Consider the following 57,671-nt stretch of genomic DNA (forward strand, 5'->3'; position numbering starts at 1 on the left):
CTCAGATCCTTGAAGATTACAGGACTGCCGTTACAAGCAGGGAATGCAGTCTTTTAGGCCGCAGAGAAGTACTTACCGGGAAGGCGAAGTTTGGAATATTTGGTGATGGAAAGGAAGTGCCGCAGCTAGCCATGGCAAAAGCCTATAAGAATGGTGATTTCAGGTCTGGTTATTATCGTGACCAGACTTTTATGATGGCCATTAATGAGCTTACTCCCGAACAGTTTTTTGCCGGACTTTATGCCGATACTGATATGGAAAATGAACCCATGTCTGCCGGAAGGCAAATGGGTGGCCATTTCATGACACATAGCATTGATGAGAACGGAGAATGGAAAAATTTGATGGAACAGAAGAATTCCAGCGCCGACATCTCTCCTACTGCAGGACAAATGCCTCGTTTACTGGGTCTCGCCCAGGCTTCTAAGATATACAGAAATGTAGAAGGTATTGATGCCGAGAAATTCAGTGATAATGGTAACGAAGTGGCCTGGGGAACTATTGGTAACGCCAGTACAAGTGAAGGTCATTTTTGGGAAACTGTTAATGCTGCCGGGGTTTTACAGGTACCAATGGTATTAAGCGTTTGGGATGATGAATATGGAATTTCAGTACCTGCTAAACATCAGACTACCAAAGAAAATATTTCTGAGATCCTCAAAGGTTTTCAAAGAGATGAAGATAATGAGGGCTATGAGATCATGGTCGTTGAAGGTTGGGATTATCCCCGATTGATAGATACTTATGAGAAAGCAAGTGAAATTGCCAGAAAAGAGCATTGCCCAGTTCTGATCCATGTAATAGAATTAACTCAGCCGCAGGGGCATTCAACCTCTGGTTCTCACGAACGATATAAGTCTGAAGAAAGACTGAAATGGGAAAGAGAACATGATTGTAATCTGAAACTCAGAAACTGGATCATTGAGAACGATTTTGCCACTTCAGAACAGCTTGATGATCTTGAGAAGCAGATAAAAAAAGAAGTACGTGGTGCCAAACAAAAAGCCTGGAGTGCTTATTTGCAACCCACTATCAGTAAACAGAAAGAATTGGTTCAGCTTCTGGAAAGTGCTGCTTCTTCAAGTGCTAATTCAAACTTCATAAACTCAATTAAAAAAGAGGTTTCAGGTAACAGGGAGCCATTGAAAAAAGACCTTGTATCTGCTGCCAGAAGAAGTCTGAGATATCTGATTGGTGAAGAAACCTCTGAAAAGAACAGCCTTATTACCTGGCTTGAATCTTATGTAGAACAGACTAATGAAGAATATAGCTCACTTCTTTATATAGAAGAAGATACGAGTACAGAAATTCTTCCTACTTACGATGATGAATCTCAGGAAGTTGATGCCCGAATAATATTAAGAGATAATTTTGACACTATCTTCACTAATCGTCCGGAAACACTGATCTTTGGAGAAGATTCCGGTGAAATAGGTGATGTTAACCAGGGGCTCGAAGGCCTTCAGAAAAAGCACGGTAAGTTCAGAATTTCTGATACAGGGATAAGAGAAGCTACTATAGCCGGACAGGGAATTGGAATGGCGATGAGAGGTCTAAGGCCTATTGCAGAGATCCAGTATCTTGATTATATAATGTACTGCCTTCAAACCCTGAGTGACGACCTGGCTACCCTGCACTATCGTACAAAAGGAAAACAAAAAGCTCCGTTGATAGTGAGAACCCGGGGGCACAGGCTTGAAGGAATATGGCATAGTGGTTCGCAAATGGGCGGCCTGCTAAATCTGCTTAGAGGGATGTATATTCTTGTTCCAAGAAATATGACCAAAGCTGCAGGTTTCTATAATTCACTTCTTGATCTTAATACTCCCGCTCTTATTGTAGAGTGCCTTAACGGGTATCGTTTAAAAGAGAAACTTCCTAACAACCTTGGTGAATTCAAAACCCCTATAGGTTATACTGAAACTGTCCGGGAAGGAAAAGACATTACTTTGGTTTCATATGGTTCCACATTAAGAATAGTAGAAGATGTAGCCAGGGAATTACTTGAGGTTGACATAGATGCTGAAGTAATAGATGTTCAGTCGTTGTTGCCTTTCGATTTGAATCACGATATAGTGAAGAGTGTTGAAAAGACAAACCGACTCCTTGTGATTGACGAAGATGTTCCCGGTGGAGCTTCTTCATTTATCATGCAGAAGATACTTGAGGAGCAAAATGCTTACAGATTTCTAGACAGCAAACCTCAAACGCTAACTGCAAAAGAACATAGACCGGCCTACGGAACCGATGGAGATTATTTTTCAAAACCTTCTCCGGAAGATATTTTTGAAAAAGTGTATTCCATAATGCATGAGACTAATCCTAATAAATATCCGAAACTAAGATAAGCTGGAGTTTCTTAAACTTAAATGAAGAAAAAAGCCATGAAAACGTTTCATGGCTTTTTTTCATTTCCAGATTTTTCCAAATTTAGACATTACAAATTACTGCCTACTGCTAACTGAACACTGCCTATTGAACCTATGGTATCCACTTCTTCTCAAAATTAGGCTTTCTTTTTTCAAGAAACGCGTTTCGGCCTTCTTTAGCTTCATCGGTCATATAGGCTAATCGCGTTGCTTCTCCAGCGAACACCTGCTGTCCTACCATTCCGTCATCGGTAAGATTCATGGCAAATTTCAGCATTTTAATAGATGTTGGCGATTTAGCCAGAATCTCCTGAGCCCACTCGTATGCAGCATCTTCCAGTTCGTCATGAGGTATTACGGCGTTCACCATCCCCATTTCAAAGGCTTCCTGAGCGGAATAGTTTCTTCCCAGAAAGAAGATCTCCCTCGCCTTCTTCTGTCCTACCATTTTTGCCAGATAGGCTGAACCATACCCTGCATCAAAACTGGTGACATCGGCATCGGTTTGCTTAAAGATCGCATGCTCCTTGCTAGCCAGGGTCAGGTCACATACTACATGAAGGCTATGCCCTCCTCCTACTGCCCATCCGGGGACTACAGCAATTACCGCCTTAGGCATAAACCTTATCAGTCTTTGAACTTCAAGGATATTTAATCGGTGATACCCATCTTCACCAACATAGCCCTGGTGTCCCCTGGCTTTTTGATCTCCTCCACTACAAAATGCCCATTTTCCGTCCTTAGACGAAGGTCCTTCTGCTGATAATAATACCACTCCTATAGAAGTGTCTTCATGCGCATCATGAAAGGCATCGAGCAGCTCGGAAGTGGTCTTAGGCCGGAAAGCATTTCTAACATCCGGCCTATTAAATGCTATCCTGGCTACACCATTTGATTTTTTATAAGTAATATCTTCGTATTCCTTAGCTATTTTCCAGTCTATATTTGCCATTGAATTTATTTTTAGTAAAATTAAGATATTCAGGGAAGTTGAGAAAGCAAAAAGCCCGCTTAAGAAAGCGGGCTTTAAAATCAACCAAATTGTTCTATTTTGAATATTTTGCCATGAGTGGCTGAAGTTCCATTCCCCAGGTCTGGCCTAATTCCATTCCTTTCTTGGTAAGCGTAGGAGTTTCGGCAACCAGTTTCTTCCCTACAGGAGTGGCATAAAAATCAAGAATCTTGTCCAGCTCTGCTTCGGTAAAGCTTTCCATGTAAATCTTCGCCATCTTAGAATAAAGATCATTAGTGCTTTCAGCAAGTTCTTTTTTAAAGGCTTCCTGATTTTCCTGCGGCACCATTTTAACCAAAGGATCCATCATGATCTCGAACTGCTGACCCGCAGTCATTTTAATAAGTTTAATGGTCTTTTCTTCAAAAGAATCGTTTTCCTGGGCCGAAAGACTAAGACCAACAAAGGCCATCACGAAAAGGCATACTAGTTTTCTCATTTAAGTATTTTTAATTTTGGAGCAAATTAACTTTTTCAATTAAAACATTCTATCCAAAAGCATATAATTTGAAAAAGGATTTACTCTTATTACTATTTATTTATTAAGCAGAAGACCGCTCAATAAATCAACTTCAAACTATAGAAACCATTATTTCCAAATAAAAACCGGGCAACTTTTAGGTTGCCCGGTATATTTAAACCTTAAGGTTTCTGTATATCATTAATTATTCAGCATCCCACCACACCGGTGTAACGGGTGTCTCCTGATATTGCTGAACCACATCTCCATTTCGGTTAATTTCGGTTGCCGGATAAGTAGCTCTTCTAAACCACTCTCCTTGATATTCCGGATTTTCCCCATCATCTAAGCGGATTGTCAATCCAGTGAATACCTCACTTGAAAAATCATACCTTCTGAAGTCTACCCATGTTTCCGGATTAACGAAGTTATGAATGTACTTCTCTTTCATAATATGATGAAGCATTAAATTATCAGCACCCACGTCAACTACCGGATCATTTATGTATTCTGAGGCATCTACCCCATATTTTGCAAAACTGGCACGAATCCCCTCTAGGTAGGCTTCATATCCTTCCGCAGTCGTACCCATGCTGGTAGGAGTTCCTCCATTTGCCAGGAACTCGGCTTCTGCTTTAATAAACTGAGCTTCACCGTAGGTGATTACCACAATAGGAGCATCTACCCTGGTATAGTAACCTCCATCAGCAAACTGAACATTTGCCGGAGAACCATCCGGAGCAATACCCAGACCACCGCTTACATAACCTTTCCATTCCGTATCATCGGGATTATTAATCTCTCCAAACACCGGTAAACGAGGATCGATTTCCAGGTCTTCGCTTTCAAATGGGTAATAATTTCCATTCATCATGCTTACCAGTTGGCTGGCCAGTTTATTATGAGGGTTCCCTGTATTCCTGGCAAGAATCTCTAATGAATATCTTGGGTTAATATTCCGGTCGTTATAGAACATCTGGAAATCATCGGCATTCGAGGTAAACCCATTTTCAATACTGGTTAGCACTTCCTGAGGAGTAATAACACCTTTATTTACTAAATGGAGCTGATACCTGGCCTTAAGCGTATAAGCCGCCCTCAACCATTTATCGTAATCTCCACCGTAAATAAGATCCTCACTACCCATATTAATATTAGAGTCATCTGGACTTTCAAGTGTAGCTATAGCTCCATCCAGCAATGAGAAAAGCTGGTCATAAGCCTCCTGCTGGGTGTCAAATGCCGGGAAAAGATTATTATCTCCCATGGAGGCTTCAGATAAAGGGATATTATCCCATGTGTCCGCCGCTATCCCAACATTAATCGCTTTTAAAATATCTGCTACAGCAGCATAATGCGGAGCATTCACTTCCGCAGCTTTTTCTTTGATCACCTCTATGTTAGGCAAAGCATATAGATAAATGTCATTCCATAAGCCAGCGGCCGTGGTTTCCCCTGAAGCCTGCCCATTTCGCCCTGTAATATACTGGGTATAATTCCCAAAAGGTAAGCTGGCGGAATATTGCCCTTCCACAGTATGGAAAATAACAGGGGCCAGAAGGTCATTAATTCTAAGCTGATTCTGTTCTACCGCACCGGAAGGCGTATTTACATCAAAATAGTCATCACTACAGGAAAAACTTCCAAATAGTAATACTACACAAATTAGTTTATAAAAAGTTTTCATATCCAATTTTTTTAAAATCCTAATTTAAATCCAATAGAGTAGATCTCTGAAAGCGGAGTGCTCAAACCTGCAAAACCATAGACGTTACTTCCCGCACTATACTGGTTTCCTTCAGGATCATAACCGTCATAAGGAGTCCATATCAAAATATTCTGGACACTTGCCGAAACCGAAAAACTATCAGCTTTTATCGCATTAAGTATGCTTCCACCAAAATTATAACCCAGAGACAGGTTACGAAGTTTTACCCAGGATGCATCCTGAATAAGAATTTCGGCTGCACGATTGTAGGCTGTTGAACTTCTGTAGTAGCTCTCGTCAATAAGTACTTCTTGAGTATTTGGAGTAAAACCACCACTTCCATCATCCATCACTCCATCAAGCACTGTAGTTTGATACCTGAATACGGTCGATTCCAGAATACCATTTCTTATTGAATTCCTTCTTCCGGAATCATACAGATCTCCTCCTTCCTTCCATTCGAAAAGGAAGTCTAAATTGAAACCTTTAAAATTCACCCTATTCCCTAATGAAGCGATGAAGTCTGGAAACGCATTCCCAACTTTCACTCTTTCATCCAGATTAATCACAGGAAGGCCATTTTCATCGATATATCGTTGACCGTTCTCGTATCTCCAGGTGTATCCATAGAGACTACCCAGTTCATCCCCATCACGTATTTCTGAAGTAACCCCTGCAAAACCTGAATCTGCAAAGATCAGAGCCTCGATATCATCCGGTAAAGCCACTACTTCTCCTGTATTGGTAGCGAAGTTCAGATAAGTTTCCCAGGAAAGGTTATCATTATCCAGAATATCATAGGATACAAGTAATTCGTGTCCCCAGGATCTGAATTTACCTGCGTTTCGAACAATACCAGCCAATCCTGTAGAATAGGCAGTTCCAACGGTGAATATCTGATTGTTTACAGTAGTCCTGTAATAAGCGTAATCAAATCTGAGTCGGTTGTCAAAAAACCTGAGATCGGCCCCAACTTCAAAAGACCTGTTTTTTTCAGGCAGAAGCAATGGATCTCCAACGGTAATATCAGACCTGTATCCACCTGTTCCTGCAAAAGGGAAGTTAGAGTCGGCAACAAAATAGCTGCCTACCTGTCCAAACAAAGGCCCTTTACCCACTTCGGCCCAGGAAGCTCTAATTTTACTGAAAGTCAATAGGTCTTCATCGTCATCTATCAAATTATGGAAATCATAGGCCAAACTAACTGATGGATAGAAGAAAGAACGGTTTTCCTTAGGCAATGTAGACACCCAGTCGTTCCTTCCGGTAAGGGTAAGAAATAACTCGTTGTTATAATCGAACTTAAGTTCGCCAAAAACACCAACGTTACGAATCTGATCTTCGGTCTTGTTTCCGAAAATATTAATGGTGTTGCTAATATCATTAATTCCGGGAACATTAAGGTTTTCTCCTCTTATAAAGGAATAATCCCTTTTACTGTCTGAGATCTGATTACCTAAGGTTAGGGAAGTTTTTAGATTATCAGTGAGTTCTGTATTGAAGTTTACGAGAAGGTTTGATTCCAATCCAAGGAAATCATTGTATTGTTCTAATACAAAACCTCCTACCTGACTTCCCACATCAAGATCTGGCGGAACAAACCTGTTCCTGCGGTCGGAATAATTATCCACCTGAGCAGAATAGGTGATATTCATCCAGTCTTTGGGATTCCAGTTTAGCGACACATTCCCTATCCAGCGGTCAACATTATCAATTAACGGACTTTTTTCGAGTAAATATCTCGGGTTATCTATAATTCCAAAAGAATAATTTCGCTGAGTCCCATCGGGGTTTATATAGTCATTGATAGGAAAAGTTGCTGAATAATAAGAAAGTGAACTAAACACAGATTTATCACCACCATTTCCTCGGGCTCCTCCACTATTCGCATAAGTTATAGAGCTATTGATATTAAAATTATCTGTTATTTTATACCCCGCCTTCATCCTTATATTCGTCTTATCGTAATAAGTATTTGGCAATACCCCTTCCTCGCTATCATTACCTACTGAAAAATAATAATTCAGTTTTTCTGTTGCCCCACTTACACTGGCATCAACCTGGGTAAGAATCCCAGTTCTAAAAAGATCATAAGGATCATAAAAACGATCATTGGTGAGATCAATCACCGTTCCATCTTCCTGGGTAAAGGAATCGTCGCTATATCGTGGTCCCCAGGAATAGAAAGATGTTCCACCAAGTCTTGTAAAACCGGTTTCGGTTTCAGGCGTGTAAAGCGTTCGAGGCTCTCCACCAAAGCCTTCCCTGAAAGTTGTCTGAAGCTCGGGGGTTTGAGTTATATCTTTAAAACTGGTGGAAGCAGAAATATTAACTCTTGCTTTTCCCTGTGTTCCTTTTTTGGTTGTAATCACTATCGCTCCGTTGGCTGCTCTTACACCATATAGTGCAGTAGCAGCAGCACCTTTAAGTACGTTGAACGATTCGATATCCTCAGGGTTAAGGTCGGCAGCCCGGTTGGTGAATGAAAATTGCTCAGAACTGCTTGGTGAGTTTGACCCGGCACTTGGACGTACATCTCCGGCAAAGGTCGAATTATCCATGGCCAGACCATCAATAACTATTAAAGGCTGGTTCCCTCTTTGAGGGTTGATAGAGGTGATCCCACGAATAAGGATGTCAATTCCTCCACCCGCAGTACCGGAACTCTGGCTTATCTGAACCCCCGCTACACGGCCCTGTAGCCCCTGAACCGGGTTCGTATTACCTGTAAGGTTTACCTCATCGGCTTCAACTTTGGTAACAGAGTAACCCAGAGATCTGGTTTCTCTTTCAATTCCAAAAGCGGTAACTACAACTTCCCCAAGAGCATTTTGATCCTGAGCAAGAGTCACATCAATTGTTGAATCTGTAACCGGAACTTCTTGAGTAATATATCCAACAAAGGAAAAAACCAAAGTACTGCCCTGAGGGGCGTCAATTGAATACATTCCGTCATAATCGGTGGTAGTACCCTTATTGGTACCTTTAATTTGAATTGTCGCACCAATCATGGGAATGCCATTTTCGTCTATAACTTTACCCTCTACCAGGTTTTCCTGGGCACTCAATATAAAACTGAACAGAGTAAAAAAGACGACAAAAAATGGAGTAAACTTTTTTGTCATAATGAGATTTTTTGGATTAGATGAAAGGTAAATATAAATAAATATAAGTTATTAGTTAAAAAAATGATTAATACTCAGAAATGGGTAGATGAAATTAATCTTTTATAAAATCCTCAATCTCATTTTCCTACATTCATAAAATTTTTAAAATGTAACCCGGTATAATTAAAATTTATTCTGCTTCTAAATTATATTACCTTTATACGTCTGAAAAAGTAAAAGAACTCGTTCCCATCTAATTTTGCATAATCTTTGATGTGTTTTAAGAAAAACAAAATGAAACTTTTTTATCTCTTAGTTTTTTTCTGTTGTGCAGTGAATGTCAACGCCCAGGAGTACTGGGACCGGGAAGATTTTGAAATAGGGAATCGCGGTATAGAGAATACCTGGAGAGAATATGGTTTTGTATGGCAAACTGAATCGACTTTTAACCTTCCGGATGGCAGCTTCTTACATTTAAAGAATGAAGTTCAGAAAAAACAGGTCGATATGCTTGCTATCATAGACAGAAGCAATCGCAATAAAATTCAACGGGAAATTGACCTTGGCTCACCACTCCCAAAGTCTAATAAAGAAAAAAAGTTGTTTGAAGTAACAGGTGAAGTAAGGGCTTATGACAGGAACGATGTTTTCAACAATCCCTATTTCGCCAATCCTTTTCTGAACAATTACAACAATACTCGTGGTTTTGGAATAAGAAGGTATACCCCTTACCGGTACGTCTACTGATCTTTTAAGTGAAGACCATCTTCCCTAATATCGATCATACGCTGTTTATATAAACTCCCTGCCGCCTTTTTAAAACTCTTTTTACTCATCTGCAGCCGTTCCTTTATTTCTTTAGGATCTGATTTATCAGAGACATTCATATATCCCCCGGCAGATTTAAGCTTATCAAGAATTTTCTGTGCATTTGGCTCTATACTTCTGTAGCCAGGTCTCTGCAAAATAACATCTATCTTATTATCCTCCCTGATCTTTTTTATAAAGCCCCTTAAAGAATCGCCAATCTTCAGTGGTTTAAAAACATCATCATGATAGATGAGTCCTAAGTGAAGCTGATTAATGATAACATTATAGCCCAGTTCGGTCATATTACTAACAAGCAGATCTACTTCCTCAAATGGTTCTACGGTAAGTTCAGAATTGTCAACAAAGGCATGTACTTTAGATGAAGCCGCAAGCCGCTCTGTTTCCAGATCGAGATAACAAAATACAAGGTACTCTTCTCCCGTTTGCATGGGTATCACCTGCTCCTTAAATGGAACGAACAGGTGTTTCTCCAGTCCCCAGTCCAGAAAAGCTCCAAATTTACTCACCTCTACACACCGGAGTTTTGCAAACTGATCCAGTTTTATTTTCGGCTCCAGGGTCGTGGCAACCGGGCGCTCTTCATGGTCAAGGTAAATAAAGACTTTTATAGTTTCTCCCTCCTTCCAGTTTTGGGGTACATATTTATTGGGAAGCAATACTTCTTCTCCTTCATTATTTTCAAGATATACACCATGATCGGTTTCCCTTACCATTATCAGATCATGAAATTCGCCTAACTGGATCATACTTTAAATTTAGCTTACAAAGATACTTTTATTCAGCCACAAAAAAATCCGTTTCAGATTTTATACCTGAAACGGATTTCTTCCTTGTCTTTACGTTTATTTAAAAACCGATTCTTTCTTAAAATGTTTGGTCAGTAAATAATAGACCACAACTCTGTATTTGTTCCGGTTTGATTTTCCGTATTTTTCGAGAATCTGGTTCAAAGCTTCATTAGCTTTGGATTCATCAGAAATACCAAGTTTATTATCAATGAAATTTCTTTTTACTGTATCCAGTTCAGATTCGCTGGTAGAGGCAACTGTTTCAGCATCGGCATTATAGATACTCGGTCCCATCGATTCGGCTATCTTTCTAAGTAGATCTACATCGGGATTAGTTTCTCCAATTTTCGATTTCAGATCATCCAGATACTTTCCAACTTTTTCTTCAAGTTTACTCATAATCAATTTTTTTAATTCGACATTATCGAATATAAAGATTATGATTCTTAAGAAATGTTAGGCTATGCTTAAGATTTCATAAAATTAAAATACTCAAGCAGAACTTCATCATTGATCTTCCGGGGAGTAAAAATCTCAAGAAGTTTAGGTTTCTCAGACGCACCGAAGAAACTCTCCAATTGTTTACGAACATCTTCCTGTGAGTCGGCTCTGAAATATTCAAAATTGTAAAGATCGCACACAGGTTTGGCATTCATATCGTGGACAGTCTCAAAATATTTGTCAAAATTCTCAGTATTCTTATTTCCTGGAAGGATTCTGAAAATACCACCTCCCTGATTATTAAGCACAATGATCCTGAAATTTGAAGGAATATAATTATTCCATAGGGCATTGCTGTCATAGAAAAAACTAAGATCGCCAGTGATCATTAAAACTGGTACTTCTGAAGTGACCGCAGCTCCCACCGAAGTAGAGATGCTACCATCAATTCCACTGGTTCCACGATTGCAAAATATCTTCAAACTTGGATGCCACTGGAATAACTGCGCATACCTGATCGCTGAACTATTCCCAAAATGAACAATGCTGTCTTCAGGCACAACAGGAACTATTTCCTGCATAGCTTTAAGATCAGAATAAGGGATCTGACCCATATACTCTTCGTGCCTGTTTTGTCGTTTTTTCCTTATAGATTTCCAGTACTCTCCGTATTCACTGTCTGTTTTCTCTGTAAGCGGAAGAAACTCTGAAAAGAATGAATTTACATCTGTTTCAAAATGTTTATTCAGGCAAAAGAATGTGTTATAGGCCTTTTTAGAATCTATATGCCAGTGATGCTTAGGATTATAATTCCTCAAGAATGCTTTTATCTTTTTAGACACTATCATCCCGCCAAATGTTAACAAAATATCGGGTTGCAACTTGCCGAAAAGCTCTTCCCTGTTCCCGGCTTTTTCAATAGGACCGATAATGGTATCTATTCTCGTAAAGAATTCTTCCTGGTGAATATTTGAAGTAGTTTCGGTAAATACAATCACGCTGGGATCTTCAGCCAGGGTTTTGAGAAACTTCTGCTCTACAGCATTTGGCTGGGCAACTCCCACGATGACCATTTTCCGTTTTGCACGGTTCCATTCATCGGCATAATGCTGAAGTTGTTTTTCTGAATAATGTCTCTCCTTAAGTTCGGGATATATTTGAATTGGCTGCACTTCAATATTCTCTACCGTATCATATAAAGGCTCATAAAAAGGAACATTGATATGCACCGGTCCCTTTTCCTCTATGGCCTTATTAAGTGCAAGGTTCACTTCTCTTTCATTATGTTTTTGAGCCTCGAATTGTTTTTGCTGAAGCTTGGGATCATTAGATTCCTTTTCCAACACCAGTTCAGAGTAAAGATTGGCCGAATAAAGTATATGATTTTGAAAAACGTTCTTCTGTCTTATTGTCTGCCCATCCCCGATATCAATACGCTCCACCGGCCTGTCTGCCGAGATAACGACCAATGGAATATCACTATAAAATGCTTCGGCAATAGCCGGGTAGTAATTAAGCAACGCTGAACCCGAAGTGCACACCAGAGCCACAGGCTTTCCAAGTTGTTGTGCCATACCAAGCGCAAAAAAGGCCGCACAACGCTCATCAACAATACTGTAAGGGGTGATGTCGGTATGATGGGTAAACCCAATGGTCAACGGAGCATTACGGGATCCGGGAGAAATAACAACATGTTTTATATCTTTTGCCACGCATAAGGCAACTACCGAGCGAGCAACGGGTATCTTAGAATACTTCATAGAAGCCCAAAATTACAATTTACAGGAAATTTCACACTTAGTTTTTGTGCTTATTTAACAAGAACTGCTTTCATGGTTTGAGATTTATTTACGGTTTCCATCCATTCATCAGCCGCATTTGAATCCCTTGTAATACCACCGCCTATATAAATTCTGGCATTTCCTTCTTTTAGTTTCATACAGCGTAAGTTAACATACAGTTCGGTTTTGCTGGAAATAGATGTGAATTGTTGATTTTCCTGATTTCTGGTATTAGAACTCCTTTTAGTTTCAGATCTCATATTCAGTTCGCCAAGGTAACCGGAATAAAATTCCCTCGATTGGTTTTCATTTTCCAGAATAAACTGAAGAGCCTTCTGCTTAGGCAATCCGCATACGGCAGGAGTTGGATGAAGAGTCTTTATTAATTCTCCCATCTTTTCCGGGCCGGAAAAACTTCCTGTTATATCTGTTTTAATATGCAGTAAATTACCAGCTTTCGCAGAATAAGGTTTGGAAACATTCACAGCCTCAATATCCTTAATTTCATCAAGTGATTGCAGGATATAATCAGTAACGAACAGTTGCTCTTCAACTTCTTTTTTATCCCATTCCACCTCTTCAGTTCCCTTAAAAAGCTGGGTTCCGGCAAGGGCCATAGTCTTAAACCGGTTTCTTTCCACCTTCAAAAGGGTTTCAGGGGTAGCTCCCAGCCAGCATCCGGTTTCCGGATGAAACCACAGATAAACAAAAGCCTGGGAATATTTATTCAAAAGTTTTTTGAATATTCTGATGGGATCGGGATCATATACCTGTACTCTCTCTGACCTTGCCAGAACCACCTTCTTAAAATCACCGGCCCTTATACGATCTATACCTTTCTGAACCAGGTTTTCATGGAGTTTCTGGTCTTCTTCCATGTATTCAAAATCGGTTCCCGAGGATAAATATTCATAAAGATCACTGTCTATACCTTCTGCTGAATTATTATCCAGTTCAAAAATTTCAGAATTCTCAAACGGTATAATATAAGAAAGATCTTCAGGATTGAATGGTGAAAAAACAAAGCCACTCTCCTTCAAATCCTTCACCGTAAAACATTCGGAGTTATTTTGAAGTATGGCTTTCACCTTATTTTCATTTTCTCCTGGTTTACGATAAGCCACAAAAGGTTTGTCCTCCTTCAATTGGGTTTTCAATTTCTGGTAAAAATCGGATGCCTCAATCATTTCTTTTCTTTTGGAAGAGCAATGGTGGTTAATTTTACTATAGAGATAAGGTTCTCATTTTCGTCTGTAATCCTTATTTCAAAAAGTTGTGTGGTTCGCCCTTTATGAATAAATGATGCCCGGGCATATACATAACCATCCCTCACGCTTTTTAGATGATTCGCTGAGATTTCAATTCCGCGAACAAAAAAGTCCTTTGTATTAAGAAAAACATAACTGGCCATGCTTCCCACACTCTCTGCCAGTGCCACGGTTGCTCCTCCGTGAAGTACCCCATCTGGTTGATGCACTTTTGGAGATACGGGCATTTTCGCGATCATATAATCATCTCCAGCTTCCACAAATTCAATGTCCAGGGTTTCCATAAGTGTATTTTTGCAGGCCCGGCGTGAAAGCTCAATAATTTCTTCTTTCGTCATCCTTTAAAGATTGGTTACTTTGTAAAAATACAAAACAGCAAAGAGATGAGCACCGAGAAAAGTGTTTCCTATCAGATAAAAAACAGTTATTCGGTTCTAAATGAGCCTACTTCCCAGACAAAAAATGTCTGGCTCGTATTTCACGGGATAGGATACTTAAGCCGCTATTTTCTGAAATATTTTAAACACCTTGATCCTGAAGAAAATTATATCATAGCGCCACAGGCCCAATCAAAATATTACCTGAATGGAGAATACAGGCATGTGGGAGCTTCCTGGCTTACCAGAGAATACCTGGAGGAAGAAATTGAAAATGTTCTGAACTATCTGGATGCTGTTTACAAAGCTGAAAATTTATCAGAAGTCGATAACCTTAATATTCTGGGATATTCCCAGGGAGTTTCGATAGCTACCAGATTTGTAGCCAGAAGAAAAATTAATTGTAAAAACTTAATTATGCATTCGGGAAAGGTACCTCAGGAGCTAAGTCACGAGGATTTTGAATTTTCAGAGAATACTAAATTCAGTTTTATTTATGGGATTCATGACGAGTATTTAAATTCAGAAATTGTAAAAGTGGAGGAAGAAAGACTGAAGAAAATATTTTCTAAAAACCTTGAAATTCTAAGTTTTGATGGCGGGCATGAGGTAAATACCAAAATGATCTCAAAATTTGTTTAATTTCATGTCTTGGCTAATATCAATGCGATCCGTCAGAGACGGAGAAGCAGTCTCCAGTTTGAGATTACTTCACTTCGCTCGTAATGACAGTTAAAAAATTCAAATGAAACCAAACTACCCTTCCAAAACCTCATTCTTAAAAACGCTCGGTCCCGGGTTTTTACTCGCCGGAGCAGCCATCGGAGTCTCTCATCTTGTTCAGGCAACACGCGCCGGGGCCGATTATGGTTTCCTTCTTTTGTGGGTTCTTGTGCTCGCCTGTATAACTAAATATCCTTTCCTTGAATTTGGACCCAGGTTCGCTGCAGCAACAGGAGATCATTTAATTAGTGGTTATCGGAAAATGGGGAAATTTCCTTACTGGACTTTTATAATTATAACTGTAGGAAGCATGTTCATCATTCAGGCTGCAGTCACGATTGTAACAGCTGGACTGGCCGAAAGGCTTTTTGGATTGGGATGGTCTTCTTTTACATGGAGTTTTGCGATCATTGGAGTTTGCATAGCCCTTCTTTTGATAGGGAAATATCCAGCTTTGGATAAGACCATGAAACTCATAGTATCTATACTGGGACTTGCCACCTTAACAGCCGTGATTCTTGCTTTTGGGGAAGGGAGAATGGAAAAAGCAATTTCCATAGCTCCACCTGAGGTCTGGAATAAGGCTGGGATCGCTTTTATAATTTCATTTATGGGATGGATGCCTATACCTCTGGATGCCTCTGTGTGGCATTCCATCTGGACCAAAGAGAAGGCCCTCGGAAACAAAAGAAAGACAACACTCAAGGAGGCTTTTACCGATTTCAATATCGGATATCTTGCCGCCGCATTCATCGGATTGTTATTCTTCCTTATGGGCGCCCTTATTATGTTTGGTAGTGGTATAAGTTTCTCCGGAAACGGAGTAGAATTCTCAGGACAGCTTATCGATCTCTACGGCAAAACTTTGGGTGATTGGAGCAAACCTATCATAGCTGTGGCTGCATTTATCGCCATGTTCTCCACTACCCTTGCCGTTACCGATGCTTTTCCGCGGGTGATCTCTGAAATCTATGCAGAAGGCTCGAAGGCAAAGACTCCCAAATCTAAATGGAAAAATTACCGGATAAATGTTTTTCTAATTCCAGGTCTCTCTTTACTGATTCTCTTCTTTTTTACAGCATCTTTTACGGTACTCATAGATTTTGCCACTGCACTTTCATTTTTATCTGCACCCTTTCTTGCATGGTTTAATTACAGACTCATTACAGGAAAACAAACACCTAAAGAAGACAGACCGGGCAAATTATATCGCCTATTCTCTATTGGCTGTTTTATAATCCTAATAATATTCAATTTTATATATATCTCCACTCTTGTAGGATAGTAAAGCATTTAAGTATGAATATTGAATCCTCATTTAATCCCCTCCCTTAAATGGATACAATTAGTTAACATTTAAATAAATTTAATCTCACTTAATTATCAATTGAATTTCAAATCTTTGAATCCCTTCCTTCACCGGAAGTGATTTCATAAAATCCTTAGTTTTTTGTCAACTTAGATTTATGAACGAACCGCTCCCCGTGGAGCGGTTATTTTTTAAGTGATTCTTTGATTTAATCATAACCTGTAGTTAACGTTGAGGTAACATTAGAATCGGTTATTTGCAGCGACAAAAAACTTACAGGTAATGAAATTATTAAAATGGCAACTTTTAGTTGTTCTATTTGCATCAGGTGTATTTACTGCTAACTCTCAGGAAATTACAGAAAACAAATTCGGAAAAGGACTTGTAAATGTGGTAGCCAAAGATAGCTCTTATAGCTTAAAATTTGCTGCCAGATTCCAGTCTTTATTTACCAGCAACTGGGATTTCCCAGGTAATGAAAATTTACAAAACGGAGAATCGAATTTCCTTATAAGGAGAGCCCGTCTAAAATTTGGAGGTTTTGCTTATTCTCCAAAATTAAGGTATAAGATGGAGTTAGGTCTTTCAAACAGGGATATTTCGGGTGCTTCGTACTATACTCACAATGCTCCAAGATATATTCTGGATGCCGTGATCAAATGGAACTTCTACGAGAATTTCGACCTATGGATTGGGCAAACAAAATTACCGGGGAACCGTGAACGAATTGTTTCCTCCGGAAATATGCAAACGGTAGACAGATCCCTGGTAAACAGCATGTTTAATGTTGACCGTGAAATGGGTGTTCAGTTACATCACGGTTTCGATCTGGGAAATAATTTCCTTGTAAAAGAATCAGTAGCATTCACTCAGGGTGAAGGTAGAAATGTAACCCGAGGTAATATTGGAGGTCATCATTTTACCGGAAGAGCAGAGATCTATCCCTTTGGAGATTTTAACGCCTACTCTGGAGCTGACCTGGACAGGGAACAAACTCCTAAACTAGCTATTGGAGCTGCATACAGTTATAATGCTGATGCCGTAAAGACCGAATCGGTTTCTGGTTCTTATATGGAAACTGACAATGGTTTCTATGAAACCGATATCACCACCTTCTTTCTGGATGCAATGTTTAAGTATAAAGGATTCAACATATTGACTGAATATGCCGACAGGAATGCAGATGCCCCTATTGCGGTAAATGCAGATGGTACACCAACCGGTGACGTTGTAGAAGTTGGAAACGGATTCAATTTCCAGGCAGGTTACCTGTTTAAAAACAACTTCGAAGTAGTGGGAAGATATACCACTATAGATCTTGATGAGAACATTACAGGTGCAGGAGTTCACAATCAGTATACTCTTGGGCTTTCAAAATATATAGTAGGTCATAAACTAAAGGTTCAAACCGATGTGAGTCTGAACGATTTCACCGACAACATGAATAATGACCTGATGTACAGATTACAAGTAGATATTCATTTCTAAATAAAAAACCATGAAAAAAGTATTATTTATCGCAGTGGTCACATTCACAATGTTTGCCTGCGGAAACAAAAAAGGACAGAACGGGGATGAATCCGGAACAATTACAGTTGACGGATCCAGTACAGTATATCCTATCACCGAGGCGGTAGCCGAGGAATTCAGAGCCGTAAAGCCTAGAGTAAATGTTACTATAGGCGTTTCAGGAACGGGTGGTGGATTTCAGAAATTCACTCGTGGAGAAACTGATATCTCTGATGCCTCAAGAGAGATCAAAGAGAAGGAAGCTGCTTTAGCTAAAGAGAACAACATAGATTATGTTGAACTTGAAGTAGCATACGATGGACTTGCAGTGGTAATAAATCCAGAAAACGACTGGGCTAAATCTTTCACAGTAGAAGAATTGAAAAAAATATGGGAGCCTGCAGCTCAGGGAGAAATCATGAAATGGAATCAGATCAATCCTGAATGGCCTAACGAGGAGATACATTTATTCGGTCCTGGGGTAGCATCAGGAACCTTCGATTACTTTACCGAAGCAATTGTTGGTGAAGGTGGTGCAAGTAGAGGTGATTTTACTGCCAGTGAAGACGACAATGTTTTGGTTCAGGGTGTTGCCGGAGATAAGTACGGCTTAGGTTTCTTTGGTCTGGCTTACTACGAAGCAAATTCAGATAAACTGGAATTAGCAGCTGTAGATGGTGGAAATGGACCTGTAGTTCCTTCTGCTGAATCTGTAAACGATGGAACTTATTCACCTCTATCAAGACCGTTATTCATTTATGTGAGCAGTACTGCGATCCAGGATCCAACAGTAGTTGAATTTGTGAACTTCTACCTTGATGAAGCCGGAAGCCTTGCAAAAGATGTTGGTTACTTTCCTCTGACCGACGAAGAATATGCCCAGCAAAAGGCAAAATTCGAAAGCTTCGTAGAGAAGAACAAGAAGGAAAAGGAAGAAACTAAATAAGTTTAAAATAAAAGATAACATCATGCTCTCCTCTCTGGAGGGTTTGATGTTATCTTAATTTATATACTAAATGCGGAAACTAAAAGAATTAGTAATTGAAAGAACCTTGCTTGCAAGTTCCCTGATTACTATTGCCGTTACCATAGGTATTATTTTAGTTCTGTCTATTGAAGCCATCAACTTCTTTAGTGAGGTGTCTATAGTGGAATTCTTCACAGATACCCAATGGACACCTTTATTTACAGACAAACATTTTGGTATCCTTTCGCTATTATCGGGTACTTTGCTTACCTCCTTTATAGCCATCGCTTTTGCTGTTCCGGTAGGTTTATCAATAAGTATTTACCTGAGTGAATATGCACCAAAAAGCTTTAGAAGGACTATTAAGCCCCTTTTGGAATTATTGGCTGCAGTGCCTACGGTGGTTTATGGTTTTTTTGCATTAATGGTGGTAACTCCATTCCTGCAATCCATTTTTCCGGGGATCTCAAGTTTCAACTCCCTATCGGCAGGTATTGTGATGGGGATCATGATAATTCCATATATCTCATCCCTGAGTGAAGATGCCCTTCATGCCGTCCCGGATTCTTTAAGGGAAGCAGCCTATGGAATGGGATCTACCAAATTACAGAACTCATTTAAGGTAATGGTTCCGGCGGCTTCATCGGGAATCGTGGTATCCATAATACTGGCAATTTCCAGGGCTATCGGTGAAACCATGATCGTTGCCATCGCGGCAGGTCAGCAACCCAGGTTTACTTTTGACCCAACGGTGCCTGTAGAAACCATAACCGCTTACATCGTTCAGGTTAGTCTTGGAGATGTTCAGCACGGATCATTGGAATACAAGACCATTTTCGCTGCGGGAATCACACTATTCATCTTTACATTCCTACTTAACACCTTGAGTTACAGGATACGTAAAAAATTCCAGGAGAAGTATGAATAATATAAAAGCAAACAGAATCAAAGATCAGGCATTCAAATACTGGGGGATAGCCTGTACTTTATTGGGACTCGTTTTACTTGCCATCTTCATTGGGAACATTCTTATTGATGGAATAATGAGGATAGACTGGGACTTTATAGTAAACCTACCCTCAAGAAAAGCGGAAAGATCCGGCATCTATACTGCCCTAATGGGAAGTATCTGGGTATTGATATTAACCACTCTTATTGCTCTACCAGTTGGTATTGCAGCAGCTATATATCTTGAAGAATACAACAAGAAGAATAAGCTTTCAACCATTCTTGAAGTAAATATTTCAAACCTGGCAGGAGTTCCATCGGTAATTTATGGATTGTTAGGCTTGGAAGTTTTTGTAAGGATCATGGAAATGGGATCCAGCGTACTGGCAGGAAGCTGTACACTGGCACTATTGATACTTCCAATCGTGATAGTTTCAACCCGTGAAGCTTTAAAGGCGGTACCAAAATCTGTTAGGGACGCATCCTTCGCTATGGGAGCTTCAAAATGGCAAACCGTTTATCATCAACTATTGCCAGCTTCTTTCGGTGGGATCTTAACAGGAGTGATCCTGGCATTATCAAGGGCAGTGGGAGAAACCGCGCCGCTGATCGTTATCGGTGCGTTAGCTTATGTACCTTTTGCGCCTTCATCGGCTATGGACGAGTTCTCAGTATTACCTATACAGATCTTTAACTGGATTACCAGGCCACAACACGGTTTTGTTGAAAATGCAGCGGCAGCCATTATAATTTTATTGTTAATTACCTTTGTAATGAATGGTATAGCTGTCTATTTTAGAAACAAGTGGCAGAAAAAATTCAAATAACACAAGTGTTATAAAATGATAAAAAAGAAGAAAAAAGAGGATAGCATTATTGACAGCAGCCTCAAACGTAAATATAAACTACAGGCCAAGGACGTAAAGGTGTGGTATGGTGATTTTCTTGCTATCAAAGGCGTTAGCATGGATATTAAACCGAATAAGATCACTGCCTTTATCGGTCCCTCTGGATGTGGTAAATCAACCTTCTTAAGACTGTTCAACAGGATGAATGATTATGTGGACAGCTTTAAAATGGAAGGTGAGATTAATATAGACGGAGAGAATATTTATGATAAGAATATAAATGTAGAACTTCTTCGAAAGCAGGTGGGAATGGTTTTTCAGAAACCAAACCCCTTTCCTAAGTCCATATATGAAAATGTAGCTTACGGTTTAAAGATCCAGGGAATAAAGGATAAGAAATTCCTTCAGGAACGTGTTGAAGAATCGCTTAAGCAGGTAGGATTATGGAATGAAGTTGAAGATGACCTTAACAAGTCGGCACTTGCACTATCCGGAGGTCAGCAACAAAGACTGTGCATAGCCCGCGCGCTGGCAGTGGAACCTTCTATCATCCTCATGGATGAACCAACCTCGGCCCTGGATCCTATTTCCACGGCGAAGATCGAAGATCTTATTTATCGGCTAAAAGAAAAGTATACTATTGTAATTGTTACTCATAACATGCAACAGGCAAGTAGGATAAGTGACAGTACTGCCTTTTTCTATATGGGAGACCTTATAGAATATGATAAGACCAATAAACTCTTTACAAATCCGGAAAAAGAGCAAACCGAGAATTATATAACCGGTCGTTTCGGATAAAACACAACTTATGATAAATTTAGACGAACATAGAGAGTTGCTTAAACAGCATGGGATTGAAATGTTCAATCTCTGTAGAAAGCAATTAAAGAAATCCAGAGAGGCATTCTTAAATCATGACAATGATCTTGCTGAAGATGTATTGCATTCTGAGAACCGGGTGAACAGTATGGATCTTAGGATAGATCGTGATTGTGAGCGGTTCATTGCCCTTCATAATCCGGTGGCGGTAGACCTGCGCTTTGTACTTGCCTTAAGAAAGATCAATTTTGATCTTGAACGGGTTGGTGATCATGCCTATGGAATCTCTAAGTATATAATAGAAGTTGATACTCCTGTAGAGCATAAATTACTTGAGAAATTAAGGTTTGAAGAGATGTATGATGCAGCTCTGTCTATGCTTGATGATATTCAGATTGCCTTTAGGGATGAAGATGCCAATAAGGCAAGAAAGGTTTTCAAGAAAGATAAACTACTGAATAAAATAAACCTGAGCGCTTTTGATGTGATCTCTGAGGAAGTAAAAAAAGATTCTTCATTAATAAGCCAGTACCTTCTTCTCTTTTCTGTGATTAAGAAAATTGAGCGTGTAGGGGATCTAATTACAAATATTGCTGAAGAAATTATCTTTTATATGGAAGCAGAGGTTCTTAAACATAGTAAGAAAAAAGGACCTAAAAAATAATCGTTCATTTATATCAATTAAAAAACCCCGCAGTTTAGCGGGGTTTTTACATTATATATATCTGAAGATTACTTCACTTCTTCGAAGTCTACATCTTCTACATCGTCTCCACTCTTAGAGTCTCCTCCTTCAGCGTCACCCTGAGCTCCGGTTGCACCTTGTTGTGGTCCTCCGGCTTGTCCGCCCTGAGCTTCTGCCTGTGCTTTATACATCTCTTCTGAAGCTGTTTTCCATGCCTCATTGATCTTGTCTAAAGCTGGCTGAATTGTTTCAACTTCTTTAGTTTCATAAGCTTTCTTAAGCTCTTCAAGCGCATCTTCGATTGGCTTTTTCTTCTCATCAGAAAGTTTATCACCAAATTCTTTCAACTGCTTTTCAGTCTGGAAGATCATTGCATCAGCTTCGTTAAGCTTATCAACTTTCTCTTTCGCCTTCTTATCAGATTCAGCATTCGCTTCAGCCTCTTTCTTCATTTTCTCGATTTCTTCTTCGGTCAATCCTGAAGAAGCTTCGATACGAATATCCTGAGACTTACCAGTCGCTTTATCTGTTGCGCTAACTTTAATGATACCATTAGCATCGATATCGAAAGTCACTTCAATTTGAGGTGTTCCTCTTGGCGCTGGTGGAATTCCGTCTAAGTGGAATCTACCAATGGTCTTGTTATCTGCTGCCATTGGACGTTCTCCCTGAAGCACGTGGATCTCCACAGATGGCTGATTATCGGCCGCAGTAGAGAATGTTTGTGACTTCTTGGTTGGGATAGTGGTATTGGCTTCGATAAGTTTAGTGTTCACTCCTCCCATAGTTTCAATACCTAGAGAAAGCGGAGTCACATCAAGAAGCAATACATCTTTAACATCTCCTGTAAGTACACCACCCTGGATAGCAGCACCAATAGCCACAACCTCATCAGGGTTCACTCCTTTTGAAGGCTTCTTACCAAAGAAAGCTTCAACTTCTTCCTGAATCTTAGGAATACGTGTTGAACCACCTACAAGAATAACTTCGTCTATATCACTTTTAGAAAGACCAGCATCTTTAAGAGCTTTTTGAACCGGATCCATAGATCTTTTTACAAGATCGTGAGCCAGTTGCTCAAATTTAGAACGAGTAATGGTCTCTACAAGGTGTTTTGGTCCACTAGCAGTAGCGGTAACATATGGCAGGTTCACTTCTGTTTGAGAAGAAGAAGATAATTCGATCTTCGCTTTTTCCGCAGCTTCTTTCAAACGCTGAAGTGCCATAGGATCATCTCTAAGGTCGATATCTTCAGCTTTTTTGAAGTTATCTGCAAGATAATCTATAAGTACCTCATCAAAGTCATCACCACCAAGGTGAGTATCACCATTAGTAGAAAGCACTTCAAATACTCCATCACCTAATTCTAGAATAGAGATATCGAATGTACCACCACCAAGGTCATATACAGCGATCTTCTGATCCTGAGATTTTTTATCAAGACCATAAGCCAGTGCCGCAGCAGTAGGCTCGTTAATGATCCTTCTTACCTTAAGACCTGCGATCTCTCCGGCCTCTTTTGTTGCGTGACGCTGAGAGTCATTAAAATACGCAGGAACAGTAATTACCGCTTCGGTCACATCCTGACCAAGATAATCTTCAGCGGTTTTCTTCATCTTCTGAAGTACCATTGCTGAAAGCTCCTGAGGTGTATAAAGACGTCCGTCCACTTCTACACGGGCGGTATCATTATCACCTTTCTTTACAGTATAAGGTACTCTCTTCGCTTCTCTTTCAGATTCAGAATACTTATTCCCCATAAAACGTTTAATGGAAGAAATAGTCTTCTGCGGGTTAGTCACAGCCTGACGTTTTGCAGGGTCACCAACTTTTATTTCGCCACCTTCCACAAATGCGATCACAGAAGGCGTGGTTCTTTTCCCTTCGGCGTTAGGTATCACCGTAGGCTCATTACCCTCCATTACGGCAACGCAGGAGTTGGTGGTACCCAAGTCAATTCCAATTACTTTACTCATAACTATATAACTTGTTTTTTACGTTAGTTTTTCAATTTTACAGTCACAAGAAGTCAATCATTATGCCAGCACAAATCTTATGACAGGTTGTCACATTTATCATAAGGCTGTGTCATTGCAGGTTAAATCAGCTACTTTTATACCTGTAAATATTATTTTATCAATAATTCATGGGCAGCATTAACAATTCCTTATTTTTGTGAGCAAATTTGTACTCTGAATGCGAAAAATAGAATGCATTAGCGTTTTTGACATGCTTAAAGTTGGCGTGGGGCCTTCAAGTTCTCACACGCTGGGACCATGGCGTGCTGCCCAAAGATGGATCACTGAACTTAAACAAAAGGAAAGATTCAACGAAGTTGAAAAGATCCATGTAGACCTGTATGGCTCCCTGAGTCTTACCGGAAAAGGCCATGCTACCGATATTGCCACTCTTTTAGGCTTGCTGGGACATGATCCCGTGACCATGGATATTTCCATTATTGAATCTGAAATTGAAAGGATAAAGCAATCTGGCAAACTTTTGCTTAATGGTGAAAGGGATATTGATTTCAGTTTCGCAGAAGACATCAAGTTCAACCGGAAATTTCTTGAATTTCATCCAAACGGGATGACTTTCAGAGCTATTCTGAAAAATGGTAAGAAAACCTCCTCTTCTTTTTATTCCATTGGTGGTGGATTTGTAGTAAAAAAGGAAAGAAAGAATGCCAGCAAAAAAATGAAGAATTTCCAGGAATTCCCATTTCCTGTTGAAAAAGCTACTGAGCTTGTTCATTATTGTAAAAGGGAAAACAAGAATATCTCTGATATCGTTCTGGAAAATGAACGCTCACTTCGTACAGATGAAGAAATAGATAAAGGACTAAAACAGGTTTGGGATACCATGCTCGAATCAATGTACATAGGCTGTCATACTGAAGGCACACTCCCAGGAGGTCTAAACGTGAAGCGTCGTGCCTTCGAAATGCATCAGCGTCTAATTGGCGACACCGAATACAATGGTATCGAAGATTGGATTCCCGCTATAAGAAAGACCGAGGTCAAATTCCGACAAATCCTTAAATGGGTAAGCTGTTTTGCTCTTAGTGTAAATGAAGTAAACGCTTCGCTAGGAAGAGTAGTGACCGCACCTACCAATGGAAGCGCCGGCACTGTACCAGCGGTACTTATGTATTATATGGTAATTGAAAACCACGAAGCCAGTTTTGAGGAGATAAAAAGATTCATGCTGGTAGCTGGTGAGATAGGAAGTCTCTTTAAAAAAGGTGCGACCATTTCGGCAGCCATGGGTGGTTGTCAGGCCGAGATTGGAGTTTCTTCAGCCATGGCAGCTGGTGGTCTTACCGAACTTCTTGGAGGTACTCCGGAACAGGTTCTTATGGCCAGTGAGATCGCGATGGAACATCACCTTGGACTAACCTGCGATCCTATTGGCGGTTTAGTACAGGTACCCTGTATAGAAAGAAACGCCATGGGTGCCATAAAGGCCATTAATGCAGCCGAAATTGCAATGGAAAGTGATGCCAGCCGCGCAAAGGTTCCCTTAGATAAGGTTATTGAGACCATGTGGGAAACCGCAAAAGACATGAACAAGAAATATAAGGAAACCTCTGAAGGCGGACTGGCTGTGAAAGTGAATCTGAGTGACTGCTAGTTCTTATCTTTAAGACTTGAAAAATTTGACTCCATACGGGAATTGGGATAAAGTGAAAAACCTGTTGAGGAATTTCACTTTGATGATTGCATGTTATTTCCTTTTCTTTATGTTGCTAAGGGTAATAGATATCTTCGTTTTCGGACTTGATTTCAATAAATATGAACAGATCGAGATTTTTGAAACATTGAAGGAACAGCCATGGAAATTTGTGTTTCTAGCCGTGATCGCCGCCCCCGTGATCGAAGAAAGCATCTTCAGAAGCCTTATAAAACCTTCCGTTAACAGTCTAAAACTATTTCTCTGTGCGGTTTTCTATATGATAGGCATAGCACTCATGCCGGAAGAGGGACACTGGGCCTTACGCTATTCACTCCTTTTTGGAATCATCATTCTGGCTTATTATGCCATTAGTGAACTGATTCCACCCAGGATCTTCCTTAAAGTTTCTTCCTGGCTGAACAAGTATTACCTTTTAATTTGGATACTTGGAGCAATTGTTTTCGGTTTTGTACATATTTTCAATTATGTGGAAACCTTTCAGATGGACCTGGTCCTGTTCATGATGATCTTTCCTCGCATAATTGCGGGATTCTTTTTTGGAAAGATAAAAATTGAAAATCAAGGAATGATCTGGCCAATATTGATGCACAGTATGAACAACTCTATCGTTCTTATTTTTCTGCTTCCTTATGCGCTATCCCAGTATTAACAAAGCCTTAAAACCTTATTGGACAATCATTTTGTAACTTCTGCCTTCAAAAAAAATTGCAGAAATTATGAAAGCAGCATTAATTGAAGAAAAAGGAGGAGATTTTGTCGTAAAGGAAATCGATAAACCTTCCCCAGATGAAAATGAAGTACTTATTAAGGTAGAAGCCTGTGGAATTTGTCACAGCGACAATTTTGTAAAAGAAGGAGCATTTCCTGGAATAGAATATCCAAGGGTTCCAGGCCATGAAGTAGTTGGAATTATTGAAGAAATTGGAAGTAATGTTTCTAACTGGAAAAAAGGTCAGCGTGTAGGTGTTGGCTGGCACGGTGGCCATTGTTTTGAATGTGAACCCTGCAGGAGAGGTGATTTTATCCATTGTGAAAATGGAAAGATAAGCGGAATCTCCTACGATGGTGGATATGCTGAATATATGACTGCACCAAATGAAGCTGTGGCAGGTGTACCTGAGGACTTATCATCGGCCGATGCCGCTCCCCTGCTCTGTGCCGGAATTACCGTATATAATGCCCTGAGAAATTCAGGAATTCAGGCCGGTGACGTGGTCGCCGTCCAGGGAATAGGTGGTCTGGGACACCTTGCTATTCAATATGCTTCAAAAATGGGTATGCGTACCGTAGCAATTTCAACCAGCGATGATAAAAAAGAACTTGCCAAAGAACTTGGCGCCCATCATTTCATCAATACCGGCAATAAGGACGCTTCCGAAGAACTTCAGAAACTGGGAGGTGCCAGGCTTATCCTTGCAACCGCACCTCATAGTGATGCTATTTCATCTGTTGTAGATGGACTTGGTATCGACGGAAAATTACTTATGGTAGCGGCAACCGGTGAGCCTATAGAGGTTTCGCCTATGCAGTTATTAATGGGTAGAAAGTCTGCAGCGGGTTGGCCAAGTGGTACTGCGATGGATTCTGAAGACACCCTGAACTTTAGCGCGATGACCGGTACAAAACCAATGATAGAGGAATACCCTCTGGATAATGTTAATGAGGCCTTTGAAAGAATGATGAATAACAAAGCAAGATTCAGAGTTGTACTGAAACCATAAATTGCCGATACTAACCTTTAAGCCGGAATATCATAACTGATTTCCGGCATTTATTTTTTCTATAGTGCTCTAAAAGGATCTTAATCACAGCCTTCCTTTACACGGGTATCTATAAGATAAACTATCTTCCACTCGCCATTGAATTTTACCAGCTGGAAACTATTCACCCCGCAGTGATATAATTTGCCATTAAAATACAGGGTGTAGGGAGTTGTTACTGTAGCCAGGCTTCCGTTTTCCTCAACTCTGTATTCATGAATTCTTTCCTCGAAAGTGGCTTCCGCAGGAATGGAAGCTATATTTTTCAGAAACTTTGAGTAATTATCTGTAGTGAGTTTTGTATTGCCTTCTGCGTCAATAGAAACCGATTCCAGTCTTGCTCCATCATGAGCAAACTTCTTTAAAGTGACCGTATCCTGAGCATGAAAAGCCTTAAAAAATTCCTTAACCAATTGTGTAGGTGTATTTTCAGAAGAATCCATTTGAGCAAATGCTGACATATTGATAAAAATTAGGGCCAGAAATAATATTTTTTTCATTGAAAGCTTGTTTTGAATGTGGTTCACGAATTTACTACTTTTACTCAAATTTAAACAAAAGCCGATGTCTATTGCTAAAAAGGAATATAAGCGTATCACTACCAAATCTTTAGTCGATATGAAAGCGAATGGCGAAAAGATTGCCATGCTAACTGCCTATGATTTTTCAATGGCGAAGATTGTTGATGGAGCCGGGATAGATGTGATTCTCGTAGGTGATTCTGCCAGCAACGTTATGGCCGGCCATGAAACAACCCTACCTATCACTCTGGATCAGATGATCTATCATGCCACCAGTGTGGTAAGGGCCATCAAACGATCACTTGTGGTGGTAGACCTTCCTTTTGGAAGTTATCAAAGCGATCCAAAGGAGGCACTTAGATCGGCGATACGGATCATGAAAGAAAGCGGTGCGCATGCTGTTAAGCTTGAAGGTGGTAAAGAGGTGAAAGACTCTATTAAAAGAATTCTTCATGCGGGGATCCCGGTAATGGGACACCTGGGACTAACTCCTCAATCCATTTATAAATTTGGCACTTATACGGTAAGAGCCCGGGAAGAAAATGAAGCTGAAAAGCTGAAAAGTGATGCCAAGATGCTTGAAAAGATGGGATGTTTTGCTGTAGTTCTTGAAAAAGTTCCGGCAGAACTGGCCAAAGAAGTAGCCGAAAGTATCAGCATCCCGGTAATTGGGATCGGTGCCGGGAAAGATGTAGATGGACAGGTACTGGTTATTCACGATATGCTGGGAATGACACACGAATTCAACCCTAGATTCTTAAGACGTTACGCCGATCTGCACGCTGAAATGACCAATGCTTTCCAGAATTATCGAGATGATGTAAAGAACAGGGACTTCCCTTCAGATAAGGAACAGTATTAATTGAATTTAGAAAACTTAAAATCTCCTGATTCTCTATAAAGACTATTACTAAATTAACTCCGTAAAATTGGCTTCAGAAAAAACACATTCCAACAAAGACAACCTGGAGGTTCTTTACGAAGACAATCACATTATCATAGTTAATAAAAGGCCCGGTGATATTGTTCAGGGAGACAAGACCGGCGATAAACCTCTAAGTGAGGTGGTAAAGTCTTTTCTGAAAGAGAAGTATAATAAGCCGGGTAATGTCTATTTAGGAGTTGTTCACCGGCTGGACCGACCTACCAGTGGGATTGTTCTCTTTTCAAAAACCTCGAAAGCACTTCCACGGCTGAACAAACTTTTTCAGTATAAAGACGCACAAAAGACTTATTGGGCGGTGGTGAAGAATCCTCCGCCTAAAGAGCATGACCGCCTAACACATTTCATGAAACGAAATCCAAAACAAAATAAGTCTTACGCGAATATCAAGGAGGTTGCCGACAGCAAAAAAGCAATCCTTGAATACCGGTTGCTTAAGAAACTGGATAATTATTACCTGTTGGAAGTAGATCTTGAAACAGGGAGGCACCATCAGATAAGAAGTCAGCTTTCTGCTATTGGTTGTCCTATAAAAGGTGATTTGAAATATGGCTTTGACCGCAGTAATAAAGACGCAAGCATACATTTGCATGCGCGGGAGCTCAAATTCGAACATCCGGTTAAGAAAATCCCCATTCATGTAACCGCCCCTCCTCCAAAGGATCCCCTATGGGATGCATGTCTGTAAAAAAGAGTATCTTTTTACTGTTTTAAAATTCTATCGGTTGTTTATTTGCTTCTATGAAAACGGAAAAAGAAAAGATGCTTTCCGGCGAATTATATAATGCCCTGGACGAGGAACTTTCTGATGAAAGACTTCATGCCCGATTGCTTACCAAAGAGCTGAATGACTCCCGGGAAGATGAAGTTCAAAAAAGGGCTAATATCCTAAAAGATCTGATTCCAAATGCTGGAAAAGGATTGTGGATACAGCCCCCCTTTTATTGCGATTATGGAACTAACATTTATGTTGGAGAAAAAGTATTTTTCAATTTCAACTGTGTTATACTGGATGTAATGCCTGTTAAAATTGGAAGTCGCACCCTATTCGGGCCCAATGTCCAGATCTATACTGCCACTCACCCACTGCACTTTAAAGAAAGAGCATCCGGTTTGGAATCGGCTAAATCAATAAATATTGGCGAAGACGTTTGGATAGGTGGCAGTGCAGTTATCTGTCCCGGGGTGAGTATTGGAGACAGAAGCGTAATTGGCGCCGGAAGCGTTGTCACCAGGGATATTCCTTCAGATGTTTTTGCTGCGGGAAATCCTTGCAAAGTTATTCGTGAACTGGATAATTCAGCCTGATTTTTTCCTGAAAGAAAGGGAACTTTCAATCACTACTGCGCTTATAATGAGCACACCTCCTATCAGGGTCTTAAGGGATGGGATTTCATCAAGAAACAGAATTCCCAGTACGATGCCATAAACCGGTTGCATACTGCTCATTATACTGGCCGTTGAAATCGTAAAGTTTCTGAAACTCAACAGGAATAAGGTGTGACCAATACAAGTGGTTAATACTGCAAGTGTTAGCAATGGTTTCCACTGCTGAATTACGCCCCCAAAATCACTGAAAAACACAGCAGGAAAAAGACATATAGCAACCACAACTATCTGGTAAAACATCAGAGTTGTTCCGTTATACTTCTCAACTTCCCTTTTCATAAGTATATTCCGCAAAGCGTATAAAAAAGCCGAAACTACTCCCAGGATAACGGCTAGGAAATAATTGTTCTCAAAATCCATTTGAGGACTTAAGAAATAGACTCCTCCCAGAACGAGCACTCCCAATAAAATACTGATCCTATTGAATTTAGTTTTCAGAATAAAAGGCTCCAGTATGGAAGTGATCACAGGATAAGTGAACAATGATAGCAATGCGATCGCTACATTTGAAAACTGAAGGGAAAAGAAATAAGTTACCCAGTGGCCACCAAGTAAAACACCGGCAATAATGATCTTCAGAAGGTCACGTTTATTCTCTATTTTGAGATCAATTTTTTTCCACCTGCAGAAAAGGTAGAAAACCAGGCTTGCGATAAGTGTTCGGTAAAAAATGGTTACTGCAGGATGTAACACAATATACCTGCCCAGAACCCCTGAGGTGCTTATTAAGAGCACCGCGAAATTCAGCTGTAAAATCTTAACTAAATGCTGTTTTTGTTGGGACAAGGTTCCTTTTTATCTCGAGTATTCCTGATTCTTTTCTTTGATCACCTCCTTAACAGGACGGTTCTCAATCTTACTTTCCAGCCAGGAAATAATGTCCAAATATAAGAATGCTCTTTTTTCAAAAGGATGATCCTCGAATTTTTTAAGCTTTGAATGAAGTTTTCTGAATTCATCCTTAATATTTAATGGAGATACATCTGGCAGATTTCTCAGGAATCTTATCATTTCCTTCTGAACCTCATGAAGGTCGTTCATTTTGATAAGGAATTTATAGGTGGACTTAACAAGACTGTCAAGGTGATAATCTAGTCCTGCCTCATAATGTGCCACAAGATTAAGGATTCGTGCAAAACACATGAGATCTTCCCGCATCTCCAAAGATTTGTTATTGATGATCTTTTTAAGGAATTCTATACTTTTTTTATTGTTTCCATCCCCAAAGTAAAGACAGGCGATCTTGTAATAGAACACCATGATATGGTGTTCATCAAGCCTGCCACGAAATCTCGCTATCTTCTCGTTGATCTTTTCCACAAGTTCATCAGAATCGCCAAACTCTCCTTTCATGAACTTTAAATTCAGTTTGTTTGAATAAACATACAGAAATGACAGGGCCGCAATATTATCATCATGTGGAATCTTGGCATCGCGTAATGAATCTTCGAGATTCTTTAATGTTACCTCAAAGAGATCGGTATGATTGAGGTAAAACAAGGACTCCAGCAGATAATGGCTTCCTTTCAGATAGGAAACCGGGTGTATTGGGATCAAATGATCGTATTCTTTAAAAAGATCGTTCCATTTTGTAGAATACCGGTAACAACCCAGAAAATCCTGAATGAGGAAACTATACCATAAATGAGCCTTGTACAGCCAGAGCTTTTCCCTGAAACCAAGTTCACTAAAATTATATTCGGGTAACTGTTTCCTAAAATAATCCTTGATCTCCTGAGCTTCCTCTTCAGTCCGGCAATAGCCCAGTTTCAGAAAAATAGAATAAAGTTCCAGTGAAACATTAGATAACTTTCCCGAAATCAGATTGAGTTTATTCAACTCCTCTGTCTGCTGAATTAAGGTTTCTGCCCGGTTCTTTATACTACGGGTGATATATTGTGACTCTATAATCTTTTCAAGCTCAAGGATCTCATACGCTACATTCTTTTCCTCATAGGTAAGTGCAAGAGACTTAACCTTATCAAGTATTTTAAGACTCTGCTTATAAAGTCCTTTATGATAAAGTATATAGGCAAAATCAAGTTGTTCCCTTATCTGTACAGGAATATCCTGGTGAGCCGGATTAAGACGAAGGGAGATAAGCAATTGTTTATAAAGATGAGCTTTAACATTAGAAAGCTGTTGCTTACTAATTTTTGTATTCTTCAAAATTTCATCTTCATCATACTTCTTCTGCTTTGAGATGACCTTATAAAGATTCAAAAATTTACTATCAGTATTTACCCCTATTCTTCCTACATACAGGGAGAATTGTCTTTTTTCTGAAGCAGATAAAGATTTTATTAAAGAAAAAAGATTTTCGGTTAAGTCATTGGTCATTGTAATACTTTTGTTTGTAAACACCTGATATTCAGGAGTTTTTGCTTATTTTTTTATGCTTCAAGTATCGTAACACCCTGCCTGAAATACCTATCGATGCATATGTTTTCCAATACTTTAGTTAAAGATAAAGCAAAAAAAATCTCATATGAGCACAGAAAAAGTAGAAATTTTTGACACTACGTTGCGAGATGGAGAACAGGTCCCTGGCTGCAAATTGAATACTCAACAAAAATTAAAGATAGCCGCAAGACTTGATGAACTGGGAGTAGATGTGATTGAAGCCGGTTTTCCGGTATCCAGTCCTGGAGATTTTTCTTCTGTAACTGAAATCTCTAAAATTGTTAAAAATGCTGCTGTTTGTGGGCTGACACGAGCGGTTAAAAATGATATTGAAGTTGCCGCCAGAGCGTTAAAATATGCCAGAAAGCCCAGAATCCATACCGGCATTGGGACTTCAGATTCCCATATAAAATATAAGTTCAACTCAAGTCGGGAAGAGATCATCGAAAGAGCAGCCATAGCTGTTGCGCATGCAAGACGCTATGTAGATGATGTGGAGTTCTATGCAGAGGATGCAGGGCGTACCGATAATGAATTTCTTGCGAGGGTTTGTACCGAGGCTGTAAAGGCAGGTGCTACCGTTCTTAATATCCCTGATACTACCGGATATTGCCTACCGGAAGATTATGGCAGAAAGATAAAATATCTTAAAGACCATGTAGAAGGAATAGAAAATGTAACTATTTCATGTCATTGTCATAATGATCTTGGGCTTGCTACTGCCAATGCAATCGCTGGGGTAATGAATGGCGCTCGCCAGATAGAATGTACTATTAATGGTATAGGAGAACGTGCAGGAAATACCGCTTTGGAAGAAGTGGTCATGATATTGCGCCAGCACCCTACCCTAAACCTGAATACAGATATCAATCCTAAACTTTTATTTGATACCAGTAAAATGGTATCTCGGGAAATGGGTATGTTGGTTCAGCCTAACAAAGCTATTGTGGGAGCCAATGCTTTCGCTCACAGTTCAGGAATTCACCAGGATGGAGTTATCAAGAATCGTGAGACCTATGAGATCATAGATCCAGCTGATGTAGGTGTAACTGAATCTGCAATCGTGCTTACCGCAAGAAGCGGTAGGGCCGCCCTTGCCTTTAAAGCTAAAAAGATGGGTTATGAATTAACAAAACTTGAATTGGATGTCGTATATGCTGAATTCCTGAATTTCGCCGATGAAAAGAAAGAAGTAGCAGATACAGATATTCATACAATAATGGAGATCTATAGAAAGAGTTCCAGAGCAATTGCTTAAAACTTATATGAAGAAGAAAACTTTATTTGATAAAATTTGGGATTCCCATGTAGTTGAAAGTATCCCGAACGGACCTGACATTTTATATATCGATAAACACCTGATACATGAAGTGACAAGTCCGCAGGCTTTTAATGAATTAAAGGAACGGGAGATCCCCGTTTTCCGACCAGACCAGATCGTTGCCACGGCCGATCATAATACACCCACAGAAAATCAGCATTTACCGGTACAGGACCTTCTTTCAAGAAAACAGTTGAAAGAACTATCCCAGAACTGCGAAGAGAACAATATTACGCTTTATGGTCTTGGCCATCCTTATAATGGTATCGTGCACGTAATGGCTCCCGAACTGGGAATTACCCAGCCGGGAATGACCATTGTTTGTGGTGATAGCCATACTTCAACGCATGGTGCTTTTGGTACGATTGCATTTGGAATTGGTACCAGCCAGGTTTCGCAGGTTTTTGCGAGTCAGTGTTTGCTGGTAGAAAAACCGAAAAGATTAAGAGTAAATGTTAATGGAAAACTCAAAAAAGGAGTTCTTCCTAAAGATGTGATACTTTATATCATCAGTAAACTGGGAACCAATTCGGGTACGGGATATTTCTGTGAATATGCCGGAAATGTCTTCGAAGAGATGTCTATGGAAGGACGAATGACGGTATGTAATATGAGTATTGAAATGGGTGCCCGTGGCGGATTGATCGCTCCTGATGAAACTACCTTTGAATACGTGAAAGGCCGTGAATTTGCACCAAAAGGACTTGAATTTGAGAATCAGCTGGAGTACTGGAAAACTCTAAAAAGTGATGAAGGTGCTGAATTTGATAAGGAATATTCATTCGAAGCTGAGGACATTGAACCAATGATCACCTACGGAACCAATCCGGGAATGGGGATCAAACTTACCGGTTCTATTCCTACGGAAGGCAATAAAAGTGACGCGAAGGCACTTGCCTATATGAATTTCAAACCGGGCGAGACACTGCTTGAAAAGCCTATCAACTATATCTTTATAGGAAGTTGTACGAACTCCAGAATTGAAGATTTCAGGGTAGCTGCGTCCTACATCAAAGGCAAGCAAAAAGCCAAAAATGTGAATGCCTTAATAGTTCCGGGATCACGTCAGGTAGCGGCCCAGATCAAAGAAGAAGGCCTGGATAAGATATTCGAAGAGGCCGGTTTTAAACTTCGTCAGCCTGGCTGTTCGGCATGCCTGGCGATGAATGACGATAAGATCCCTGAAGGAGAATATTGTGTTTCAACCAGTAATCGAAACTTTGAAGGTAGACAGGGACAGGGTTCAAGAACCATACTTGCCAGTCCACTCACCGCGGCAGCCACTGCAGTAGCCGGAAAAATAACCGACTTTACAAAAAGCCTGAACTAGAATGGAAAAATTTATAACTCTTATAGATACCGCTGTACCATTGGATTCTGAAAATGTGGATACCGATCAGATCATACCTGCGCGTTTTCTAAAAGCGACAGATAAGGCTGGTTTTGGTGAGAATCTTTTCAGGGACTGGAGGTTTAAAAAAGATGGTAGCAAGAACGAAGATTTTATTTTGAACAATCCAAAATATAAAGGATCCATCCTTGTAGCAGGTAATAATTTTGGATGTGGGTCCAGCCGTGAACACGCTGCCTGGGCGATAAAAGCCTACGGTTTTAAAGCCGTTGTTTCCAGTTATTTCGCTGATATCTTTAAAGGAAATGCCCTTAACAATGGGGTGCTGCCTGTACAGGTAAGCCCCGAGTTCCTACAGGAATTGTTTACCGCTGTGAATAATGATCCGTCACAGGAGATAAAGATCGATCTTGAAAAACAGCAGATCGAAATTGCCGGAACAAACCTGAAGGAAGATTTTGATATAGACCCCTACAAAAAAACATGTCTGATAAACGGCTATGATGATATAGATTTTCTGGTTAGTAAACTGGATTCTATTAAGAAATTCGAAGAGAAGAATGTTTCGAAAAAGCACCCGGAAGCTCAGATGTAATAAAATTTAGACAATCATGAAATTAAATATAGCAGTACTACCCGGAGACGGGATTGGTCCCGAAATCACACAGCAGTCAGTAAAAGTGTTGAAGGCTGTTGCAGACCGATTTGAGCATGAGTTCCATTTTGAAGAAGCCGCCGTAGGTGCAACAGCAATTGATTTTTGGGGGAATCCATTGCCGGACGCTACATTGGAACTTTGTAGAAAATCTGACGCTGTGCTGTTCGGGGCAATTGGCGACCCAAAATATGACAATGATCCGTCTGCCAAGGTAAGACCGGAACAGGGTCTGCTAAAATTAAGAAAGGAACTTGGCCTCTTTGCCAATATAAGGCCGGTAAAAGCTTATGAGAAACTGGTAGACCGTTCGCCACTAAAAGCTGAAAATATTTCAGGAGCCGATATGGTCATTTACCGTGAACTTACCGGTGGAATATATTTTGGAGAAAAGAGCACCAGCGAGGATGGTAAAACAGCTTCCGACCTTTGTACCTACTCGGTAGAAGAAATTGAGAGGGTTGCTCATTTAGCCTTTAAAGCGGCTCAATCACGAAATAAGAAACTAACACTAGTAGATAAGGCCAATGTGCTTGAAACATCCAGGTTATGGCGTAAGACAGTGAAAGAAATAGGGAAAGCATACGAAGATGTTCAACTTGATTTTCTATTTGTGGATAACGCCGCAATGCAGATGATATTGAATCCGAAACAATTTGATGTAATCCTTACCGAAAATATGTTTGGTGATATTATATCTGATGAAGCCAGTGTTATTGGTGGAAGTATCGGATTGCTTGAATCGGCTTCGGTTGGTGAAAAAAGCGCTCTTTTTGAGCCTATTCACGGATCTTATCCGCAGGCTACCGGAAAAGGAATTGCAAATCCCGTAGCTTCTATTCTTTCAGCAGCCATGCTTCTGGACCATTTCGGACTTGAAAAGGAAGCGGCAGTAGTTAGAAAATCGGTAGAAGTGAGCATTCAATTTAATGTATGTACTCCAGATATCAATAAAGACAATCATTATACCACAGAAAAGGTTGGAGACTTTCTTGAAAGCGTAATCAGTGATACAGATAACCATATTATAAATAATGACAACTTAAATTTTGGTCAAATGACCATTATTTAATTTTTTCTTCATTTAAGTTTGGGACCTCCTGGAATTTATTTTTCAGGGGGTTTTTTTGTCCCTAACAAGAAAGAAAAACAATAGTTATCTGAAGTTCAATCTTATTTTTGCAATTTCCTTCTTATCTCATTTAAAGCAAGATTATCCTTACTGCCAAGATGTGTATGGTTTTTGGATTCAGAAGGTTTATAAGTATTGTTCTGCACCTGCTCCCCTATTTCCTTATAAGCATCCCTGAATGAATTTCCCTGCATTACCAGATCATTAATACTGTCTACCGTGAACAGATATTTATATTTTTCGTCATTGAGGTCTACATCCTTGACCTTAATAACCGAAATTGAGTGAATAAATATGTCCAGTATCTCCTTCATATTCTCCACAGCGTAGATACTGTTCTCCTTAATTAGCTGAAAATCCCTGTGATATCCACTAGGGAGGTTATTGGTGATAAGGATCATCTCATTGGCAATAGCCTGAAGTTTATTACACTTACCCCTGATAAGTTCAAAAACATCAGGATTCTTCTTGTGTGGCATAATGCTGGAACCTGTTGTAAGTTCATCAGGAAAAGTGATAAAATCGAAATTCTGACTCATATACAGGCACACGTCCATAGCAAATCTTGAAAGCGTATTTGCCAGTGAAGAAATGCTTGAAGTGACTGTTCTTTCACATTTTCCTCTACTCATCTGGGCGGCAACAACATTATATTTCAAATCTGCAAAGCCTAGTTCCTTCGTAGTGAATTCACGGTCTATAGGAAATGAAGATCCATACCCGGCAGCTGATCCCAGGGGATTCTGATCCACTACTTTCTTCCCTGCTTCCAGTAAATAAAGATCATCTATCAGTAATTCTGCGTAAGCTGAGAACCATAATCCGAAAGATGACGGCATGGCCACCTGAAGATGGGTATAACCCGGAAGTAGTTTTTCCTTATGCTCATCGGCCAGTTTCAAAAGTACTTCGATAAGTTCTTCGGTTTTGGAATGGATCTCTTTCAGGTTTTCTTTAAAATAAAGCTGCATTGCCACCAGCACCTGGTCATTTCTGGAACGTGCTGTATGTATCTTTTTACCGGTTTCACCAAGCTTCTTGGTAAGTTCAAACTCTATTTTTGAATGGACATCCTCAAAGTCTTCCTCAATCTCAAAACTGCCATTTTCCAGCTTTTCATTCAATTTATCCAGCTCTTTTAATATATTCTGAACTTCCCCGGCATCCAATATTCCGACCTTTCCCAACATCTTTGCGTGAGCTTTAGAGGCTATAATATCATATTCGGCAAGATGCATATCCAGTTCCCTGTCATTACCCACAGTGAATTTCTCTATCTTTTTGTCTATTGAAATACCTTTGTCCCAGAGTTTCATAATCTTTAATTTAAAATCGTCAAGCTGAACTTGTTTGTAGTAATGAGCCTGTCGAAGTGCGGTTATTTAATTGCCTTTTCAAGCAGCTTTATATATTTTTCTATCCCTTCTTCTATTTCCTTTACATAAATGAATTCATCAGCCGAATGCGACCTGGTAGAATCACCCGGACCCAGCTTTAACGATGAGCATTTAAGCATCGCCTGATCAGATAAAGTAGGTGAACCATAGGTATTCATTCCAAGGGAAATTCCGGCCTTAACCAGATCATGATCCTTTGGAATGGAAGATGAATTCAGTCTTAAAGAGCGGGCTTTTATCTCATCAACCGGTGCCTTCTCCTGCAGGATCTTATCGATTTCCTCATTGCTGAAACAATCATTTACCCTAACATCTATCACCAGGTCTACCTTTGCGGGCACTACATTATGCTGGGTTCCCGCATTTATTTGGGTCACTGTAAGCTTCACCTCCCCCAAAGCTTCAGATTTCTTTTCAAAACTGAAATTCTCGAACCATTGCAGAGCCTTAGCCGTTTTATAGATCGCGTTATTATCGTTGGGATGTGCCGCATGAGAAGGAGTTCCCTTTACTACAGCATCAAAGACCACCAAACCTTTTTCTGCGATTGCCAGGTCCATCAATGTAGGTTCGCCTACAATGGCTACATCTATCTTGGGCATCACTGGCAGAAGACTGGCGATCCCGTTTTTACCATTAATCTCCTCCTCTGCCGATCCCGCATAGACTATGTTATAATCCAGATCCTGGTCTGCATAGAAATAAGTAAAAGTAGCAAGAAGAGACACCAAACACCCACCGGCATCATTACTGCCTAAGCCAAATAATTTTCCATCTTCAACTTCCGCTTTTAAGGGATCCCGCGTATAAGCCGAATTTGGCTGAACCGTATCATGGTGTGAGTTTAAGAGCAGCGTAGGCTTTGCCTTATCAAAATGCTTGTTTACAGCCCAGACGTTATTGAGATGCCTGAAAAAAGGAATATTCTTCTCCTTGAACCAGTTCTCCAATAATTCTGCCGTTTTATCTTCCTCTCCAGAAAAAGACTGGGTCTTAATCAGGTTTTTAAGTAATTCAATAGCTTCCTTCTGTAAGTCTGAGATCTGCATTATTCTACGATTTTTGTATGAACTGAATTCTTTTGAAGTAATCCTGAATCTCCCAGGTATATAGTGGAAACCCCATTTTCAAGAGCCTGAAAACAGTTATGCAGTTTAGGCAACATACCATCGCTAATAATCTTTTTGTCGACCAGTTCCTGATACTTTTCTTTATCCAAAACTTCTACAACCGAATCATCATCCTGGGAATCAGCAAGTACACCTTTTTTTTCAAAACAATAATAAAGCTCGGTTTCATATTCCCGGCTCATCGCTATTGAAATTTCAGCAGCGACAGAATCGGCATTGGTATTTAAGATCTCTCCTTCATTACTATAAGAAATTGCCGAAAATACAGGAACGAGGTCCTGTTCCAAAAGTGATAAAATGAAAGTAGTATTTACCTCTTCAATATCTCCTACAAAACCGTAATCTACTTCTTTTACGGGGCGTTTTTTAGAAAGCACACTTTTGCCATCTGCCCCGCAAAGCCCTACGGCATTATTTCCCAGTTTTTGAAGGCTCGCTACAATGTTCTTACTTATAAGCCCTGCATAGACCATAGTGATAACCTGCATGGAGTTTTCATCAGTTATCCTTCTACCATCAAGCATTTTGGTTTCATATCCCAGTTTCGTAGCAATTTCGGTAGCGAAATTGCCACCGCCATGCACCAGAATCTTAGGTCCCTCCAGGGCAGAAAAATCTTTTAGAAATTCCTGAAACCTGGCCTTGTTTTCAATTAATTTACCTCCGGTTTTTACTATTTTAAGTACTGATTTCATCTTCTTTGAATCTTTTGCCACGAATGCCTTAATAAAATACTTGAGTCATATCGAGCGAAGTCGAGATATCTTTTTCTTAAATCCTTCTTATTTTTCTTCTAATAATCTCTTCAAAACAGCCTGTGCAGCATAGGTCCTGTTCCCAGCCTGTTGAATGACCAATGAATCCTGACTGTCCAGAACCTCATCGGCTATAACCATATTCCTTCTCACAGGCAAACAATGCATCACTTTGGGACTGTTTGAATTCTCCAATTTATCCTTTGTCAGCGTCCAATCCCTGTCGGTTTTCAACACTTTACCATACTGTTCATAACTGCTCCAGTTCTTTACATATACAAAATCAGCATCTTTCAGAGCTTCTTCCTGGTTATGGGTCACAGCAGTCTTCTTTGTTACTTCGGGATTAAGATCATAACCTACGGGATTAGCGATCACAAGGTCAACATTCATCTTTTGCATTACTTCAACGAACGAATTAGGCACCGATTGCGGCAAGGCTTTAGGGTGCGGAGCCCAGGTAAGCACCACCTTGGGGCGATCTTTTTGTTTTGTTTCAGTTATCGTTATTGCATCGGTAAGGGCCTGCAAGGGATGACCTGTTGCACTTTCGAGATTAACCACCGGAACTGAAGCGTATTTCTTAAAGCTATTAAGCACCGTTTCAGCTTCATCCTTTTCCTTATCCTCCAAACCTGGAAAAGCTCTAACCGCTATGATATCACAATACTGAGAAAGAACTCCAGCCGCTTCCTTGATATGTTCGGCTTTGGTAGAATCCATAACTGCACCATCTTCAAATTCCAGAGCCCAGCCATCCTTATCAACGTTCATCGCCATCACTTCCATCCCAAGAAGTTTTGCGGCTTTCTCGGTACTTAACCTGGTACGCAGACTCGGATTAAAAAACAACATCCCGAGTGTCTTCCCTTTACCAAGGTTTGGAACGCTATTTTCCTTTTTCAGCTGAAGGCCTTCATTAATCAATTCGTCTAAACTTTCTATATCTGATAATGTGATGTAGTTCTTCATTTCTACTCTTTAATTGTTGTCATTCCGAAGAAGTGAAACGACTGAGGAATCTCAGACCTCTTGACTTCCCTCAAGGTAACTTTGGTCAAGTTTCACTTCTCATTAATAATTCTGCAATGCAATTTTCAACGCCTTGAAAAAAGTATCAAATTGTTCTTTTTTAATGTTCAATGGAGGGAGTATTCTCAATAACTTCTTGTTACTGGCTGCTCCGGTAAAGATCTGGTGTCGAAAAAGAAGTTCCTTTCTAAGTTCAGCCACTTCAAAATCGAATTCAAGCCCTATCATCAAACCTCTTCCTTTCAAATTCTTTATTTGCGGAATCTTGTCCGCTTTTTCTTTAACATACTCGAAAAGGCTTTTTGAGTTCTCAATAAGTTTTTCCTTTTCAATGATTTCAAGAACCGCGATTCCGGCGGCGCAGGCAAGATGATTCCCTCCAAAGGTTGTTCCCAGCATTCCATATTTTGGCTCAATAGTCTTATCTATTAGAATACCTCCAACAGGGAAACCATTCCCCATTCCCTTTGCAATAGAAATAATATCAGGCCTAATTCCGTGTTTCTGAAAGGCAAAGAAATCTCCGGTTCTTCCATAACCCGCCTGAACCTCATCGGCAATGAGAACAGCATTATGGCTTTTGCACAATTCGGCTACTTTCAAATAAAATTCAGTGGTGGCTTCGTCAAGTCCGCCCACTCCCTGAACAACTTCGAAGATCACGCCCGCAACATCACCATGCTCCAATTCTGCTTCCAGGGCTTCAGCATCACCAAATCCAACTTTAGTAGCATTATGACCAATATTGAATGGAGATTTAATCGCTTCATTATCTGTCACAGCTACTACACCGGAAGTCCTTCCATGAAAGGCTTTTTCAAAATAGACAACCCTGTCTTTTCCGGTGTGGAAAGAGGCCAGTTTCAAGGCATTTTCATTTGCTTCTGCTCCCGAGTTACACAAGAAAAGGCTATAATCATTTATTCCGGAAACCTTTTCAAGTTTGGCAGCAAGTTCATTCTGCAACGGATTCTTTACCGAATTTGAATAAAACCCAATCTCTCTTAACTGATGAGTCAAAGCATTCACATATGCCGGATGCGAATGGCCAATTGAGATCACGGCATGTCCTCCATAGAGGTCAAGGTATTTATTGCCATCCTTATCAAAAACATAAGCTCCTTCTCCTTTTACCGGTGTTATATCATATAGCGGATATACATCAAATAAATCCATAGTTATCTCTCTGAAATATTATTGATTTTTTTAAATGAAGCCTGGATCCCTTTGATAAGGGATGAACTAAGGCCATTATGTTCCATTTCATTAAGGCCTTCAATGGTACAGCCGCGAGGAGTGGTCACCTTGTCAATCTCCTCTTCCGGATGTCTTCCCGATTCGATAAGTAAACTGGCTGCACCCAGACAGGTTTGCATAGAAAGCTCCTGAGCGTCTTTCGCGTCAAATCCGAGCTGTACTGCTCCCTGAGTAGTTGCGCGTATCAGACGCATCCAGAATGCCACTCCACTGGCACATATTACCGTGGCGGCCTGCATTTTATTTTCATCAATAATGATGCTTGTACCTAACCTGTTGAAAATAGCTTCAGCAATACTAATACGTTTCTTTCCTGGTTCGTTACTACAAAGGCAGGTCATTGACTTTCCTACCGCGATGGCTGTATTAGGCATTGAACGGATAATAAAATGCTCTTCACCCACGATATTTTCTATTCTTGGAATTTTGAATCCCGTTACCGTTGAGATCAGCACATGCTTATCGGTAAGCTCGTCCTTGATCTCCCCAAGGATTCGCTCTAGCTGTGTAGGCTGAACCGAAAAGATCAGGATATCTGAATTTCTAACGGCCTCCAGGTTATCTGAAGTTACCTTGACTTTTGAATATTCCTCATAATCGGTAATATTCTCCGTCTTTCTCTTTGTGAGGTACAGACTTGTGTAGGCATTACTGAAAATAAGACCTTTCGCGATAGAAAGGCCGAGATTACCGGCACCCAGAATTGCTATTTTCATAATCGTTTTATTTATAATCACCTGTCATCCTGAACTTGTTTCAGGATCTTAGAGAAGCTGAAACAAGTTCAGCTTGACGCTATTTTTCAAACCTCACAGGTTTTGAAAACCTGTGAGGTTTTTAATTTTAAAAATAACTGGCTTTTAAATCCAGTCCTAACTTTTCATCCAGACCAAACATCAGGTTCATATTCTGAACCGCCTGCCCTGAAGCTCCTTTTAAAAGGTTATCTATAATACTCGTCACCAGCAATTTGTCACCAAACTTCTCCAGTTTCAACAGGCACTTATTGGTATTCACCACCTGCTTTAAATGCAGGTCTTCCTCCACCACAAAAGTAAAAGCGGCATCTTCATAGGCTTCATTATAGATCTTCTGTACATCTTCCAAACTACCCGAAAAACTGGTATAAGCCGTAGCATGAATACCTCTTGAAAAATTCCCCCTGTTTGGAATAAAGTTCACAGCAGAACTGTAATCCTCCTGCAGCATCTTTAAACTCTGACCTATCTCATTCAAGTGTTGGTGTCCAAAAGACTTATATGCTGAAAAGTTGTTATCCCTCCAGGTGAAATGAGTGGTGCCCGACAATGAAGTACCAGCTCCCGTGGCTCCGGTCACCGCATTGACATGCCATTCATCTTTCAGCAACTTTTTCTTTGCCAGTGGAAGAATTGCAAGGCTGATGGCCGTCGCAAAACAACCTGGATTGGCTATATAATCTGCGGTACTTATCTTTTCCTTATTGAATTCTGGCAGACCATAAACAAAGGAATGGTCATCTGCAGCCATCCTGAAATCGGTACTCAGATCAACAATTTTTGTGTCTTTTGAAAACTGATTTTCTGCAAGGAACTTTTTGGAGTTTCCATGCCCGAGGCAAAGAAAAACCACAGCTGCTTCCTTATTGATCTCACCACTGAATTTCAGATCGGTTTCTCCCAGCAGATCCTGATGAACCTGGGCTACAGGTTTCCCTGGCTGGGAAGTGCTGTAAACAAAATTAAGGTTCACCTCAGGATGCCTTAGCAGGATCCTGATAAGTTCCCCCGCAGTATAACCTGCTCCTCCTATTATCCCGGCTTCTATCATGCTTCCTCTTTTAAGTGTTGATATATTTTTCCTGAATTGGAAAGGATCTTGATGAATCCTTTGGCATCATCGGCCGTCCAGGCTTTATTTTCCTCACCATATTTTCCAAATCCTGAATTCATGAGGTCGTACTCAGATTTTATTCCGTCTAGCGTGAACCTGTATGGATGGAGCGTTACATAAACTTCACCGCTCACCTGCTCCTGTGAACTTTCCAGAAAAGCTTCAAGATCTCTCATCACCGGATCCAGGTAAAGTCCTTCGTGTAAATGAGTTCCATACCAGTTGGCGAGATAATCCTTATGTTGAAGCTGCCATTTGCTCAGCGTGTGTTTTTCAAGTAAATGATGGGATTTTATGGTAATAAGAGCTGCGGCTGCTTCAAATCCTACCCTGCCCTTTATCCCAATAATGGTATCTCCCACATGAATATCCCTTCCAATCGCATACTTTTTGGCAATATCTTCAAGGATCTGAATATTCTTCTCAGGGGAATTTTTTTCTCCATTCACAGCTGTAAGCTCTCCTTTGATAAAGGTAAGGCTGACCTGTTTTGGTTCTTTTTCTATCAGTTGAGAAGGATACGCTTCTTCAGGCAAAGGCTTTTCTGAAGTCAGTGTCTCGGCTCCGCCAACACTGGTACCCCAAAGGCCTTTATTCACCGAATATTTGGCTTTCTCCCAGTTCATATCCACACCATTTGCCTGCAGGTAATCTATCTCTTCCTGTCTGCTCAACTGCTTATCCCTGATTGGAGTGATGATCTTTATCTTAGGGGCTATGGTCTGGAAGATCATATCGAATCTCACCTGGTCATTTCCTGCCCCGGTACTACCATGAGCAATATATTCGGCCCCGATCTCTTTTGCATAATTTACGATCTCGATGGCCTGCACTATTCTTTCAGCACTCACCGAAAGCGGATAAGTATCATTTTTAAGTACATTCCCAAAAATGAGATATTTAACAACTTTATTATAGAATGAAGAAACGGCGTCAATATTATTATAAGTGGCAGCTCCTATCTTTTTGGCATTAGAACCTATTTTTTCAACTTCTTCTTTTGAAAAGCCACCGGTGTTCACACTTACCGCATGAACCTCAAAATTTTCCTCTTTCGATAAATATTTTGCACAGTAAGAAGTGTCCAATCCACCGCTATATGCTATTACTACTTTTTTCATTTTTTTATTTTTTCCTCCGTCATCCTGAACTTGGTTCAGGATCAAGGAGAAGCTGAACCAAGTTCAGCTTGACGATTTTTATTCTTTTTCAGCCTTTTCCTTTTTATAGAAAAGGGTTTGTTTTATATGCTTCAGCCTTTGAAAGGTTTTATCATTGAATTTGCTCACCTTATTATTTTTCTTCTTTTCTTCCTTCTTTTTCTCAGGATCGTACATCATTCCGGTACAAAGACACATCTTATGATCTGTCCTGGTAAGCACATCATAGTTCTTACAGGTCTGACACCCTTTCCAGAAACTCTCGTCATCTGTAAGTTCAGAAAATGTTACGGGCTGATATCCCAGTTCGTAATTGATCTTCATTACAGCCAGTCCTGTAGTGATCCCAAAGATCTTGGCATTTGGATATTTCTTTCTGGAATGATCAAAGATCACCTGCTTGATATCTTTTGCAAGCCCTTGTTTTCTGTAATCGGGATGCACAATAAGACCTGAGTTAGCTACATATTTCTCGTGGCTCCAGGTTTCGATATAACAAAAGCCGGCAAACTTTTCCCCGTCCAGGGCGATCACGGCATTCCCTTTCTCCATCTTATTGATAATATATTCAGGAGTTCTTCGGGCAATACCAGTACCTCGTACTTTGGCCGATTCTTCTATGTTTTTACAAATGATCTCAGCGTAAGAAGCATGAGATTTGTTAGCAATGATAATTCTCATCTGCTAAGAAATTAAGGTTGAAATTTATTTTGATTTTGTCTTTTGAAGGGGGAACCGGACTCACCTAAGTTCCATAAATATACGCACGCACTTACGTGCGGCGGGGGAAAAAGCGGCGCATAGGAAATATGTCAGAAAAAATCCTGATATATAATTTAAATTCTATGCTTTTTAGGTGTTTCAAAATGGAAAAAATCAAATAATATTAATAAATAGGAAGAGTCAGGGCCAGCGCTTAGCTGCGGCGGGGCCTGAAATGAAAAGAGGGTAATATTATTTGTCTGAATGTTTTCACGTGGTAAATGTACATAATATTTTGGTTCACACTAAGTTATTAGACTAAAAATTGAAATAAATTTGGTTTATCATTCAGATATTCCCCGTAAAAGTTCTTCTTTTTCATGCGTTCTACCAGAGGTTCAAAGTCGGCAGGATCGCTTAGCTCAATGCCTACAACAGCCGGACCATTCTCCCTGTGGTGCTTTTTGGAATACTCAAAGTGAGTGATATCATCATTAGGCCCGAGCACTTTTGCAACAAATTCTTTCAGCGCTCCAGCTCTCTGAGGGAAACTTACTATGAAATAATGCTTAATTCCTGCATATAGAAGTGCTCTTTCCTTGATCTCGGCGGTCCTGGTAATGTCATTATTACTGCCACTTACTATACATACTACATTCTTACCCTTTATCTCATCAGCATAAAAGTCTAAAGCCGAGATCGCCATGGCTCCGGCAGGTTCCACCACAATTGCATCCTGGTTATAGAGATCAAGAATCGTCTGGCAGATCTTACCTTCATGGATACAGATCATATCGTCCAGATTCTCTTTACAGATTTCGAAATTGCGGTTTCCTACTTTTTGAACCGCGGCGCCATCCACAAATCTTTCGATTTCGGAGAGTTCTACCACTTTGCCCTCTTTCAGCGAAGAAGTCATGGATGGTGCGCCTGTAGGTTCAACCCCAATTATTTTTGTATTCGGTGAGAGCTTTTTGAATATAGTGGAGATCCCCGCCAGTAAACCGCCACCACCCAGTGGCGCGAAAACGTAATCTATTGGAGCATCGGCCTGTTCCAGGATCTCCAGACCTATGGTGGCCTGGCCTTCGATCACTTTTTCATCATCGAATGGATGTATGAATACCAGTCCGAATTTCTCCATGTGCTTCATGGCACTTTTAAAGGAATCATCAAACGTGTCTCCTTTTAGGATCACTTCCACCCATTCGCCTCCAAACATCTGGGTTTGCTCTACCTTTTGTCGAGGAGTGGTGATAGGCATATAAATCACACCCTTAGTTTGCAGCTTGTTACAGGCAAATGCAACTCCTTGCGCGTGGTTACCTGCACTCGCGCAGATAACTCCTTTTTTAAGCTGATCTTCAGGAAGACTGGAGATCTTATTATAAGCCCCGCGGATCTTATAAGAACGTACCTGCTGAAGATCTTCTCTTTTAAGAAGAATATTCGCTTCGTATCGCTTGCTATAAGTGAAAGAGTCTGCAAGGGGAGTTTTCAGGACTACCCTGGAGATCCTTTCGGCGGCCTCTTTTACAGCTTCAAGGGTTGGTTTATATTTTCTATCTTTTTCCAGCAACATATTCGTTTATTCGTATATTTTCTTCATTGCGGTCATCGCCTTTCTTAATCTGGCTCCTACCTTTTCTACGGGATGACTTCTAAGAGCATCATTCACTTCGATAAGCTCCTGATTGTCTACACCATCATATCCGTTTCCGAATGATTTCCCTGCCACTTCAGGCTCAAGACCATTCACATAATCCTTGATAAGTGGTTTGGCAGCGTGATCGAACAGGTAACATCCATATTCTGCGGTATCTGAGATCACACGGTTCATTTCATATAATTTCTTTCTGGCAATTGTATTTGCGATTAGAGGAGTTTCATGAAGTGACTCATAATAAGCGGAATCTTCAATGATACCGGCTTCTACCATGGTTTCAAATGCAAGCTCTACCCCTGCTTTTACAAAAGCCACAAGAAGAACGCCTTTGTCAAAATATTCCTGCTCCTTTATTTCTTCGGAAGTAGCTTCGGTTTTCTCAAAAGCAGTATTCTCGGTATCGGCTCTCCAGGTCAATAATTCCTTATCATCATTTGCCCAATCCTTCATCATCCTGCTGCTGAAAGCTCCCGAAATTATATCGTCCATATGCTTCTGGAAAAGCGGGCGCATCTGTTCTTTCAGATCTTCAGCAATTTCGTTGGCTCTTAATTTAGCCGGATTCGAAAGCCTGTCCATCATATTGGTGATCCCGCCATGCTTTAAGGCTTCAGTAATGGTTTCCCAACCATACTGTATAAGCTTTGCAGCATAATTAGGATCTACACCATCGGCCACCATCTTATCGAAAGTAAGGATAGATCCTGTTTGAAGCACCCCACATAAAATGGTCTGTTCTCCCATAAGATCTGATTTCACTTCAGCTACAAATGAAGACTCGAGCACTCCTGCCCTGTGGCCACCGGTAGCATATGCATAGGCCTTGGCCCATTCAAAACCGATCCCTTTAGGATCATTCTCAGGGTGTACCGCAATAAGCGTTGGAACTCCAAATCCGCGTTTATATTCTTCACGAACCTCAGAACCCGGACATTTTGGAGCTACCATAATCACTGTAATATCTTCACGGATCTTCATCCCTTCTTCCACAATATTAAAACCATGGGAATAAGAAAGTACTGCTCCTTCCTTGATATGAGGCATGATCGCACTAATTACCGGTGTATGTTGTTTATCGGGCGTGAGGTTGATCACAAGATCGGCCTGAGGCAGTAGTTCCTCGTAGGTACCGACATTAAAATTATTTTCAGTTGCATTTTTCCAGGATTGTCTTTTTTCCTTAATGGCACCCTCACGAAGCGCATAGGAAATATCGAGCCCACTGTCTCTCATATTTAGTCCCTGGTTAAGTCCCTGGGCACCACAGCCCACGATGACAATTTTTTTACCTTTTAAAGCATTCACTCCTTCACTGAACTCATCAAGGTCCATAAACCTGCAAGTTCCCAATTGGGCCAGTTGTTCTCGTAACGGAAGGCTGTTAAAATAGTTGGTCATGATTATAATGAATTTGTAGTATTAAATTTTTCTAAGATTCCTGATATTGGCATTTCATTTTTGGTCACCGCTATGGTTCCCGATCTTACGAACTGCATTAGTCCGTAAGGCTTTAAAGTCTCATATAGCTGGTCCACCTCGCTGCGCTTTCCTGTCTTTTCAATAACGAAAAAGCTCTTGGTCACCGTCACTATACGGGCATTAGTTTCCTTGATAAAATCCTGGATATTATGATCGTCCAGGAATTCGTCTGATTTGATCTTATAAAGCGCCGTTTCCTGGTAGATGGTCTCCTCATCGGTATGATAAAAAGCCCTGATCACCTCGATCTGTTTTTCCAGCTGACCGATGATCTTCTTTACCTGCTCTTCGGTCACTTCAACAATTATCGTAAAACGCATCACCTCGGTAACCTCGCTTGGTGAGGCCGTGATACTTTCGATATTGATATGTCTTTTAAGAAAGATCGCTGCGATCCTACTTAGCAGACCAAGATTATTCTCGGTATATATTGAAACTGTATAACTTTTCTTTTCCATTACTCTAATAATATGTCAGAAACTGCCGCTCCCGTTGGGATCATAGGGAACACATTTTCCTCCTGTTCAACTTTCACTTCAAGGAAAAAGGCTTCATCGCTTTCCATCATTTCCTGTACAGCATCTTTTAACTCACTTCTTTCAGTAACTCTTTTTGTTTTGATATGATATCCCTGGGCAATGGTCACAAAGTCAGGATTCACCATTTCGGTGGATGCATATCGCTTGTCAAAGAAAAGCTGCTGCCACTGTCTTACCATTCCAAGGAAGCCATTATTAAGGACTACAATTTTCACAGGTACCTTTGTCTGGAAAATAGTTCCAAGTTCCTGTATGGTCATCTGATATCCTCCGTCGCCGATTACCGCCACCACATCTCTATCTGGTGCTCCCATTTTGGCTCCAATCGCTGCCGGCAGTGCGAATCCCATAGTTCCCAATCCTCCTGAAGTCACATTGCTTCGGGTCTTATTAAATTTACCATAGCGACAGGCTTTCATCTGGTGCTGACCAACGTCTGAAACGATCACCGCATCTCCATGAGAGAAATTATTGATTTCCTGGATCACTTCTGCCATGTGTATATCAGGTTTATTAAGATCGAGGTTACGACTTATAACTTTTTTGTATTCTTCTTTATATAGTTCTTTGAACCTGTTATGCCATTCGGTATGCTTATTTGGCTTAAGCACTTCTAAAAGTGCTTTTAGCGTTTCTTTCACGTCGCCTAAGACTGGATAATCGGCTTTTACATTCTTGTTCACCTCAGCAGGATCTATTTCAAAATGTATCACTTTTGCCTGCTTGGCATAATGATCAAGATTACCGGTTACACGGTCATCAAAACGCATCCCGATTGCTATGAGAACATCGCATTCATTTGTAAGAATATTAGGCCCATAATTCCCATGCATTCCTACCATACCCACATTCAAAGGATGATCTGTAGGAAGGGCAGAAAGCCCCAGAATGGTCCAGGCTGCCGGAATTCCGGCCTTTTCCACAACTTCTTTCAGCAGGCCTTCGGCTCCTCCAAGAATAACACCCTGACCAAAAACTATCATTGGTTTTTTGGCATTATTTATAACCTCAGCGGCTCTGTCTACCTCGAGGGAGTTTAGTTCCGGTACGGGTTTATAACTTCTAATACCTGAACATTTTTTGTAAGAGAATTCCAAAGAAGCAAACTGGGCGTCTTTTGTAATGTCTATCAAAACCGGCCCTGGCCTTCCTGAACGGGCTATATAAAATGCCTTGGCCATCACCTCTGGTATTTCCTCTGCTTTTGTGATCTGGTAATTCCATTTTGTGATAGGTGTGGAAATACCTACAATATCGGTTTCCTGGAATGCATCACTTCCCAGTAAATGAGATCCTACCTGGCCCGTAATACATACCATTGGAGTTGAATCTATCTGGGCATCGGCGATCCCGGTGACGAGATTGGTTGCTCCCGGGCCTGATGTGGCCACGGCAACTCCTACTTTCCCACTAACGCGGGCATATCCCTGTGCAGCATGTGTCGCTCCCTGTTCGTGCCTTGTGAGTACGTGGTGAATTTTTCCCTGATATTTAAACAATTCATCATAAACCGGCATGATCGCTCCGCCTGGGTAACCGTAGATGGTGTCCACACCTTCCTCAAGTAAACATTTTATCACCGCTTCAGCGCCTGAAACAGTGGTAGTTTCCTTAGTGGTTACCTTCCCAAAACTTGCAGTTTTAACTTCTTCCATAATTCACCGTATTAAAATTCATCGGTCACGCAGCCATTAGAGGCTGAAGAAACCGTTCTTGCGTATTTATATAGCACACCGCCTTCGGCTTTTAGCGCAGGTGCTTTCCAGTTCTTTCTTCTTTTTTCTATTTCTTCGGCTGAAATCTTTACATCTAGAGTATTGTCCTCAGCATTGATAACAATCTCATCGCCATCTTCCAGCAGACCGATGAGTCCACCTTCCTGGGCTTCCGGAGTAATATGACCTACCACGAAACCGTGGGTGCCTCCTGAAAATCTTCCATCGGTTATTAGTGCCACATCCTTGCCTAGTCCCGCTCCCATGATTGCAGAAGTAGGCTTCAACATTTCAGGCATTCCCGGCCCTCCTTTCGGACCTTCGTATCGAATCACCACAACATCACCCTTCTTCACTTTTCCTGCAGAGATCCCATCATTAGCCTCAAATTCACTGTTAAATACTTTTGCCTTACCTGTGAACTGAAGACCTTCCTTCCCGGTGATCTTAGCAACAGAACCTTCTTCCGCGAGATTTCCGTAGAGTATCCTGATATGTCCCGTTTTCTTTATAGGATGATCCAGATCATGGATCACATCCTGGCCATCTTCAAGATCGGGGACTTCGGCCAGATTCTCAGCTAAAGTCTTTCCAGTTACAGTAAGACAATCACCATGAAGCATATCATTTTTCAGCATATACTTTAAAACCGCGGGGATACCTCCCACTCTATGCACATCTTCCATTGCATACTTACCGCTAGGCTTCAGATCGGCCAGAAATGGTGTGCTGTCACATATCCTTTCAAAATCGGCCAGGCCAAAATCCACTTTTGCAGCTTTGGCAATAGCAAGAAAATGGAGCACTGCATTAGTTGAACCTCCTAACACCGTCAACAAACGAATGGCGTTCTCCAGTGATTTCCGGGTAACTATATCCCTTGGCTTAATATCTTTTTCCAGTAGAAGCTTTATCGCTTCCCCGGCTTTTTTACTTTCCTCTTTTTTTTCAGGGCCTACTGCCGGATTGGATGAATTATAAGGCAGGCTCATTCCCAGCGCTTCAATCGCCGAAGCCATGGTATTTGCCGTGTACATCCCACCACAGGCACCTGCACCCGGACAGGCTTTTTGTATCACCTGTTCATATTCTTCCTCTGGCATATCACCTGAAACCTTGGCTCCCCATGCTTCAAAAGCAGAGACCACATCCAGTTTCTTTCCGTTATGACATCCTGAAGCTATGGTTCCGCCATATACCAGGATGGAAGGCCTGTTAAGTCGAAGCTGGGCCATCAGGGCTCCGGGCATATTCTTATCACATCCCACCACGGTTATCAATCCGTCATAAGCCATGGCGTTCACCACGGTTTCCATAGAATCGGCAATGATATCACGGGAAGGGAGAGAAAACCTCATCCCGGGCGTTCCCATTGATATCCCATCACTCACCCCGATAGTATTGAAGATAAGCCCGACGAGATCTGCAGAAAGGGTTCCTTCCTTGACTTCCTTAGCCAGATCATTCAAATGCATATTACAGGGATTTCCTTCATATCCTGTACTGGCAATTCCAACAAAAGGCTTATTAAAATCTTCTCTCGTAAGTCCTATCGCATGTAACATGGCCTGCGAAGCAGGTTGCGAATCGCTTTGAGTTAGGGTGCTGCTATACTTATTATTCATTAATCGGTATTCCTTAGTGTTTCTTTTAATAGATTAAAATTACCGTCTTAAGATGGCTATGCTTTTCATCAGACATGACTCAAATTACTTTCAAAAAAGAATTTGAAATCATAAATATCTAATTTACAGATATTTAAGACAATTCTTGTTACGACAGCTGAAGGTTTTTTAAGAAAGGGATATAGCGCTAAAGACTTTTCAAAATTGATGTTCTCTTACAGCCTCTTTTTCATAATGACGTAATTCAAATCTTTTAAAATCTATTTTTCTTAAGAATTAACAGAAATACTACAGATATGATAAAAATGAAGGAAAGGTGGGACAGATAGAGAAAATAGATGAGATTCCTGCGCTTTCCTCGGAATGGCTGTTACAATGAAAAATTTTGAATGTTGAATTAAGAATTCTATTTCAGCATCACTTCTTCCTCTTCAGGGAATAAAGATCCTTACGGCGGTCTTTCATATTTCTTACACTGCCATAATTATGAAGTTCCTTTAAAAGATCGAGATCCACATCCACAAGTAAGGTGCTTTCAGTATTGGGAGTAGCTTCGGCCTTAATCCCGTTCACAGGAAAAGCAAAATCAGAGGGAGTTAATACAGCACTCTGGGCATACTGTATATCCATATTATCAACCTTAGGCAGGTTTCCTACAGAACCGGCTATGGCCACGTAACATTCATTCTCCACTGCCCTGGCCTGTGCGCAGATCTTCACGCGGGAATAACCGTTCTGGGTATCGGTCATAAATGGAACAAAGAGAATATTCATTCCTTCTTCTGCCAGGATACGTGATACTTCGGGAAACTCAATATCATAACAGATCAAAACCCCGATCTTACCACAGTCGGTGTCAAAGGTTTCCAGTTTATTACCGCCTTTCATACCCCAAGCGGTCTCTTCAGCCGGGGTGATATGCAGCTTTTCATAGCGTTCATAACTACCATCCCTTCGGCATAGAAAGCCTACATTATACATATGCTCACCCTCCGGAAATGGCATGCTGCCTGTAATTATATTGATGTTATAATTGATAGCGAATTCCCTGAAGGTTTCGAGTAAACGTTCAGTATAGCTGGAAAGTCCCCTTATAGCCTCAGGTTCACTAAGTTCGTTGAACTGGGCCATGAGCGGCGCATTAAAAAGTTCAGGGAACATGATGAAATCGCTCTGGTAATTGCTCACGGCATCTACAAAGAATTCTATCTGCGATACCAGTGCTTCATAATCCTTGAAAAGACGCATCTGCCATTGTACGAGTCCGAGTCGAACAACAGTCTTGGTGGTATTCACCAGTTTTTGAGGCTTGGTATAATAGATATTGTTCCATTCCATCAAAGTGGCATATTCCTTACTTTCATGATCTCCGGAAAGATATCCCTTAATGACCTTTTTTACGTGAAAATCATTGGAGAGCTGAAACGAAAGAACCGGGTCGTGGATCTCCTGAAGCTTAACCTTTTCAATATATTTTTTAGGTGTCAGCTCATCTGCATATTCAGCATAATTAGGGATCCTGCCTCCAAAAACTATCGCCTTGAGGTTAAGATGTTCGCAAAGCTCCTTCCGGGCCTCATACAAACGCCTTCCCAAACGCATTCCGCGGTATTCAGGATGTATAAATACATCAATACCATACAGCACATTTCCATTCTTGGTATGGGTAGAAAAATTCTCTCCTCCAAGGATCTCGTCGTAGGTATGATTATCATCGAATTTATCGTAATCTACTATGATTGATAAAGCACAGCCTGCGATCTTATTATCTATGACTATGCATAACTGGCCTTCCGGAAATTTATTGATAAGAGTTTTTATCTCACCCTTGGTCCAGTATTCATGGGGCATAGCATGATAACTTTTAATCATGGACACCTTCAGTTCCTCATAGTCCTTAACGCGCAGGTTCCTGAGTTCTATTTTAGCAGAATCAATCAAATCGTCAAAATTTAATATGCTAAGATAAGATGCTAAGTGATTTGAAGTAAACGGTAGTTGTTAAAATGATCAGAAAAAAGCCTAGATCTTATAGATACCTTCCTTAATTGCAAACATCACGAGTCCCACCCTGCTTTTTACTCCAAGCTTTCCAAAAAGGCTTTCCCTGTAATTATCGACGGTCTTGGGACTAAGAAACATTTCTTCAGCAACCTGTTTGTAGGTGAGCTCACTACAGGCATGATTCAGGAATTCAAGTTCCCTTTCGGTAAGTTCTTCGTATTTCTTTTTCCTTTCTTCATGGCTTAAAGCGTCTGAAATGGTCTGGTTAGAATAATATCCATTTCTCTCTATTGCGTTAAGCGCATATTCAAATTCTTCCGGCTCAATATCCTTTAGAAGATAACCCCGGCATCCCAAGCGAAGCATCTTTATGATGGTCTCATCTTCCTGGTCTACGGTAAGGGTCAAAACTTTCTGATCTGGTTTATTCTCCTTGAGCCATGCCATGGTGTCCATCCCGTCCATCACAGGCATCCTCATATCAAGCAGAATGATATCCGGAAGCGGATTACCATCTTCTATGTATTTCACGAGCTCCTCGCCATTCTTGAAACAGTCAATAACCTTGAAACCTTCAAAGGAATTCACAAGGATCTGCAGTGATTGTGCAAAAAGCTTATGATCGTCAACGATTATTATCGTTTTGCTCATTGGTTCTAATCTTGGTTGGATAACGTAAAGATAACGAAGTTCCTTTACCGATGGAAGAATTGAGGTTAAAATCGGTATTGATCATTTCAGCACGGCTCTGCATGTTCAAAAGTCCCGAACCTGCATCCTGCTGTTCCGCATCAAAACCCCTCCCGTCGTCACTGGCCTTGATCTGAAGATAATCGGGTGTATATTCAAAGATGACCTCAAGTTGAGAAGCATCGGCGTATTTGATAACATTGGAGAAAAATTCCTGCAATATCCTGAACAGAATAATGGCATCTTCCTGTTTTATCTTATAAGGATCCCCTTTAACCTTAAGCCTTGCATCAAGTACACCCAGCCTGTTAAATCGCTCCATTTCGTTTTCTACAGAACCCTCGAGACCCTTATAATCTATCACTTCGTTGTTAAGGGAGCGGGATAGAGCCCTTACTTCGGCCAGTGAATCGGCGACCAGTTTTCGCACTTCCTTAAAGGCGTCCTGGTTCTCTTCTACCACGGTCTTTGTAAGCAGGTTTATCTGCATCTTGGCAATGGCAAGCAACTGACCTATATTATCGTGCAGTTCCCAGCTCACATTCTTAAGAGTGGCTTCCTGTATCTCCAGCCTGGCATTGGAAAGCTCGGCCCTGAACTTTTGCTCGGCTTCATATTTTTCCTTTAAAATCTTGTTCTTTCGCCTTTGGTAGGTGATAAAGAATAAAACGGTAAAGCCTGCCAGAAAAAGAATGACAAGTATAAAATAAACTATGAGTAAGATCTCTTCCTTACGAAGCATGGTATTGGTTGATTAGTCTAACAAGTATACATAAAATCGTGCAATTATTTTAAAAGGCTGATTATCTTCAGTTTTCCTGTAATTAGAAACTTTACGTCTGATCGATCTTTCCTTTTACTTTCAAAGACCTGTAATCTATATAGAAAGCCAGGGCATATAACAGATATAAAACAAGGTTTGCCAGTCTCAGGCTTCCATAATAAACAGATACAAAAGCCGGGTTTTCTGAATTAACATAAGTAGAGTAAATAAACAAGGGCATAACGGTAAGAGTCCAGATCATCAAGCCTGCCGCCATATAAAAGGTAAGCTTCCCGAAAGAATCAAGTATGCGGGAACTATTCAACAACTCCATAAGATAGAGGCCTATACAAATCAATAATCCAAAGGCACCAACAATATAGATATAGGCTGAAATTGACTTAAAAAAACCCTCCAGGACAAATCCGCTTATAATTGCTGAAACTACATAAAAGGCAGTTATATGTTTGATGATCTTTTTTCGTCTTTTCGATTGAATTTGCATCCGGAAGAAGCTGTAATAAAAATAATACTGAACGATCTTAAAAATATTATACAACCACCAGTTCCGTTCAAAGCTTGAGCCTTCAGTAAAACCAAAAACCTCATAATCGGTTACGTAGGCGATAAGGGGATATAATCCCAGGATCTCCACCCAGACCACCAGCCACAGAAAATAAGTAAAGAGACGATAGGATACTATTGGATTCGGATTTTTAAACAGGTAAACGGAGCCAGAGATAGCCGCAATAAATTCAGCCGAA

General features: G+C 40.5%; 51 protein-coding genes (2 of these 51 only partly in view). 20 read left to right on the top strand and 31 right to left on the bottom strand.

The genetic code is table 11. From position 1 onward, the window contains the following. Positions 1-2,348 carry the 3' portion of an alpha-ketoacid dehydrogenase subunit alpha/beta gene (locus NE848_RS14165; RefSeq protein ID WP_252114756.1) on the top strand. It extends 52 nt beyond the left edge of the window, so 2,348 of the gene's 2,400 nt are visible here — the last part of the coding sequence; the start codon falls outside the window, past its left edge; the stop codon is at positions 2,346-2,348. 133 nt (positions 2,349-2,481) lie between these two features. On the opposite strand, the gene NE848_RS14170 is transcribed toward NE848_RS14165, so the two are convergent. The 4 genes from NE848_RS14170 to NE848_RS14185 form a co-directional block, all read right to left on the bottom strand. Then, positions 2,482-3,321: a 1,4-dihydroxy-2-naphthoyl-CoA synthase gene (locus tag NE848_RS14170; RefSeq protein ID WP_252114758.1), complete on the bottom strand. Its 840-nt coding sequence runs from the start codon at positions 3,319-3,321 to the stop codon at positions 2,482-2,484. 94 nt (positions 3,322-3,415) lie between these two features. Further along, on the bottom strand, positions 3,416-3,820 hold the full coding sequence (locus tag NE848_RS14175; protein WP_252114760.1) for a DUF2059 domain-containing protein: 405 nt from the start codon (positions 3,818-3,820) through the stop codon (positions 3,416-3,418). Between the two features lie 226 nt (positions 3,821-4,046). Then, positions 4,047-5,528 (bottom strand): SusD/RagB family nutrient-binding outer membrane lipoprotein, encoded by a 1,482-nt coding sequence (locus NE848_RS14180; protein WP_252114762.1) that lies wholly within the window; start codon positions 5,526-5,528, stop codon positions 4,047-4,049. A gap of 11 nt (positions 5,529-5,539) precedes the next feature. Then, entirely contained in the window at positions 5,540-8,674 is a 3,135-nt protein-coding gene (locus NE848_RS14185; protein WP_252114764.1) for a SusC/RagA family TonB-linked outer membrane protein, read from the bottom strand. Between the two features lie 276 nt (positions 8,675-8,950). Here NE848_RS14185 and NE848_RS14190 point away from each other — a divergent pair, with 276 nt between their 5' ends. Beyond that, complete coding sequence (locus NE848_RS14190; RefSeq protein WP_252114766.1) at positions 8,951-9,403, top strand: hypothetical protein; 453 nt, start codon at positions 8,951-8,953, stop codon at positions 9,401-9,403. Here the strand turns inward: NE848_RS14190 and NE848_RS14195 are convergent. The 5 genes from NE848_RS14195 to NE848_RS14215 form a co-directional block, all read right to left on the bottom strand. Continuing rightward, a complete protein-coding gene (locus NE848_RS14195) occupies positions 9,397-10,233 on the bottom strand; it encodes a CvfB family protein (protein WP_252114768.1) in 837 nt (278 codons plus the stop codon). The genes NE848_RS14190 and NE848_RS14195 overlap by 7 nt on opposite strands. A 96-nt stretch (positions 10,234-10,329) precedes the next feature. Then, a complete protein-coding gene (locus NE848_RS14200; protein ID WP_252114770.1) occupies positions 10,330-10,674 on the bottom strand; it encodes a DUF2853 family protein in 345 nt (114 codons plus the stop codon). 68 nt (positions 10,675-10,742) lie between these two features. Then, on the bottom strand, positions 10,743-12,476 hold the full coding sequence (menD, locus tag NE848_RS14205; RefSeq protein ID WP_252114772.1) for a 2-succinyl-5-enolpyruvyl-6-hydroxy-3-cyclohexene-1-carboxylic-acid synthase: 1,734 nt from the start codon (positions 12,474-12,476) through the stop codon (positions 10,743-10,745). A gap of 50 nt (positions 12,477-12,526) precedes the next feature. Beyond that, on the bottom strand, positions 12,527-13,684 hold the full coding sequence (locus NE848_RS14210) for a chorismate-binding protein (RefSeq protein WP_252114774.1): 1,158 nt from the start codon (positions 13,682-13,684) through the stop codon (positions 12,527-12,529). Beyond that, positions 13,681-14,103 (bottom strand): PaaI family thioesterase, encoded by a 423-nt coding sequence (locus NE848_RS14215; RefSeq protein ID WP_252114776.1) that lies wholly within the window; start codon positions 14,101-14,103, stop codon positions 13,681-13,683. Before NE848_RS14215 ends, NE848_RS14210 begins: the two co-directional genes overlap by 4 nt. Before the next feature lie 45 nt (positions 14,104-14,148). Here NE848_RS14215 and NE848_RS14220 point away from each other — a divergent pair, with 45 nt between their 5' ends. The 8 genes from NE848_RS14220 to phoU all read left to right on the top strand — a co-directional run bounded on the left by NE848_RS14220 (position 14,149) and on the right by phoU (position 21,932). Beyond that, positions 14,149-14,784 (top strand): alpha/beta hydrolase, encoded by a 636-nt coding sequence (locus NE848_RS14220; protein ID WP_252114778.1) that lies wholly within the window; start codon positions 14,149-14,151, stop codon positions 14,782-14,784. A gap of 103 nt (positions 14,785-14,887) precedes the next feature. Beyond that, entirely contained in the window at positions 14,888-16,150 is a 1,263-nt protein-coding gene (locus NE848_RS14225) for an Nramp family divalent metal transporter (protein WP_252114781.1), read from the top strand. A 306-nt stretch (positions 16,151-16,456) separates the two neighbouring features. Further along, on the top strand, positions 16,457-17,662 hold the full coding sequence (locus NE848_RS14230; protein ID WP_252114782.1) for a porin: 1,206 nt from the start codon (positions 16,457-16,459) through the stop codon (positions 17,660-17,662). Between the two features lie 10 nt (positions 17,663-17,672). Further along, a complete protein-coding gene (locus NE848_RS14235) occupies positions 17,673-18,629 on the top strand; it encodes a PstS family phosphate ABC transporter substrate-binding protein (RefSeq protein ID WP_252114784.1) in 957 nt (318 codons plus the stop codon). A gap of 70 nt (positions 18,630-18,699) precedes the next feature. Next, positions 18,700-19,578, top strand: coding sequence for a phosphate ABC transporter permease subunit PstC (pstC, locus tag NE848_RS14240; protein WP_252114786.1), 879 nt, complete (start codon positions 18,700-18,702; stop codon positions 19,576-19,578). Beyond that, the gene (pstA, locus tag NE848_RS14245; protein WP_252114788.1) at positions 19,571-20,425 is read left to right on the top strand and encodes a phosphate ABC transporter permease PstA; all 855 of its coding nucleotides are present in this window, start codon (positions 19,571-19,573) and stop codon (positions 20,423-20,425) included. Before pstC ends, pstA begins: the two co-directional genes overlap by 8 nt. A 15-nt stretch (positions 20,426-20,440) precedes the next feature. Continuing rightward, positions 20,441-21,247, top strand: coding sequence for a phosphate ABC transporter ATP-binding protein PstB (gene pstB, locus NE848_RS14250; RefSeq protein WP_252114790.1), 807 nt, complete (start codon positions 20,441-20,443; stop codon positions 21,245-21,247). 10 nt (positions 21,248-21,257) lie between these two features. Continuing rightward, on the top strand, positions 21,258-21,932 hold the full coding sequence (gene phoU, locus NE848_RS14255; RefSeq protein ID WP_252114792.1) for a phosphate signaling complex protein PhoU: 675 nt from the start codon (positions 21,258-21,260) through the stop codon (positions 21,930-21,932). 68 nt (positions 21,933-22,000) lie between these two features. On the opposite strand, the gene dnaK is transcribed toward phoU, so the two are convergent. Beyond that, entirely contained in the window at positions 22,001-23,929 is a 1,929-nt protein-coding gene (gene dnaK, locus NE848_RS14260) for a molecular chaperone DnaK (RefSeq protein ID WP_252114795.1), read from the bottom strand. A gap of 220 nt (positions 23,930-24,149) precedes the next feature. Between dnaK and NE848_RS14265 the strand changes: the two genes are divergently transcribed. The 3 genes from NE848_RS14265 (at position 24,150) to NE848_RS14275 (ending at position 27,367) form a co-directional block, all read left to right on the top strand. Continuing rightward, positions 24,150-25,583, top strand: a complete 1,434-nt coding sequence (locus tag NE848_RS14265; RefSeq protein ID WP_252114798.1) for an L-serine ammonia-lyase — start codon at positions 24,150-24,152, stop codon at positions 25,581-25,583. Between the two features lie 16 nt (positions 25,584-25,599). Next, positions 25,600-26,295 (top strand): CPBP family glutamic-type intramembrane protease, encoded by a 696-nt coding sequence (locus tag NE848_RS14270; RefSeq protein WP_252114800.1) that lies wholly within the window; start codon positions 25,600-25,602, stop codon positions 26,293-26,295. A gap of 67 nt (positions 26,296-26,362) precedes the next feature. Next, entirely contained in the window at positions 26,363-27,367 is a 1,005-nt protein-coding gene (locus NE848_RS14275) for an alcohol dehydrogenase (protein WP_252114802.1), read from the top strand. Positions 27,368-27,447: 80 nt separating this feature from the next. On the opposite strand, the gene NE848_RS14280 is transcribed toward NE848_RS14275, so the two are convergent. Further along, complete coding sequence (locus NE848_RS14280; protein WP_252114804.1) at positions 27,448-27,906, bottom strand: nuclear transport factor 2 family protein; 459 nt, start codon at positions 27,904-27,906, stop codon at positions 27,448-27,450. A 64-nt stretch (positions 27,907-27,970) separates the two neighbouring features. On the opposite strand from NE848_RS14280, the gene panB reads away from it, so the two are divergent. The 3 genes from panB (at position 27,971) to NE848_RS14295 (ending at position 30,178) form a co-directional block, all read left to right on the top strand. Beyond that, positions 27,971-28,789, top strand: a complete 819-nt coding sequence (panB, locus tag NE848_RS14285; protein ID WP_252114807.1) for a 3-methyl-2-oxobutanoate hydroxymethyltransferase — start codon at positions 27,971-27,973, stop codon at positions 28,787-28,789. A 67-nt stretch (positions 28,790-28,856) separates the two neighbouring features. After that, positions 28,857-29,558 carry an RluA family pseudouridine synthase gene (locus NE848_RS14290; RefSeq protein WP_252114810.1) on the top strand — a complete coding sequence of 234 codons (702 nt, stop codon included), beginning with the start codon at positions 28,857-28,859 and terminating at the stop codon, positions 29,556-29,558. Positions 29,559-29,611: 53 nt separating this feature from the next. Then, on the top strand, positions 29,612-30,178 hold the full coding sequence (locus tag NE848_RS14295; RefSeq protein ID WP_252114812.1) for a sugar O-acetyltransferase: 567 nt from the start codon (positions 29,612-29,614) through the stop codon (positions 30,176-30,178). Here NE848_RS14295 and NE848_RS14300 read toward each other — a convergent pair. Together NE848_RS14300 and NE848_RS14305 are read right to left on the bottom strand one after the other, a co-directional pair. Next, the gene (locus NE848_RS14300; protein ID WP_252114814.1) at positions 30,170-31,045 is read right to left on the bottom strand and encodes a DMT family transporter; all 876 of its coding nucleotides are present in this window, start codon (positions 31,043-31,045) and stop codon (positions 30,170-30,172) included. The two genes, NE848_RS14295 and NE848_RS14300, sit on opposite strands and share 9 nt — an antisense overlap. Before the next feature lie 9 nt (positions 31,046-31,054). Next, positions 31,055-32,599: a hypothetical protein gene (locus tag NE848_RS14305; protein WP_252114816.1), complete on the bottom strand. Its 1,545-nt coding sequence runs from the start codon at positions 32,597-32,599 to the stop codon at positions 31,055-31,057. 148 nt (positions 32,600-32,747) lie between these two features. Here NE848_RS14305 and NE848_RS14310 point away from each other — a divergent pair, with 148 nt between their 5' ends. Genes NE848_RS14310 through leuB form a run of 4 tightly spaced genes read left to right on the top strand, consistent with a single transcriptional unit; the run spans position 32,748 to position 37,061 of the window. After that, positions 32,748-33,920: a 2-isopropylmalate synthase gene (locus NE848_RS14310; RefSeq protein ID WP_252114818.1), complete on the top strand. Its 1,173-nt coding sequence runs from the start codon at positions 32,748-32,750 to the stop codon at positions 33,918-33,920. Between the two features lie 7 nt (positions 33,921-33,927). Continuing rightward, positions 33,928-35,313: a 3-isopropylmalate dehydratase large subunit gene (gene leuC, locus NE848_RS14315; protein ID WP_252114820.1), complete on the top strand. Its 1,386-nt coding sequence runs from the start codon at positions 33,928-33,930 to the stop codon at positions 35,311-35,313. A gap of 1 nt (position 35,314) precedes the next feature. Beyond that, on the top strand, positions 35,315-35,929 hold the full coding sequence (gene leuD, locus NE848_RS14320; protein WP_252114822.1) for a 3-isopropylmalate dehydratase small subunit: 615 nt from the start codon (positions 35,315-35,317) through the stop codon (positions 35,927-35,929). 16 nt (positions 35,930-35,945) lie between these two features. Further along, the gene (leuB, locus tag NE848_RS14325) at positions 35,946-37,061 is read left to right on the top strand and encodes a 3-isopropylmalate dehydrogenase (protein WP_252114824.1); all 1,116 of its coding nucleotides are present in this window, start codon (positions 35,946-35,948) and stop codon (positions 37,059-37,061) included. A 101-nt stretch (positions 37,062-37,162) separates the two neighbouring features. Here leuB and argH read toward each other — a convergent pair whose 3' ends face one another. From argH to NE848_RS14415, 18 genes are all read right to left on the bottom strand, one after another. Next, positions 37,163-38,437 (bottom strand): argininosuccinate lyase, encoded by a 1,275-nt coding sequence (gene argH / locus NE848_RS14330; protein ID WP_252114826.1) that lies wholly within the window; start codon positions 38,435-38,437, stop codon positions 37,163-37,165. Positions 38,438-38,499: 62 nt separating this feature from the next. Next, a complete protein-coding gene (locus NE848_RS14335) occupies positions 38,500-39,567 on the bottom strand; it encodes a M20 family metallo-hydrolase (RefSeq protein WP_252114828.1) in 1,068 nt (355 codons plus the stop codon). Further along, complete coding sequence (gene argB, locus NE848_RS14340; protein ID WP_252114831.1) at positions 39,567-40,343, bottom strand: acetylglutamate kinase; 777 nt, start codon at positions 40,341-40,343, stop codon at positions 39,567-39,569. The genes NE848_RS14335 and argB overlap by 1 nt, the downstream gene beginning before the upstream one ends. Before the next feature lie 87 nt (positions 40,344-40,430). Beyond that, entirely contained in the window at positions 40,431-41,375 is a 945-nt protein-coding gene (locus tag NE848_RS14345; RefSeq protein ID WP_252114833.1) for an N-acetylornithine carbamoyltransferase, read from the bottom strand. A 102-nt stretch (positions 41,376-41,477) separates the two neighbouring features. Further along, the gene (locus NE848_RS14350; protein WP_252114835.1) at positions 41,478-42,611 is read right to left on the bottom strand and encodes an aspartate aminotransferase family protein; all 1,134 of its coding nucleotides are present in this window, start codon (positions 42,609-42,611) and stop codon (positions 41,478-41,480) included. A 2-nt stretch (positions 42,612-42,613) separates the two neighbouring features. Next, on the bottom strand, positions 42,614-43,408 hold the full coding sequence (gene proC / locus NE848_RS14355; RefSeq protein ID WP_252114838.1) for a pyrroline-5-carboxylate reductase: 795 nt from the start codon (positions 43,406-43,408) through the stop codon (positions 42,614-42,616). A gap of 127 nt (positions 43,409-43,535) precedes the next feature. Then, positions 43,536-44,501: an N-acetyl-gamma-glutamyl-phosphate reductase gene (gene argC / locus NE848_RS14360; RefSeq protein ID WP_252114840.1), complete on the bottom strand. Its 966-nt coding sequence runs from the start codon at positions 44,499-44,501 to the stop codon at positions 43,536-43,538. Further along, positions 44,498-45,685: an argininosuccinate synthase gene (locus NE848_RS14365; RefSeq protein ID WP_252114843.1), complete on the bottom strand. Its 1,188-nt coding sequence runs from the start codon at positions 45,683-45,685 to the stop codon at positions 44,498-44,500. Before NE848_RS14365 ends, argC begins: the two co-directional genes overlap by 4 nt. 78 nt (positions 45,686-45,763) lie before the next feature. Further along, positions 45,764-46,405, bottom strand: a complete 642-nt coding sequence (locus NE848_RS14370; protein ID WP_252114845.1) for a GNAT family N-acetyltransferase — start codon at positions 46,403-46,405, stop codon at positions 45,764-45,766. 334 nt (positions 46,406-46,739) lie between these two features. Continuing rightward, entirely contained in the window at positions 46,740-48,008 is a 1,269-nt protein-coding gene (ilvA, locus tag NE848_RS14375) for a threonine ammonia-lyase IlvA (RefSeq protein ID WP_252114847.1), read from the bottom strand. A 6-nt stretch (positions 48,009-48,014) separates the two neighbouring features. Continuing rightward, a complete protein-coding gene (gene ilvC / locus NE848_RS14380; RefSeq protein ID WP_252114849.1) occupies positions 48,015-49,490 on the bottom strand; it encodes a ketol-acid reductoisomerase in 1,476 nt (491 codons plus the stop codon). A 2-nt stretch (positions 49,491-49,492) separates the two neighbouring features. Further along, positions 49,493-50,029, bottom strand: coding sequence for an acetolactate synthase small subunit (ilvN, locus tag NE848_RS14385; protein ID WP_252114851.1), 537 nt, complete (start codon positions 50,027-50,029; stop codon positions 49,493-49,495). Then, a complete protein-coding gene (gene ilvB, locus NE848_RS14390; RefSeq protein WP_252114853.1) occupies positions 50,029-51,765 on the bottom strand; it encodes a biosynthetic-type acetolactate synthase large subunit in 1,737 nt (578 codons plus the stop codon). The genes ilvN and ilvB overlap by 1 nt, the downstream gene beginning before the upstream one ends. Positions 51,766-51,776: 11 nt before the next feature. Then, a complete protein-coding gene (gene ilvD / locus NE848_RS14395; RefSeq protein ID WP_252114855.1) occupies positions 51,777-53,450 on the bottom strand; it encodes a dihydroxy-acid dehydratase in 1,674 nt (557 codons plus the stop codon). Positions 53,451-53,867: 417 nt separating this feature from the next. After that, positions 53,868-55,391 carry a carbon-nitrogen hydrolase family protein gene (locus NE848_RS14400; protein WP_252114857.1) on the bottom strand — a complete coding sequence of 508 codons (1,524 nt, stop codon included), beginning with the start codon at positions 55,389-55,391 and terminating at the stop codon, positions 53,868-53,870. 81 nt (positions 55,392-55,472) lie between these two features. Further along, entirely contained in the window at positions 55,473-56,105 is a 633-nt protein-coding gene (locus tag NE848_RS14405; RefSeq protein ID WP_252114859.1) for a response regulator, read from the bottom strand. Further along, positions 56,080-56,886 carry a sensor histidine kinase gene (locus NE848_RS14410; protein ID WP_252114861.1) on the bottom strand — a complete coding sequence of 269 codons (807 nt, stop codon included), beginning with the start codon at positions 56,884-56,886 and terminating at the stop codon, positions 56,080-56,082. Before NE848_RS14410 ends, NE848_RS14405 begins: the two co-directional genes overlap by 26 nt. Before the next feature lie 91 nt (positions 56,887-56,977). After that, positions 56,978-57,671 carry the 3' portion of a hypothetical protein gene (locus tag NE848_RS14415; protein ID WP_252114863.1) on the bottom strand. 47 nt of this gene lie beyond the right edge of the window, so 694 of the gene's 741 nt are visible here — the last part of the coding sequence; the start codon falls outside the window, past its right edge; it ends in the stop codon at positions 56,978-56,980.

This window comes from Gramella jeungdoensis (assembly GCF_023805255.1).
Taxonomy (GTDB): Bacteria; Bacteroidota; Bacteroidia; order Flavobacteriales; family Flavobacteriaceae; genus Christiangramia; species Christiangramia jeungdoensis.

Excerpts from the sequence above, each read along its gene's own strand:
- NE848_RS14170 (WP_252114758.1), bottom strand. The coding sequence starts at position 3,321 with ATGGCAAATATAGACTGGAAAATAGCTAAGGAATACGAAGATATTACT.
- NE848_RS14175 (WP_252114760.1), bottom strand. The coding sequence starts at position 3,820 with ATGAGAAAACTAGTATGCCTTTTCGTGATGGCCTTTGTTGGTCTTAGT.
- NE848_RS14180 (WP_252114762.1), bottom strand. The coding sequence starts at position 5,528 with ATGAAAACTTTTTATAAACTAATTTGTGTAGTATTACTATTTGGAAGT.
- NE848_RS14185 (WP_252114764.1), bottom strand. The coding sequence starts at position 8,674 with ATGACAAAAAAGTTTACTCCATTTTTTGTCGTCTTTTTTACTCTGTTC.
- NE848_RS14190 (WP_252114766.1), top strand. The coding sequence starts at position 8,951 with ATGAAACTTTTTTATCTCTTAGTTTTTTTCTGTTGTGCAGTGAATGTC.
- NE848_RS14195 (WP_252114768.1), bottom strand. The coding sequence starts at position 10,233 with ATGATCCAGTTAGGCGAATTTCATGATCTGATAATGGTAAGGGAAACC.
- NE848_RS14200 (WP_252114770.1), bottom strand. The coding sequence starts at position 10,674 with ATGAGTAAACTTGAAGAAAAAGTTGGAAAGTATCTGGATGATCTGAAA.
- menD (WP_252114772.1), bottom strand. The coding sequence starts at position 12,476 with ATGAAGTATTCTAAGATACCCGTTGCTCGCTCGGTAGTTGCCTTATGC.
- NE848_RS14210 (WP_252114774.1), bottom strand. The coding sequence starts at position 13,684 with ATGATTGAGGCATCCGATTTTTACCAGAAATTGAAAACCCAATTGAAG.
- NE848_RS14215 (WP_252114776.1), bottom strand. The coding sequence starts at position 14,103 with ATGACGAAAGAAGAAATTATTGAGCTTTCACGCCGGGCCTGCAAAAAT.
- NE848_RS14220 (WP_252114778.1), top strand. The coding sequence starts at position 14,149 with ATGAGCACCGAGAAAAGTGTTTCCTATCAGATAAAAAACAGTTATTCG.
- NE848_RS14225 (WP_252114781.1), top strand. The coding sequence starts at position 14,888 with ATGAAACCAAACTACCCTTCCAAAACCTCATTCTTAAAAACGCTCGGT.
- NE848_RS14230 (WP_252114782.1), top strand. The coding sequence starts at position 16,457 with ATGAAATTATTAAAATGGCAACTTTTAGTTGTTCTATTTGCATCAGGT.
- NE848_RS14235 (WP_252114784.1), top strand. The coding sequence starts at position 17,673 with ATGAAAAAAGTATTATTTATCGCAGTGGTCACATTCACAATGTTTGCC.
- pstC (WP_252114786.1), top strand. The coding sequence starts at position 18,700 with ATGCGGAAACTAAAAGAATTAGTAATTGAAAGAACCTTGCTTGCAAGT.
- pstA (WP_252114788.1), top strand. The coding sequence starts at position 19,571 with ATGAATAATATAAAAGCAAACAGAATCAAAGATCAGGCATTCAAATAC.
- pstB (WP_252114790.1), top strand. The coding sequence starts at position 20,441 with ATGATAAAAAAGAAGAAAAAAGAGGATAGCATTATTGACAGCAGCCTC.
- phoU (WP_252114792.1), top strand. The coding sequence starts at position 21,258 with ATGATAAATTTAGACGAACATAGAGAGTTGCTTAAACAGCATGGGATT.
- dnaK (WP_252114795.1), bottom strand. The coding sequence starts at position 23,929 with ATGAGTAAAGTAATTGGAATTGACTTGGGTACCACCAACTCCTGCGTT.
- NE848_RS14265 (WP_252114798.1), top strand. The coding sequence starts at position 24,150 with ATGCGAAAAATAGAATGCATTAGCGTTTTTGACATGCTTAAAGTTGGC.
- NE848_RS14275 (WP_252114802.1), top strand. The coding sequence starts at position 26,363 with ATGAAAGCAGCATTAATTGAAGAAAAAGGAGGAGATTTTGTCGTAAAG.
- NE848_RS14280 (WP_252114804.1), bottom strand. The coding sequence starts at position 27,906 with ATGAAAAAAATATTATTTCTGGCCCTAATTTTTATCAATATGTCAGCA.
- panB (WP_252114807.1), top strand. The coding sequence starts at position 27,971 with ATGTCTATTGCTAAAAAGGAATATAAGCGTATCACTACCAAATCTTTA.
- NE848_RS14295 (WP_252114812.1), top strand. The coding sequence starts at position 29,612 with ATGAAAACGGAAAAAGAAAAGATGCTTTCCGGCGAATTATATAATGCC.
- NE848_RS14305 (WP_252114816.1), bottom strand. The coding sequence starts at position 32,599 with ATGACCAATGACTTAACCGAAAATCTTTTTTCTTTAATAAAATCTTTA.
- NE848_RS14310 (WP_252114818.1), top strand. The coding sequence starts at position 32,748 with ATGAGCACAGAAAAAGTAGAAATTTTTGACACTACGTTGCGAGATGGA.
- leuC (WP_252114820.1), top strand. The coding sequence starts at position 33,928 with ATGAAGAAGAAAACTTTATTTGATAAAATTTGGGATTCCCATGTAGTT.
- leuD (WP_252114822.1), top strand. The coding sequence starts at position 35,315 with ATGGAAAAATTTATAACTCTTATAGATACCGCTGTACCATTGGATTCT.
- leuB (WP_252114824.1), top strand. The coding sequence starts at position 35,946 with ATGAAATTAAATATAGCAGTACTACCCGGAGACGGGATTGGTCCCGAA.
- argH (WP_252114826.1), bottom strand. The coding sequence starts at position 38,437 with ATGAAACTCTGGGACAAAGGTATTTCAATAGACAAAAAGATAGAGAAA.
- NE848_RS14335 (WP_252114828.1), bottom strand. The coding sequence starts at position 39,567 with ATGCAGATCTCAGACTTACAGAAGGAAGCTATTGAATTACTTAAAAAC.
- argB (WP_252114831.1), bottom strand. The coding sequence starts at position 40,343 with ATGAAATCAGTACTTAAAATAGTAAAAACCGGAGGTAAATTAATTGAA.
- NE848_RS14345 (WP_252114833.1), bottom strand. The coding sequence starts at position 41,375 with ATGAAGAACTACATCACATTATCAGATATAGAAAGTTTAGACGAATTG.
- NE848_RS14350 (WP_252114835.1), bottom strand. The coding sequence starts at position 42,611 with ATGGATTTATTTGATGTATATCCGCTATATGATATAACACCGGTAAAA.
- proC (WP_252114838.1), bottom strand. The coding sequence starts at position 43,408 with ATGAAAATAGCAATTCTGGGTGCCGGTAATCTCGGCCTTTCTATCGCG.
- argC (WP_252114840.1), bottom strand. The coding sequence starts at position 44,501 with ATGATAGAAGCCGGGATAATAGGAGGAGCAGGTTATACTGCGGGGGAA.
- NE848_RS14365 (WP_252114843.1), bottom strand. The coding sequence starts at position 45,685 with ATGAAAAAAGTAGTAATAGCATATAGCGGTGGATTGGACACTTCTTAC.
- NE848_RS14370 (WP_252114845.1), bottom strand. The coding sequence starts at position 46,405 with ATGAGAATTATCATTGCTAACAAATCTCATGCTTCTTACGCTGAGATC.
- ilvA (WP_252114847.1), bottom strand. The coding sequence starts at position 48,008 with ATGTTGCTGGAAAAAGATAGAAAATATAAACCAACCCTTGAAGCTGTA.
- ilvC (WP_252114849.1), bottom strand. The coding sequence starts at position 49,490 with ATGACCAACTATTTTAACAGCCTTCCGTTACGAGAACAACTGGCCCAA.
- ilvN (WP_252114851.1), bottom strand. The coding sequence starts at position 50,029 with ATGGAAAAGAAAAGTTATACAGTTTCAATATATACCGAGAATAATCTT.
- ilvB (WP_252114853.1), bottom strand. The coding sequence starts at position 51,765 with ATGGAAGAAGTTAAAACTGCAAGTTTTGGGAAGGTAACCACTAAGGAA.
- ilvD (WP_252114855.1), bottom strand. The coding sequence starts at position 53,450 with ATGAATAATAAGTATAGCAGCACCCTAACTCAAAGCGATTCGCAACCT.
- NE848_RS14405 (WP_252114859.1), bottom strand. The coding sequence starts at position 56,105 with ATGAGCAAAACGATAATAATCGTTGACGATCATAAGCTTTTTGCACAA.
- NE848_RS14410 (WP_252114861.1), bottom strand. The coding sequence starts at position 56,886 with ATGCTTCGTAAGGAAGAGATCTTACTCATAGTTTATTTTATACTTGTC.